We start from the raw sequence: 40,529 nt of genomic DNA, 5'->3' as shown, positions 1-40,529 counted from the left end.
CAGGGCCGCCTGGTGCGACGGCGTGGCGGCGTGGGCCCAGACCAGCTCGCCCTCGGGACGGGCATCCGGGGGGGCGGACGTGGCCGGCGCCCCGCGCCCGGCAAGCGCCAGATAGAGCGCAAGACCCGGAGAGCGCATCACGCGACCGGTCATCCGCGGGTTGCGCGGCACGGGGCGGGGAGGTGGTGTGGCGTCATCGCGAACCCTTCGTGCTCTTTTCGGCCCGTCGCGCAGCGTATCCCCATGCCCGGCGGCGTCAAGCGGCCCCGTCGCGCTTGACGCGCGGCGCGGGGCGCGGCACTGACGCCATGAAAGCCGAGGGCCGAGCCATGACCAGACCTTTCCTGATCCTCCAGTTGCGCCCCGAAACCGAGGCCGCCGATGATGAATACGCCGCCATCCTGCGCAAGGGCGGGCTCGATGCCGGGCGCGCCCGCCGTATCCGGCTGGACCAGCGCGTGCTGCCCGCCGACCTGACGCTTGACGACTATGCCGGCGTCATCGTGGGGGGCGGGCCGGGCTGCGTGAGCGACGCGCCGGCCGACAAGTCCGCCGTCGAGGCGCGGATCGAATCCGAAGTGCTGTCGCTCATGCCGGCGATCACGGCGCGCGATTTCCCGTTCATGGGCTGTTGCTACGGGATCGGGATCCTTGGCAGGCATCTGGCGGGCGACGTGAGCAAGCGCGCGCATGGCGAACCCGTGGGGACCTCGGCCTGTGAGGTCACGGCGGCGGGCGCGCGCGACCCGCTGCTGGCGGACCTGCCGGCGCGGTTCGACGCCTTCGTCGGCCACAAGGAGGCGCTGCAGGCCCTGCCGCCGGGCTGCGCGCACCTCGTGCGCTCGGGGCCGTGCCCGTTCCAGATGGTGCGCCACGGGGCGAATGTCTATGCCACCCAGTTCCACCCCGAGGCCGACGCGGCGGGTTTCGAGACGCGCATCAACATCTACAGGCACCGCGGCTATTTCCCGCCGGAAACGGCGCAGGACCTCATCGCCATGTGCCGGGCCGCAGATGTCCATGCGCCCGAGCGCATCCTGCGCAACTTCGTGCGGCGCTACGGCTGATCCGCCGGGGGCGCTGCCCCCGGACCCCCGGGGTATTGCCGCCAAGAAGAAGCCGCGACGCGGCCCGGATGCGCGGGGGCTCAGGCGGCCAGCCCGCGGCCCCTGAGCAGGGCGCCGACCCCCGGCAGCCGCCCGCGGAACGCGGTGTAGAGGCTGTCGGCCTCGGCCGTGCCGCCGCGCGACAGGATATGCGTTTCCAGCCGCCGTGCCATGTCGGGATCGAAGGGGCCGCCGTTTTCCTCGAACGCGGCGAAGGCGTCGGCGTCCATCACCTCGGACCACATGTAGCTGTAATAGCCGCTGGAATAGCCGTCACCGGAAAAGACATGCGCGAAATGCGGGGTGGCATGGCGCATCGTGATCGCCGGCGGCATGTCCAGATCGGCCAGCACCTCGGCTTGCCGGGCCATCACGTCGGAGGGGGCCGGCCCGTCGTGAAAGGCGAGGTCGACCATCGCCGAGGCCACGTATTCGACCGTCTGGAAGCCCTGGTCGAAATTCGCCGCGGCCAGCAGGCGGTCGAGCATGTGGCGCGGCATCGGCGCGCCCGTCGTCGTGTGCGTGGCGAATTCGGCGAGCACCTCGGGCACGTCGAGCCAGTGTTCGTAGAGCTGGCTGGGCAGTTCCACGAAATCGCGCGCCACCGAGGTGCCGGACATGCTTTCGTAGCGCACGTCCGACAGCAGGTGATGCAGCGCGTGCCCGAATTCGTGGAAGAGCGTTCGCGCGTCGTCGTAGCTCAGCAGGGCGGGGGCGCCCTTGGCGAAATTGCACACGTTGACCACGACCGGGCCCTGTGCCCGCGGCCACGCGGCCTGACCGCGCATCGCGCTGCACCACGCGCCCGACCGCTTGGCGCCGCGGGCGAAGTAATCGCCCACGAAAAGGCCCACGTGCCGGCCGCCGCGGGTGACTTCCCATGCGCGGCAGTCGGGGTGATGGAGCGGCACGTCGACGGCGTGGAATTCAAGGCCGAAAAGGCGGCCGGCGCAGGCGAAGGCCGCCTCGATCATCCGGTCGAGCTGCAGGTAGGGCTTGAGCGCGGCTTCGTCGAGGTCGAACTCCGCCGCGCGGCGTTTCTCGGCGTAGTAGCGCCAGTCCCAGGGGCGCAGCGCGTCGTTGATCCCGTCGGCGCGCATCAGGGCCGTCAGGGCCGCCGCGTCCGCGTCGGCCCGCGCGCGCGCCGGGTCCCAGACCTCCATCAGCAGTTGCCGCACGGCCCCGGGTGTCTTGGCCATCTCGGTCTCGAGCTTGAACGCCGCGAAACTTTCATGGCCCAGAAGCGTCGCGCGTTCCTCGCGCAGGGCGAGTATCTCGGCGGCGATGGCGCGGTTGTCCGTCGAGCCGCCATTCGCGCCGCGCGCGGCCCATGCCGTGAAGGCCCGCTCGCGCAGGTCACGGCGCGGCGAGAACTGCAGGAAGGGGACGATGAGCGACCGCGACAGGGTGATGACCGGCCCGGCCGCGCCGCGTTCCTCGCCCGCCGCGCGGGCCGCGGCCACGACGAACTCGGGCAGGCCTTCCAGGTCGTCCTCCGCCAGCGCCATGTGCCAGCCCGCCTCGTCGGTCAGCAGGTTCTGGCTGAAGGCGGTGCCGAGCTCCGACAGCCGGCCCATGATGGTGCGCATCCGCGCCGCATCCTCGCCCTCAAGCGCGGCGCCGGCCCGGCGAAACCCGCGGCGCGTGAGATCGAGCAGGCGCGCGTCCTGCGGGTCGAGCGAGCCGCGCATTTCCCAGATCGCCTCGATCCGGGCATAGAGCGCCTTGTTGCCCGTGATCCCGGAGCGATAGGCGGCAAGTTTCGGGGCGAATTCGCGTTGCAGCCGTTGACGCTCCGGCGTGCTGTCTGCGCCGGCGAGCGTGAAGAAGGCGGCAAGCACCCGGTCCAGCCGTTTTCCCGCCGCTTCGAGGGCCGCGACGGTGTTGTCGAATGTCGGCGGTTCCGGGTTCGCGGCGATGGCGTCGATCTCGGCGCGAGCCTCCTCCAGCGCCGCGTCAAAGGCGGGGCTGAAATGGGCATCCTCGATCTCCTCGAAAGGCGGCAGGTCGTAGGGCGTGGCGCGGTCGGCCAGCAGCGGGTTTGTCATGGCGCGTCTCCTTTCACCCCTAGCTAGGGGTTCTGGCAGGCGCCTTCAATCGAGTTCCGCAGGGCCGTCGGCGCACGCCCGGTCAACCCTGTCGGCACCGGACCCGCCCGCCGACGGGATACCGGCGTGACGCCGACGCGATACGGGACCCGGGATCACCGCCCCGCCGCGGCGTTAACCATGGTTTGCCGGATCTAGCCGCGGCGGATCAGATCATCCTCGTCATCGACCGCGGAAATGCCGAGGGCGTCGAGGCCGTTTTCCAGGTGGTCCGAGAGGTGGGGCGTGCCGAGCAGGTAATCCGCGGTCGGGGTCGTGGCCTCGGCGCGGGCGGTTGCCTTGGCCTCGTCCAGTTCATCCGGCCCGAAACTGTCCCGCCCGATCCACATGAGGGCGACAAGGCTGATTTGCTCCTCCTCGGACAGCCTGTCGATGAAGGCGCGCAATTCCACCTCGGCGCGGCCCAGTTCCCGCGCCATCAGGATGACTTGGGCAATCTTGTACGTGCTGATGTCAAGCATGGGTTCCTCCTGTCCTCGCGATCATAGCACAGCAATGGACCGGCCCGCGCCCGGGGTCTTTGATCCTACGCAAAAAGGCGGTAGTAGATCCAGTTCGGCAGAAACCTGGACAGACGGAATACCCAGCTGAAAACGCGGGGAAAATGCCTGTCGAACGCGGCTTCGTCGCACATGAGGCGGAACATTTCGTCGGCGGCCTTGTCGGGCGACATGAGAAACGGCATGTGGAATTCGTTCTTGTCCGTTAGGCGCGTCTTGATGAAACCGGGGTTGGCCAGCTGTACGCGGACGCCGCTGCGCCAAAGGTCGGCGCGCATCGATTCGGCCAGTGCCATGATACCGGCCTTCGAGGCGGCATAAGGGATCGCCCCCGGCAGGCCCCTGAACCCGGAAAGCGAGCCGGTCAGCACGATATGGCCGCGTCCACGGGCCACCATTGCCGGCGTGATGGCACCCATGACGCGGACGGCGCCGGAAAAGTTCACGTCGGCGACCGCATTGGCCCGGTCGGCGTCCCAGTCGTGTGCCGACATGGGCCAGTAAAGCCCCGCGAGGTACACGACGCCGTCTATGTCCCCCACCTTTGCGGCGGCGTCGGCCACGCTTTGGGCATCGCTGACATCGACGGTGACAACCCGTGACCGACCGGGGAGCGTGGCGGCGACCTCGTGCAAGCGCGTGTCGTTGCGTGCTGACAGGATCAGCTCTGCGCCGACCTTGCTCAGCCGTTGGGCAAGGGCCGCACCAAGCCCTTCGCTGGCACCCACCAGCCAGTATTTCTTGCCTGCGAAGTTGGTCATGCGGCCTCCACCCGATGCATGGTCGCGACAAGTTCGGCGACCTTGATGCCGAATTTGCGGAACTGGCTGCGGTTCACGATCGCGCCTTTCGGTGTCAGGTACATCCAGTCCGTAACGTTCAGAACGTGGCCACCCGCTTCCTCCGGCAAGCGGATCCGGTATTGCAATCTTACCGACGCGCCGGATTGCTTGCCATGGCCCGTCGTGACGAGGTCGTCGGCCTCGGCGCGCAGGGTTCCGTCGTTGCCAAGTTCCAGTCGCCATTCGCGGTCCTGCGTGTTGCCGCTGTCGTACTGGAAATGCTCGTGCATGACGCCGCGGTTGCCATCCCAATCGGCGTTGAACCGGCCCGTGAAACGCGAGACGACGCGCCCGAGGGGGCCATAGATGACCCCGTCGCACTGGATCTGGCCGTGCAGATGCCGCCGCATGTCGAAGCGCGGTTCCGTTTCGGCGTAGTCAGTCGGCCGCTGCGCGATGAAATCGGCGAGCCTGCTTTTCAACAAGAACAGGAGAAACGCCACGATCGCGCCGATGAGGAAAAAGATAGCTGCGGTCATGTCGCAAAACTCCTTTGATCGAGTGGTGTCGTGGCCAGCAGAAAGATGGCCACCGTCTTGAGCACGCATGGCAGCGCGCCGTAGAGCAGGCTGAGCAGAAGCAGTGCCTCGGGGCTGTTGTCAGAGCCGCTTTGGAACCCGCCGGCCTCCAGAAGGGGCAGGAGGCAGACCGCGGCGATCGCGAGGGTGAACTTGGACACGAAGGTCCAAAGGCCGAACCCTTCGCTGGCGCCGGGTGCGACTGTCTCCAGCCGCCTCGCGAACAAGGCCGGAAGGAGCGTCATGTCCGCGCCGAGCGCCGCCCCCGAGCCCAGGCAGACGATGGCAAAAGCGAGGATGTCACCCGCGCCGAGCGTGACGGCGACCGCGAAGGCGACAATGGAGACAACCATGCCGAAGATGAGAACCCGCCGTGTGCCGTGCCGCTCGGCGGCGGCGCCCCAGAAGGGCGCGGCAAGCGCTGCCGACAGGAAGAAAAGTAGCAGGAAGGGCCCCTGCCAGCCCGGCGCCTCAAGGCGGCTTTCCACGAAGAAAAGAAAGAGCGTCGAAGTCACCGCGACCGGGGCCGCGTTGGCCAGCGCCACCAGCAGCAGGCGGCGGGCGACCGGATCCCGCAGGACGGGCCGGAAGCCCCCCGTACTTGTCATGACCGGAGCGCTGCGCCATTGGCTGGCCATTGCGAGCAGGGCCCCCATGGCCAGAAACGCGAAGGCCACGGAAAACCCGGTATAGCCGCCCAGTGCCAAGGGCGCGACCGCTGCCGCGCAAATACCCGTCAAGGCCCCTGTCTCGCGCCACCGGGCAAGACGCAGGTGGCCGTACCCCTTTAGGTTGCCCGCGGCGGCGACGCCCTGAGCGTAAAAGCAGATCGTCAGGTAGCTGAACGCCGAGAACACCAAAGTCAGCATCAAACCGAACCACACCAGCGGTGCGAGGGGGGGCGTGACCGCGAAAAGCCCGACCATGGCCGCGGCCATCACGACCCCGGCTATGGCCACTGACGGGCCGCGCCAGTTTCGCAAGGTTGCGGCAAGCCGGCCGAGAAACGGGTCCTGCACAACATCGAGAAGGCGGAGGCCGAACAGGACGGATCCCAAGGCGGCAAGCGACAGGCCGTATTCATCAACGTAGAACTTCGGCGCGTGGATATAGATCGGCAGCCCCGCAGCCGCAAGCAGCGCCGCGAAGAAGGCGTAGGCGGGCAGGTTAGGTGCATTCCTCAACGGCTTACCTCTTCTGCCGGCGGGGCTGGACGCGCCCGGAAGCGCGCCCCCTTCCACCAGAGGCGCAGCGCTTGCCAGTGGATCAGGGCCAGTACACGGCGCGAGCCGAAGGGGCGGCGCAGGCACGCGGCCAGCACCGTCCGGGTCGTCAGTCTGCGGCGCCGGCCAACCAGCGTCGCGATGACCCCGTCATTGCCGCCCGTGAAGTCGATACGTATCCCGATGCGATCGTCGCGAAGGTCAAAGCGGAATTCGTACCGCCCGTCCAGCTGCTGGAAGGGCGAGACATGCAGCACCTTGCCAGCCTTCAGGCGGTCCTCGGGGCGGATGGGCGCAAGATCGTCGCGGTGGCACAGATAGGAATGACGGTCGCCGTAGGTGTTCGTGACCTCGGCAATGATGACGCGCGGCGCATCTTCGGCATCCCGGCATATCCAGAACGAGACCGGGTTGAAAACGTGGCCCATGATACGCGGCTGCGCCAGCAGCTCGATGCGCGCCGGTCCGGGAAGACCGTGAGCCTCCAGAACGTCGCGTACCCACGCAGCGCCCCGCCCTTGCCCCGGCGGCCCGCCATGATCGGTATCGCGAATGGTCGCGAGGCCCCGGCCGTTGCGCCCGAAAAGCCGTGCCGGGCGCACTTCGGCTTCGGCGTCGAGGAGAATGTAATCCACGCCGTAGCGGAACGAATTGGTGATCTCGCCCTTTCGACCGTGCCATGTGTGGCCGGCGATGTGGTCAATACGGGTCATTCCGCCGCCATCGGTGTCGTGTCGCGCAACATCAGCGCATGCGAAACGTCGAGGCCGCTGGCCAGGCCGTCTTCGTGGAAGCCATGGCGCATCCACGCGCCGCAGAACCACGTGTGGCTTTCCCCGTTCCGGTCCCGCAGCGCCTCCTGTGCGGCGAGGGCCGGAAGGTCGTACACGGGATGGCGCATGGTCACTTCGTCGTAGATCAGGTCCTCGCGGATTGGCCGGTTGGAATTCAGCGTCACGAAGTGCGGATCGTCGAGGCTGATCGGCTGAAGGCTGTTCATCCAGTACGTCACGTCGATCTGGCCGTCCCGCTTCTCGGTGCCCTCGGCATAGTTCCATGATGACCATACGGCGCGCCGTTTCGGCATGACGCTGGAATCTGCGTGCAGTACCACGTCATTGGGCTGATACCGGATCGACTCCAGCAGGTTACGTTCCCGCGGGCTCGCATCGCTCAGAAGCGCCAGCGCCTGGTCCGAATGTGTGGCAAAGACAACCTCGTCGAAATGTTCCCAGTCGTCTCCCTTGACCCTCACTTCCGCGCCCGTTGCGCACCGGCGCACCCCCGCCACCGGACAACCGAGGCGCAGGTTGGCCCCTTGCGCGCGCAGCGACTGTTCAAGACGACTGACGTAACTCACCGAACCGCCCTGCACGGTGTACCATTGATGCTGGTCGGAGTAGCCGAGCAGGCCGTGATTCTTGAAGAACTGCACCATGGCCCTGGCCGGGAAGTCTAGGATCTGGTCCTTGGGCGTGGACCAGATAGCCCCAGAGAACGGCAGGAGATAGTAATCGCGGAAGTAATTGCCCAACTGCATGCGGTCCAGCAGGCCCTCGATCGTTATCGCGCTGTCCTGCGCATTCTCGAATGCCCGGGCGTTGAAGCGGAAAATATCACGCAACATGCGCAGGAACCGCGGGTTGAGCGCGTTGCGGCGCTGCGCGAAGAAAGCCGCCGCGCCGGCGAGCCCGTATTCGAGGGTTCCGCCGCGCACGGACGCGCCAAAGCTCATGTTGCTTTTCACGACCGGAACTTCCAACGTCTCGAAGAGCCGAGTGAGGTTCGGGTAGTTGGCGTGATTGAAGACGATGAACCCGGTATCAACCGGCACATCGCCACGCTTGCCTGCCGTTATCGTGCGCGCGTGCCCGCCCAACCTCGGCTCGGCCTCGATGAGCGTGATATCATGAGTGTCCGCCAGCGAATGAGCCGCGCCCATTCCCGATATTCCCGCGCCGATCACCGCGACTTTCTTGCGCATCACTGCGCCAGTTTCGAATGGCATGTGGAGGGTATCCGTTCCGGTTGTTGTTATATACTCAGTTACGGCACAGCTGTCTGACCGGATGAAAATGAAGCCCTCACCCGAGAAAATGCCGCGCTCGGTGATCCGCTTTCGGCGCGGTCGCGTATGATAAACATGTTTGATGAAACGACCCCCATTGTCCCGTCAGTACTCTCGCCCGCCGTCCTGTGGCGTGATAAGGCGGTGGCAAACACGTTTCAGAGGACGGACCGGCCGACCGTGGATACCAACAAGCGCAGTGAGAACGCCGAATGGATCGAGTGTATCATCAGGGTGCGAGATTCTCAGGACAAAGCAGCATTCGCGACTTTGTTCCAGCATTTCGCACCTCGTGTGAAAGCCTTTCTCATGCGATCCGGGGCAGACGAGACACTTGCAGAGGAATGCGCACAGGACGCGATGGCAACGCTCTGGCAAAAGGCGCATCTTTTCGATCCGTCGCGCGCAAGCGTCGCGACATGGGTCTTCACGATTGCGCGAAACCGCAAGATCGACGCGTTGCGCAAACAAAAACGGCCCGAACCGGAGGATCTGCCATGGGGGCCGGAAAACGAGCCTGACCAGGCCGAGGTTCTGGCCTTGCAACAGGAATGCGATCAGCTGGGCGAAGCGATCGCGACGCTGCCGGAAAAGCAGCGCAAATTGATCGAGAAGGCCTATTTCGGTGATCTGAGTCACACGGAAATCGCCGAGGAAACCGGCCTTCCACTGGGAACCATCAAATCGAGAATTCGTCTGGCGCTAGACCGTCTGCGCCACGCCATGAAGTGACCGACATGAAAGCAGAAATCACACATCACCTGACCGATGCCTTGCTAATGGCATACTCTGCCGGAACCTTGCCCGAGGCGTTCAATCTGACCGTCGCCGCGCATATATCCATGTGCGATCATTGTCGCGCCCGGCTGGGCGCCTTCGACACTGTCGGGGGGACGATGATAGAGGATTGCGGGGCCGCTGAAATGTCGGACGGTAGCCTTGAAGATACCCTCCAGCGGATCACCGGGATCATGTCCGGGCGCGAAAAGCGTCACGTGACGTCGCCGGATCGTGAGATCCTGCCGCGACCGATCCGCGATTATGTCGGCGGCGACCTCGACTCCGTGCGGTGGAAACCTGTTGGCATGGGCGTCAAACAGGCCATCCTCCCCACGTCACGAGACGCGATGGCGCGGCTGCTTTTCATCCCGGCAGGATCGGCCGTGCCGGACCACGGGCATCGCGGAACCGAATTGACACTCGTCCTGCAGGGCGCCTTCGCCGACGAGGTTGACAGGTTCGCCTCCGGCGACATCGAGATCGCGGACGAGGAGCTGGACCACACGCCGGTGGCAGATGTCGGGCAGGATTGCATCTGCCTTGCCGCCACGGATGCGCCTTTGCGGTTCAAGAGCATGATCCCGCGTGTCGCCCAGCCATTCCTGCGGATCTGAGCGGGCTTTCGTGCCATTCTGACCGGCTCGAAAATGGCGAACGGCGCTGTCAGGGCGCCGATCAGCCTATCGTGCCGCGTGGTCCCGGGCCAACCTGTCCACGGTGCAGAACGAGATGGTCGAGCAGCACGCAGGCCATCATCGCTTCTCCGACGGGGACGGCGCGGATGCCGACACACGGATCATGCCGGCCCTTCGTGACCACTTCGGTCGGTGACCCGTCGGTCATGATGGATCGGCGGGGTGTCAGGATCGACGACGTCGGTTTCACGGCGAACCGCACCACGATTTCCTGCCCGGTCGAGATACCGCCAAGGATGCCGCCCGCGTGATTTGAACTGTACTCGGGTCCATCCTCCCCCATGAATATCTCGTCGGCGTTCTGGGTTCCGGTCAGGCCGGCTGCGGCCATGCCCTCGCCGATCTCAACGCCCTTCACGGCATTGATCGACATCATCGCCGCGGCGAGATCGGTATCGAGCTTGCCATAAACGGGCGCGCCGAGTCCCGCGGGCGCCCCGCGCGCCGTCACTTCTATGAGCGCGCCGACAGAGTTCTTTTCCTTGCGCAGCTTTTGCAGATAGGCTTCCCATTCCGCTGCCGAAGAGGCGTCGGGCAGCCAGAAATCGTTGTCATGTATGGCCGCGCGATCGAACCGCGAGCGATCAAGGCACATCTCGCCCATCTGGACCATGTAGCCGGTTATCTCGATCCCGGGCACAAGGCTGTCGAGCGCGGCGCGCGCTATGCCACCTGCGGCCACGCGTGCCGCCGTTTCGCGGGCCGAACTGCGTCCGCCGCCGCGATAGTCGCGGTGCCCGTATTTGAGATGATAGGTGATATCGGCGTGACCCGGCCGGAAGGTCCGGGCGATGTCCCCGTAATCGCGGGAGCGCTGATCGGTGTTCTCGATCATCAACTGGATCGGGGTACCTGTTGTCTGGCCCTCGAATACGCCGGACAGGATGCGCACCGCGTCAGGCTCTTGCCGTTGGGTGGTATTCTTGTTCTGGCCCGGGCGCCGCCTGTCCAGCCATTTTTGCAGAAAGGCTTCGTCAACCGGTATGCCCGGCGGGCAGCCGTCGACCGTCGCGCCGAGCGCCGGGCCATGGCTTTCGCCCCACGTGGTAACACGGAAAAGATGGCCGAAACTGTTGAGGCTCATGACAGGGGGCTCCTTTTACCGACGCAGTTAGCTGTCCGTCTCCTCGACCTCAAGTGTCTTGCCGCTGGCCGAAGGAAAGTGTTTTCCGGATCGCGCAGGTTGGATCACGGACTGGACTATTCGTTTTCCTGCAGGACCCGCCCGGCGAGGTAAAGCGACCCGCAGATCAGGATACGCGCCTGCGGCAGCTGCTCCGTGATCCTGCAAACGGCCTGCAACGCGGTTTCGGCCGTGTCCGCCCGCAGGCCGGCCGCCGCTGCCGCCGCGGCCGTGTCCCCGGCATCAAGCGTGTTGGCCTCTCCCGGGATGGAAACGGCGGTAAGGCCTTGCGCACGCGCCGCCAAGGGTTCCAGGTAGCCGGCGATGTCCTTGGTGTTGAGCATGCCGCAGACAAGATAAGTCGGCCGCTCGGGCAGGGTGGCCAGATGACGCCCGAGCGCCTGCCCTGCCGCGGCATTGTGCCCGCCATCGAGCCAGATTTCTGCTTGCGGTGCCGCCCCCGTCAGCGGCCCGGCGGTGAGCCGCTGCATACGTGCGGGCCAGGTCGCCCGTGTCGTCGCGGCTTCGAGGGAAGCCTCCCCGATATTCAGGTGGCGCAGCGCGGCGATGGCGGCCCCGGCATTCTCGACCTGGTGATGGCCCGGCAGGTTGGGCCGGCGAAGATCGCGAAGCCCGGTCTCGTCCTGAAAGACGAGGCGGCCGTGTTCCTCGGTGACGTGCCAGTGCTGTCCATGGGCGATCAGGGGCGCGCCGAGGCGGCGCGCCGTGTCCTCGATCACCTCGATCGCTTCGTCGGCTTGCGGGCCCACGACACAGGGTATTCGGCGCTTGATGATGCCCGCCTTTTCGCCCGCGATATCGGCCAGGGTGTCGCCAAGGAATTGCTGGTGATCCAGTGACACCGGCGTGATGAGCGTGAGGGCCGGGTGCGAAATGACGTTGGTTGCGTCCAGCCGTCCGCCGAGCCCGACCTCCAGAAGCGCGTAATCCGCCGGCACGCGCGACATGGCGAGCAATGCGGCGCAGGTGGTGATCTCGAAGTAAGTGATCGCCTCGCCGTCGTTGGCGGCGTAACATTCATCGAGGACAGCCGTCAGGTCGGGTTCGGAGATCAGCGACCCCGCGAGGTAAATCCGTTCGTGAAACCGCGCCAGATGTGGCGAGGTATAAGCGTGGCATGTCAGGCCGGCGCCCTCCAGCCCGGCGCGGATCATGGCAAGCGTGGATCCCTTGCCGTTCGTGCCCGCGATGTGGATCACAGGGGGAAGTCGGTCCTGCGGATTGCCAAGCCTGTCGAGCAGGCGCCACACCCTGTCGAGCGTCAGGTCGATGATTTTGGGATGAAGCGCCATCATCCTGTCGAGGATGTGGTCGGATGACGGCGCCTTCATTTCTTGTCCGGCTCGCCGGCGGCAGGTGTCTGCTCGGGCACCGCATGGTCTTGCGGGGCCGGAAGATCGCCTTTCACTTCCGGCGGCAAGCCAAGCAGCATCCGGGTGATGGTGATCAGTTCGTCCCGCATCTCGAGTCGCGATGTGACCCTGTCCAGCATGCCGTGATCCAGCAGGTACTCTGCCTTTTGGAAACCTTCGGGCAGTTTCTCGCGGATCGTCTGCTCGATCACGCGGGGGCCGGCAAAGCAGATGAGCGCCCCGGGTTCCGCGATGTGAACATCGCCCAGCATCGCGTAGGATGCCGTGACACCGCCCGTGGTGGGGTGGGTAAGCACGACGATGTAGGGCAGCCCGGCTTCTTTGAGCATCTGCACCGCAACGGTCGTGCGGGGCATCTGCATCAGGGACAGGATGCCTTCCTGCATCCGCGCGCCCCCGGCGGCGGAGAACAGGACGAGCGGGCGACGTGATTTCACGGCCTCTTCCGCGGCGGCTATGATGGCATTGCCGACATACATGCCCATGGAACCGCCCATGAATGAAAAATCCTGCGCGGCCGCGATGATCGGCGTCCGCCCGATTTCCCCGGAGGCCACCAGCATCGCCTCTTTTTCGCCGGTGCTCTTTTGCGCGGCACGAAGCCTGTCCGGGTACTTTTTCTGATCGCGGAACTGCAATGGGTCCTGTGCAGGGGGCGGCACCTCGATCTCGGAGTAAACACCGCCGTCGAACAGCGCCGTGAACCGGTCGCGTGGCGTGATGCCCATGTGATGCCCGCAGGCAGTGCACACGTTCAGATTCTCCTTGAGCTCCCGGTGAAACAGCATCGTGCCGCAGTCATCGCACTTGGACCAGAGGTTTTCAGGAATTTCCCGGCGCGAGAAGATCGAGTTGATCCGCGGTCGGACGTAGTTGGTGATCCAGTTCATCGGGCGGGCATCCGTTGTTGCGCTGCTTCGTCGAAATAATTGCACGTCGGGAGAATTGCAATCACCGCTCGCGCGGGTTGGCCCATGTCAGCGGCGCAGCGTCACGCGCACAGCCAGCCATCCGCACAGCAGCAGAAGGAATTCCGCCGGGGCCCACGCCAGCAACGCGTCGGTTTCCCCCAGCGAGAAGGGGAAGGTGTAGAGCGCGAGGCCGTCGAAGCTTTCTTGCGGCGCGGCGATAAGGATGGCGCTGAAATTGTTGACGAGGTGCAATGCGACTGCCGGCCCCAATGTCCCTGCGCGCGCCGTCAGGTCGGCGGCGGCAATGCCGAAAGCGGCGGCCCAGAACACGATCAGCCACGAATTGGTCGGGCCGAAAGACGCGTCATGGTGCAGAACGGCGAACCCCGCGGCGGGAAGCAGTATCCAGATTGCCGGATTTGCAAAGCGCGCGGCCAGTTGGCTCTGGATGTAGCCACGAAATAGCAGCTCCTCCGCGGTGGTCTGGATCAGCAGGCCCAGCAGGGCGGGCAGGAGCAACAGCAGCCACGTCCCGAACGCGAGGTTGGCCTGCAAGGACAGAGTCTGACCCGTCGGGATGACGGTTGCCATGAGATACAGCAGGACAAGCGCCACGAACGCTCGACCGAACTGGCGCATCGCGACCGGCAGAGGGCCGATGAGCGTGCGCAAACTTCGGTCATGCACGATACGGAGCGTGGCCGAGAGGGCGATTACGAGAAGGCCGAAGTAATAGAGGTTCAAAAGAACGCCGCGCGGGGTCGATGCCGTCGCAAGTTCCCGGGACAGGTCGTTCCATTCTTCGGCCGTCAGGAACCATTGATGAAAGGACGATGTCGTGATGCTGAGTACCATGAAAAGGGTCAAGGTCAGCGCCAGCCCGCCGACCAGATGAAAAAGGCCACAACGGCCGCGGGCCGCCGCGACGAGGGTTTCATGGGCATCATAGCGCATGTGGCGCACGCTATCCCGATGCCTGCACATGCGCAATCGTTGGTCTTGGTGCGGGTGCGATCCGGCTTGCCCATCGCGCGCACGTCGCCTAGACCATTCCGGGTAACTTACTGGAGGCCCGCCATGACCAAGTTCGACAAATCAAAACTGCCAAGCCGGTATGTCACGGAAGGCCCCGCGCGCGCGCCACATCGGTCCTACTACTATGCCATGGGCATGACCGAGGAGGAAATTCACCAGCCTCTGGTCGGGGTCGCGACCTGCTGGAACGAGGCCGCGCCCTGCAATATCGCGTTGGCGCGGCAGGCGCAGGCGGTAAAGGGCGGGGTGAAAGAAACGCATGGCACGCCACGCGAATTCACGACGATCACCGTCACCGACGGAATCGCAATGGGTCACGAAGGGATGCGGTCGAGCCTTGCCAGCCGCGAGGCCATCGCGGATACCGTGGAACTTACAATGCGCGGGCACTGCTATGACGCGTTGGTGGGCCTTGCCGGTTGCGACAAGTCGCTGCCGGGAATGATGATGGCGATGGTGCGCCTCAACGTGCCGAGCGTCTTCATTTACGGTGGGTCGATCCTGCCGGGCAAGGCGCCACAGATCGACGAAATACCAGAGGATTTCCGGACCCGCGACCTGACCGTGCAGGACATGTTCGAGGCCGTCGGGCGCTACCAGAACAAGGAGTTGTCGGAAAAGGCCCTCGATGTGCTGGAACGCGTGGCCTGCCCCTCGGCCGGGGCCTGCGGCGGGCAGTTCACCGCCAACACCATGGCTTGCGTCAGCGAGGCCATCGGTCTTGCCCTGATGAATTCCTCGGGGATGCCCGCACCTTACGAAAGCCGCGACCAGTATGGTGAGGCATCCGGCCATGCAGTCATGAACCTGATCGCGGAAAATATCCGGGCGCGGGATGTCGTGACGCGCAGGAGCCTCGAGAACGCGGCGCGTGTCGTCGCCTGTACCGGGGGCAGTACAAATGCGGGCCTTCACCTGCCGGCCATCGCGCACGAGGCGGGGATCGAGTTCTATCTTGATGACGTTTGCGATATCTTCCGCGACACGCCCTATTTCGTGGACCTCAAGCCGGGCGGGCAGTTCGTCGCCAAGGACCTGTTCGATGCCGGCGGCATCCCCGTCGTGATGAAGGAGCTGCGCAAGGCGGGCCTCATTCACGAAGACTGCATGACCGCGAGCGGACGCTGCATCGGCGAGGAACTGGACCTTATCGACCGCGAGGCCGATGGCCGTGTCATCTACTCGATCGACACTCCGATCACCAAGACGGGCGGCGTCGTGGGCCTCAAGGGTAACCTTGCGCCGGAGGGGGCCATCGTCAAGGTGGCCGGGATCGCCGCCGAGAACCAGGTGTTCACCGGGCCGGCACGCGTATTCGAATGCGAGGAGGATGCGTTCGCGGCCGTGCAGAACCGCGAATACGAGGAGGGTGAGGTGATCGTCATCCGCAACGAGGGCCCCGCCGGCGGGCCCGGCATGCGCGAGATGCTGGCCACCACCGCTGCCCTGTCGGGGCAGGGCATGGGCAAGAAGGTGGCGCTGATCACCGACGGACGGTTTTCCGGCGCGACCCGGGGGTTCTGCGTGGGCCATGTCGGGCCGGAGGCGGCGCATGGCGGTCCGATCGCGCTGATCGAGACCGGCGACGTGATCACCATCGATGCCGTCAAGGGAGAGCTGAGCGTGGCCCTGTCCGAAGAGGAGCTGGCCCGGCGCAAGCAGGGCTGGGCCGGTCCGCGCCAGACGATGTACGCCTCGGGTGCGATCTGGAAATTCGCGCGGCTCGTTGGCGCGACCTACAAAGGCGCCGTGACGCATCCGGGCGCCAAGGCCGAACGGCACGTGTATGCGGATATCTGAGCGGTCTCGCCGGCGTCTTTTCGGGCGGGTCCGGGTGCTGCCTCTGATGGTGCTTTTCCCCTTGGCCGGCTGTTCGGGCGCAGGCTTCGGGGAGGCGCCGCGGCAGGTGCCCCTGTTCGGAGGCGAGGTCATGGTGGCCGGCCCCCCGGGATATTGTGTCGATCAGGGCAGCTTGCGCCGTGGGCCAGGCGGCAGCTTCGTTCTTCTGACCGGGTGTGACAGGGTGTCCGGCCGGCCCGAGAGGGGTGTTCAGCCGGCGGTCATGACCGTTTCGGTCATGCCGCGCCCGGATGCCCCATTGGGATCACTTTCGGAGGAGCTCGCCTCGTCCGTGGCGCCGGCCAAGATCCTCGAGCGTTACGAGGCCGACGAGGTTTCGCTGGTTCAACTTGGCGAAGGTGGCGACCAGTTGCTGCCCGAGGGCGATCCGCGCTATTGGCGGGCTGTTGTCGAGGTCAAAGGACACCTGACCGGGCTTGCCGTCTACGGGCCGCGCGGCAGCGCCGTGAGTGGTCCGGAGGGGCGCCGGTTGGTTCTGGCCTTGGCCGGGTCAATTCTCGATGCCAGCACGTCCGACGGTGTCGATCGCGCCTCGACCGGAGAACCCGAAACGGGGTCGACCGGGCTGGCAGGGTTTCTTGGTGGATTGTTTCCAAACGACGAGTAATGCTATTGAAACGCCGGTCTGGAAAGAGTTGGCCGAGTATGGCTGGGATTGATCTGGCATGGTAAGGTACCGAGGTTCGCTACTTGACTGGCTTGCTTACAAACGCGGGCTGCGCCGGTGGCGTCGCGCGGCACGAAGCGCGCCGATGATGGCCCATTCCATGCTGAGGGCCGAGAGAGCCCGCGCACGAAAAATGCGTCATGCGCTCAATGAGGTCATATCAATCGCGGACAACCGCTTGGCTCTGCCGATGATAGGGTCGACCGCCTTTCCCAAACCGCACGGCACCGAGTGGGCGTGGCGTCCTCAATTCTTGCGCGAACCTCTGCCGGTGCCCGGCATGTCTTCCGTGCAGAGCAAATCGAAACTCGGGCCCGAGGTGACGCTGTTTCACGATTGCCAGCATTCCGAACTCACGCTCAGGCAAATCCGAAACAACCGCGAGGCGGATCTCGCGCCCTTCGGGCTTCGCATGGATGTTTTCGCGTTCGACGGATCCTTCTTGTCGCTGGTCCTTGACCTGCCCGAGCAGGCGGTGTCGGGTCTCCAGCGGCGCCACCTGATCCGGATGGACACCATCGTCGAGATGGAGAAGCCGCTGGAGATCTTCGCGCGTCTGAATATCAAACACGGGCCGAATACCGAACAGATCGTGCGGGAGCTGCCGTTGGCCGAGGACGAAATCGTGGTCGAGTTCGATCTGGCCTATTCCAAGCTCAACGAGAAGCGGATCGAGCGCGGCTGGATAGACCTTATCTTTGAAAATCCGCAGATGAGTCAGGTCGTCCTGCGTGACCTGACCTTCAGCCGGCGCCCCCGGGCCGAGTTCTGATGGAGAATGCGATGAGCGATTTCGTCCTTACCAAAACCCGGCTTTTCGAAGGTGTCTGGGAAGGCGTGCTGACCCGCGAGGGTCAGGGCACCCGGCCGCCCGACATCGAAGTGACCCACCTTCAACAGGTCTTGGAGGGGGTTGAGGTGGTCGAGAAACCCGATGAAAATCTCTGGGTGGTTCGCGTGCCGATCCCGCCTGAGTTGATCGCGGACGGTGTTCAGACATTCCTGATACGTGACAGGCGGTCGGGGGACACGCTCGATAGCTTCGCGCTGATGTCCGGCGACGCGCTGAGCTATGATATCCGGGCGGAGGTCACGCTCCTGCGAGAGGAGCTCGACATGCTCAAGCGCGCGTTCAGGCGCCATTGTCTCGAAACCGGGTAGTCCCGCGCGTTGCAGGGCCCAGAAATCATGCGCGGCGCAGATCGGCCGCGGTATCGACGTCGGTCAGGGTATCGGCCTGCGCTATGCGCATGTCTCCGAGGCTAGCGATGCTGTCGGTCAGAGCGTGTTCCGATGACCATCGCACATCCCGCAGGATGCCCGGCGCGGGCCGGCGAACCCGTTTGAGGCCTATCAGCCAGTATCCGCCATCCGTCGAGGGGCCGAAAACGGCGTCGCTGCACCCAAGCGTGCCGAAGGCACGCGCGATATGGTGCTTGCGGATTGCCGGGATATCGGCGCCGATTATACAGACCGGCCCCGGCGGGCGCGTATGGAACAACCGCGCCATGCGCCTGCCCAAGTTGCCGGGGCCCTGCGGAACACGATCAAGATGGGCGGGCCAGACGCGGCTTTTCATGCCTTCGATATCGGGCGACACGGCAAGCGTCACCTTCCATCGCGGATCGACAACCCTGTTCAGCAGCCGGTGTGTCTGATGGCGGAACCACCACGCCGCGCCGACCATGCCGATATCTCGCCCCAGCCGTGTCTTGACGCGTCCTGCCCGAGGCTCCTTCAGCATCACGATCAACTGGCGTTGCATTCTTCAGCCGCAATAATCCCGCAATATGCGTGAGTATATGGCCTTCAACTGCCGGACCTGGTCAACGGGAACACGTTCATCCACCTGGTGCATTGTCCGCCCGACAAGGCCGAATTCGACAACCGGGCAGTGATCCTTGATGAACCTCGCGTCCGAGGTACCACCGCTTGTGGAAAGGCGCGGCGTCACGCCGGTTTCCGCTTTGACGGCGGCCGCAACGAGGTCTGACAGCCGCCCGGGCGGGGTCAGGAAACTTTCGCCCGATACCTTGACGTGCATTTTGCTCGTCACGCCGAATTCCGAGTCGATCCTGTCGATCTCGCTTTGAAGCCAACCGATCAGTGTCTCGCTGTCATGCGCGTCGTTGAAGCGGATGTTGACCGTCGCACGGCACTCTGCCGGGATCACGTTCGTTGTGGGATTTCCGGTGTCTATGTTGACGACGGCCAGCGTGGAAGGGTCGAAATGGTCGGTTCCCTCGTCCAGCTTGTGCGACGCCAGACGATCCACCAGCCGCGACATGGCGGGCAGGGGGTTCTTCGCGCGATGCGGATAGGCGGAATGGCCCTGTATGCCGGTGATCGTGATCCAGGCCGAGAGCGAGCCGCGCCGGCCGATCTTGATCATCTCGCCCATCCGGTCGGGGCATGTCGGCTCCCCCACGAGGCAGACATCCATATGTTCGCCATTGGCGGCCATCCAGTCCAGCAGTGCGGCGGTGCCGTCCACGGCATCGCCTTCCTCGTCGCCCGTGATGGCGAGGACAAGTGCGCAGTCCTCGGGCGGGGTTTGTGTCACAAGGTCGATCACGGCGGCGACGAACGCGGCAACGCCGGATTTCATATCGGTCGCGCCGCGCCCCCATAGCGTACCATCCTCTATCCGGGCGTCGAAGGGCGGGTAGGTCCAGGCGGCTTCGTCACCGGCCGGCACAACGTCAGTATGACCGTTGAAGCCGAATGTCCTCGAAGCGCCTTTCTTGCCCCATCGGGCAAAGAGGTTTTCCACGCCGCCGCGGGGAACCTTGGTGCATGAAAATCCCGCAGCGACGAGCATGTCCTTGATCAGGTGGAGCGCGCCCCCCTCGTTCGGCGTAACCGAGGGGCAGCGGATCAGGTGTTCGGTCAGTTCCACGGGATCGACTGGGGCGGGTTGCATTGTCCCTCGTGTATTTTGGCCAGCGTACTGCGTGAAGGGATTATCCGGAAAGGTGCAGAAGCGCAAACCCTGCATGGCCGTGTGGGGCGCGCCGTGTTTTTTGTTAACAAATCATCCGTTTCCTGATATGCAGATGTTAATAATAACCCGAGGCAGGGCAAAACATCAGGGCCGAAAAGGCCGGCATCGAGCGGATATAAGGCTGTTCATCCAGAGGCTTGCGTGCATGTCGCAGGCTCACCGTTTTGTGTTGACCTCATGGTAACGAGGGACAGGGCGATGGTCACAGCCTCCAAGCTTCCTGTGGACAGTAACGCCTCGGCGACAGAAATGGCCGAGACCATTTTCGGCGACGGGGTGACGGTACTCAATGCCAGCTACTCCGGCGACGGTGCGGCGTCCGGCATCTTCAGTGACGGCGATACCATCGCGCCGGGGGCGACACCGGGTGACAGCGGCGTGATCCTGTCGACCGGACGTGCGGATGATTACACGAATTCGCCCGGCAACGGGCCACCCTGGGCGTGGTGGCTGAGCGATGATGCCAATCAACAGTCGGACACGTCGACCAACACCAATGGAGCTGACGGCAACCCGGCATTCGACGCCGCAGCGGGCGCGGCAACATTCGATGCGTCCTATCTGGATGTGGATTTCGTTCCCGACGGCGAGCTGATGACCATGAAGTTCATCTTCGCGTCGGAGGAATATCCCGAATATGCCACCGAGGCTTTCCAGGATTTCGTCGGCGTGTGGGTGAACGGCAGCCAGGTTCCAATCAGCGTTGGTGACGGGGATGTCGACCCGAACAACGTGAACGCCGGCAGTAATGCCAACCTGTTCCTCGATAATAGTGACAGCGCCTACAACACGGAAATGGACGGGCTGACGGTGACGATGACGTTGACCATGCCCGTTAATCCGAACGAAGTTAACTCGGTCCGCGTCGGGATTGCCGATGTTACCGACAGCGCATACGACTCCAACCTGCTGATCGCCTCCGGCAGCGTGCAGACGTCAATCGTTGCGATGGATGATACGGCAAACCTTCATCCGGATGGATCCAAAACGCTCGACCTGCTGGCCAACGACGTGAACGCGCCCGGAAGCGCCTCGCTTCTGATCACGCATCTCAACGGTCAGGCTGTCTCGGCCGGCGACAGTGTCACGCTCAACAGCGGTCAGCAGGTCACGCTGAATTCCGATGGCACGGTCACCGTCCTCGGGGACGGCGATACCGAGAGTTTCAATTTCACTTATGATGTCGAAAACGGGTCGGGCGATTCCGATGTCGGTTTCGTCACGGTTGATTCCGTGCCGTGTTTCGTCGCCGGCACGCTTATTGCGACCCCGAGCGGGGAAGTCCCCGTCGAGGACCTGTTACCGGGGGATCTTGTGCTGACCAAGGACGAAGGCGCACAGCCGCTTCGCTGGGTCGGGCGACGAACCGTGGCCGCCCAAGGTGATTTCGCGCCGATCCGGCTTGCCGCGGGGACCTTCGGGCCGCACCGTGATCTTGTGGTGTCACCCTTGCACAGGATCCTGATCCGAGACAGCCTTTCCGAGCTGCTCTTCGGCGAGCCCGAGGTGCTGGTCGCAGCGCGCGATCTGCTCAATGGAAATTCCGTGCAGCGTGTCGAAGGTGGCGACGTCGAGTACGTGCATATTCTACTCGATCGCCACCAAGTCGTATTCTCCGAAGGTCTCGAAACCGAGAGCTTCCTTCCCGGTCCTCAGGTCAAGAAAAGTTTCGAGGCCGACATCGTGCGCGAAATTTGCATGATTTTCCCGGAAATCGACCCGGAAACCGGCGCGGGCTACAGCCCGGCGGCGCGACGGATGCTCAAGCGGTACGAGGCACGGCTTCTCGTGTCAGGTCAGGACCGGGCAGCGTGACAGTGGGCTGGATTGGCATAGCCGACATCAATGGCGGGTGTTTCAATGCGGGTGGATTGGGCACCGCGCCTTCGGCAAGTCCCGTACCTGCCGACGAATTGTTGCCACGGGGTACGATCCTTCTGGAAACAGGCCCGGTCAGTCATGATCGCCCGCAAACGCTTCTGTCTTTTCATCGCGGTTTCCCATGGTCCGGCAGCTTCACTCTGAAGTCTTTGTCGAACGGCGGGTTCTTCGTGGCGGAGTCGCAGGGCAGCGATATCCGGCATGGCACATTGCGCGACGAAGGCGCTGGCCGGGGGGACGTGTTGCGCCTGACCTACACTTGGGACGCTCCGGCAAAGTGGGGCAGGCTGACGCTTGAGCGGCCTGATAGCGAATTCGCGGTATCGGTGGGCATCGCGCGTCCACATCCGATGCCGATGGCCGAGTTGCGCCGGGTCGTCGAGAACCCCTGTTGCCGCAGCGTTGGGCCCGATGTGGCGTTTTTCGCGGTATCCTCGCGGTTGGAGCCGGTCGGCCCGATGCCCGGGCTTGCCGCTGACGTACCGATAACGACCGCGTCGGGTCAGGTGCCCGTGGCAGACCTGAAGCGCGGGGATCTCGTGGCAACTGCCGATGACGCCCGTGTTCCCGTGTTGCAGGCTGTCAGTCGCGTGGTCCCGGCCAGGGGCAGTCTGCGGCCCGTCTTGCTGCGCGCGCCGTATTTCGGGTTGTGCCGGGATCTGGTGGTCGCCCCGCAGCAGCGCCTGCTCATTTCCGGAACACAGGTGGACTACATGTTCGGCCGCGAGACGGTTCTGGTACAGGCCAGACATCTGGTGAATGAAATTTTCGCGCGCTACGCGGAAGGCCCGCCCCTTGTACGCTATCACCAACTTCTTCTGCCCGGGCACGAGGCGCTGCAGACGGCCGGTGCGACGACCGAAAGCCTGTACATAGGGCGCCTGCGCCGCAAGCCGGACGAGTTGGCAGCAAGTGTTCTCGCAGGCTGTGATCGTTCGCGGCTACCCGAACATGCCAAACCGGTACATCCCGTGCTGAAACCTTACGAGGCGGTCACGCTGGCGCTCAATCGCGCCGCGTGACGGAAAACCGCATCCGTTGACCCGCGCCCCGCGCCCTTGCGCCGAGGATCATGTATCAGTCGAAAAACGGCGTCATCTGAGCGACGATCACCGCGTTTTCATCAAGGGCGCGCTGCATCATGGCGCGTTCTTCCGTGCTGATGTCGTGGCCCTCGGCCTCGCGCTCCTCCAGTGTACCGTACCCTGACACGTCCAGCGGTGCCGTATCGGCCTGCTTGAGGATCGCCACGGTTTCCCGCACGGCCTCGTCTTCGGTCACACCCGAGGCGTAGACGACAAGCGCCGCGCCGGTCGCCTTGTCGGGCAGCCCGTCGCCGGTCTTGCGCCCGATTTCGACAAGCAAGGTATGGACCTGCTGGCGTGAGGTTCTTGCATTATCGCTCATGCGTGGCTCGTACCCGCCCGGTTGCGCGCCGTCAATCCGGGGCAGTGTACCCGTCTGGCGGACCGCAAGACGGGTTTGGACCGAGTCAGACCGCGGACCGGCGCTGCGGCGGGTAAAAGTTTCATCATTCGGACCTCTTTCGCGGTGTCGGGTTCAGCATGTGTTCAGCCCTGCTGTGCCAGGCATGCGCACACGGTTGCGCAATCAAGGAGCATGACATGATCAAGGCCTCGGAACTGCCTGTCGACACGACCGCCACGGCCCTCGATATGGCCAACGAGATGTTCGGCAACGGCATCGCCGTGCAATCGGCAAGCTACACCGGCGCGGGCTCGGCGTCGGGCACCTACACCGACGGCGACAGCGTCGCCCCGGGCGTGACCCCGGCGGACTCCGGCGTGATCCTCTCGACGGGCCGGGCCGAGGACATCACGAACGCCGGCCGCGATGCCAATGCCAGCTCGCACACCACCACGATGCACGGCACCGCGGGCGACGCCGACCTGAGCGCGCTTTCCGGGCAGACGACCCACGACGCCGCCGTCTTGGAGGCCCAGTTCGTCCCCGACGGCAGCACGCTGACGATGCAGGTGACGTTTTCGTCCGAGGAATACCTCGAATGGGTGGACTCGGGTTTCAACGACGCGGTCGGGATCTGGGTCAACGGCGAAAAGGCCGAACTCACCGTGGGCAGCGGCGATATCACGATCAACAATATCAACGACGGAGACAACGAGAACCTCTACGTCGACAACCCGGATGACGCCGAGTCCGCCAACACCGAGATGGACGGGTTCACCGTGACCCTCACGCTCAAGGCCCCGGTCTCGCCCGACGAGGTCAACGATATCAGGATCGCCATCGCGGACGGCGGCGACAGCGCCTATGACAGCAACTTGCTGATTGCCGGTGATTCGGTGCAGACGGCCCTTGTGGCCGGTGACGATTCCGTCGAGCTGTCGGGGTCGGCGCCGGAAACGCTCGACGTGCTGGCCAATGACGACAGCGCCCAGGGCGGCACGCTGACCATCACGCAGGTCAACGGTCAGCCGGTCGGGGTGGGGGACACCGTCACGCTGTCCGGCGGTGAAAAAGTGACCCTGACCGACAGCGGGCTCGAACTCGCGTCGGACGGGGAGCCTGGCGCGGGCATCTTTTCCTACACCGTCGCGGACATTGCCGGGAACACGGATACCGCCTTCGTTAACGTGACGACCGTCGCGCCTTGCTTCACCGCCGGCACGATGATCGAAACGATCGAGGGCCAGCGGCCGGTCGAGGCTTTGGAGGTCGGCGACCTTGTCTTGACGAAGGATCACGGGCTTCAGCCGCTTCGCTGGATCGGCCGCACGGTACGCCGGGCTGCGGGGCGCGATGCCCCGGTCCTGCTGGAGGCCGGCGCGCTCGGGGACCACGCGGCGATCGAGGTCTCGCCAAATCACCGTTTGCTGCTCGCGTCGCCAAGGGCCGAGATGCTTTTCGACGCGCACGAGGTGCTTGTCAAGGCGCGCGAACTTGTCAATGACCGCACGATCCGTCGGCGGGAGGACGGGCGGATCGTGCAATATCTGCACTTGCTTTTCGATCGTCACGAGGTGCTTTGCGGGAACGGCCTGTGGAGCGAAAGCTACCATCCCGGGACAGAGACGATCCGCGGTTTCGACGCGCAAACCGAGGCGGAGTTGCGGCGGCTTTTCCCTGACCTGATCCTTGGGCGCGCGGCCGACTACTGGCCAGCCGCGCGCTTGTCCCTCAAGACCCATGAGGCCCGTTTGCTGATGCGGGCAACGCCGCTCAGTCGCGCAGCAACTCGTTGATGCCGGTCTTGGCGCGGGTCTGGGCGTCCACCCGCTTCACGATCACCGCGCAGTAGAGGTTCAGGTTGTTCTTCGTTGGCATGGAGCCGGACACCACGACCGAGTAGGGCGGCACCTCGCCCATGAAAACCTCGCCTGTCTCGCGGTCGACAATCTTGGTGGATTTGCCGATATACACCCCCATGCCAAGGACAGAGCCTTCGCGGATGATGCAGCCTTCGACGACCTCGGAGCGGGCGCCGATGAAGCAGTTGTCCTCGATGATCGTGGGATCGGCCTGGAGCGGCTCAAGCACGCCGCCGATGCCGACACCGCCCGACAGGTGAACGCCCTTGCCGATCTGCGCGCAGGACCCCACCGTGGCCCAGGTATCGACCATCGTGCCTTCGTCCACATACGCCCCGAGATTGACGAAGGACGGCATCAGCACGACGCCGGGCGCGATATAGGCGGATTTGCGCACCACGCAGTTGGGGACGGCGCGGAACCCCGCCGCACGCCACTGGTCATCGTCCCAGCCCTTGAACTTGCTGTCGACCTTGTCCCACCAGCCGCCGTCCTGTGGGCCGCCCGCCTGCTTTTCCATGTCCTTGATGCGGAAGCCCAGCAGAACCGCTTTCTTGGCCCACTGGTTGACATGCCAGTCGCCGCTGGCGGACCGTTCGGCCACACGCAGCTTGCCGCTGTCGAGCGCCTCGAGCGTGTCCTCGATTGCTTCGCGCGTTTCACCGCCGGTTGTCGGCGTGATCCGGTCGCGGCCTTCCCACGCGGTTTCGATGGCTTTTTCAAGCTGGGCGTTCGACATGCAGGCTCTCCCTCGGATATCTGGTGATGCTGGCAATGGCCTATAAGACGGCTGCGCGCGTCGTGCAATGCGACCGCGTGGATACAATTCGCGGCATGGCGGGGCGGAACTTCGCGCTCGGGTGGCGGACGGTCAGCCATCCTCGGGCGTCAAGGGGTCCGGCGCGACATTACCGCCGCAGACGAGCACGGCCACCCGTTCGCCCGGCTCTGGCCGGTAGGCGCCGGACATGAGCGCGGCAAGCGCGGTCGCGCCCGCCGGTTCCACCAACTGGCGCAATTCCCGCCAAAGGGCTGCCTGTGCGTCGGTGATCGCGCTGTCCCGCACAAGGACGCTTTCGATGTCGTGTTCGCGGGCAAGCCCGAAACAGATGTCACCGATCTTTCTGGCCCCCAGGGCATTGGCGGCAACGCCGGAAACGCCCACATCCACCGGTGCCCCGGCGTCGAGCGCGGCATTCAGGGCGCAGGATGTTTCCGGCTCTACCGCCACCAGTTTGCGCCGACCCTGCAACCATCCCATTGCCCCCGCGATCAGCCCGCCGCCACCCACGGCGATCAGCACCGTGTCGGCGGCGAGGCCCTGATCTTCCCATTCCGCCATGCAGGTGCCCTGACCGGCCACCGTCGCGGGGGCGTCATAGGCATGGATTTGCATCGCCCCGGTGGCATCCTGCCACTCGGCCGCGCGGGCGGCGGCCTCGGCATAGGCGCCGGGCACGACCATCAGCCTGGCGCCAAGCCGGCGGATGAGCCCGATCTTTGCCGGGCCGGCGAGTTCGGGAACGTAAATGCGCGCGCCATGCCCGAGACTGGCAGCCGCATGGGCAACAGCAGCGCCGTGGTTGCCGCCCGAGGCCGCGACCAGCCCCGCATCGGGGACCGTTTCCGAAAGCAGGGTGTTGAAAGCCCCGCGGGCCTTGAAGCTGCCGGTATGCTGAAGCTGTTCGAGCTTGAGGTCGACCGGGTATTCCAGCCCGAATCCTGTCGCCGCCAGCACCGGCGTTCGGCGTAGATGCGGTTCTATCCGGTTTGCGGCATCCGAAATTGCCTGTTCCCAGTCCATGCCGTTCCGCCCTCCGTTACTGGTCAAGCCGGGTTGAAAGTTATACGCCTTGACGTGGAGACCCAACAAGGAATTCCGCGATGGAAGACGACCGCCACAGCCAGTTCCGCGATGCCCATTCCGATCGCAGCAGCGCCGCGCAGGTGCCGGATACGCCGCAAACCCGTGCGCCCGCGTATCGTTTGGCCTTTGCCGATCCGGATTTCCTGTGCCGGGACGAATTGCGCCCGGTGCGGCTTCAGCTTGAATTGCTGAAACCCGAGATGATCCTGAACGAGCGCGGCATCGAGAGCACGGTCGTCTTGTTCGGCGGGGCGCGGATACCCGAACCGGCGAAACGGGAAAGCGCGCGCACCGGGACCTTGGCGGAACTGTCGCATTTCTACGACGAGGCGCGCGAGTTCGCGCGGCTGGTCACGATGAAGTCGATGGCGAGTTACGGGCGCGAATACGTGGTGGCCACCGGTGGCGGGCCCGGCGTGATGGAAGCGGGCAACCGGGGCGCGGCGGATGCCGGCGGTGCCTCCATCGGGCTGAACATCGTTCTGCCCCATGAGCAGGCGCCGAATGAGTACGTGACACCGGGGCTGTGTTTCAACTTCCATTATTTCGGCATCCGCAAGATGCATTTCCTGATGCGGGCCAAGGCCGTCTGTTGCTTCCCCGGGGGGTTCGGTACGCTTGACGAAATGTTCGAGGCGCTGACCCTCATTCAGACCGACCGGATGAACAAGGTGCCTTTCCTGCTTTTCGGAGAGGAATTCTGGCGCCGCATCATCAACTGGGACGCCCTGGCCGAAGCCGGCACGATCAGCCCCGAGGATCTGGAACTTTTCCGGTTCGTCGAGACGGCGCAGCAGGCCTTGGAACTCATGGAATCGTGGGAGACGCAGGACGACTAGCGCGCCGTTTCAGTCTCGTGGTCACGCGGCGTCAGCGTGTCACGCAGCAAGGCCAGCGGATGGACCTTCAGCGACAGCCGGGTCGTGGCATAATCCGCGACGACGTCTTCGCCCGCGGTCATGGCGGGCAGGTGGGCGTCGGGCTCGTGTATCGCTTCGCCGTCGAGATCCCCGGCGAAAAGCGGAAGCGGTTCGGTGCCTGCAAGCGCCTTGGCCTGCCACAGGGCCTCGCGCCGCGAAAGCCCTAGCGCGGCGCAGGCGTCAGCCTCGGCAAGTCGCGTTATCGTGGCCGGTGAAAGCCCCGCGCGCCGCCAGAGGTCGGCCACTTCGGCGTACCCGTTGCCCCGCGCCGCGCAGAGCCATGTGGCATCTTCTTCGCACAGCCCGCGAACCTGCCGAAACCCCAGACGCAGGGCCAGCCCGCCTTCTCCGTCGGGTTCCATCACGTTGTCCCAGTAACTGGACTGTATGCAGACAGGGCGTACGGTCACGCCGTGATCCCGCGCATCACGCACGATCTGCGCCGGGGCGTAAAAGCCCATCGGCTGGGAATTGAGCAGCGCGCACGCGAAAATTCCCGGGTGGTGGCATTTCAGCCAGCCTGAGGCGTAGACGAGCAACGCGAAGCTCGCGGCATGGCTTTCGGGAAAACCGTACGCGCCGAACCCCTCGATCTGGGAAAAGCAACGTTCGGCGAAATCCTTGTCATAGCCGTTCCTTGCCATGCCCTTGAGGAAGCGTTCCCGGAACTCGGAAATGTTGCCGCGTTTGTTGAACGTGGCAAGGGCCCGGCGCAGACGGTCGGCTTCTGCCGGGGAAAAGCCTGCCCCGGTGATCGCGATCTGCATCGCCTGTTCCTGGAAAAGTGGCACGCCGAGGGTCTTGGCCAGCACCTTGCCCAGCTCGTCCGAGGGAAAACGCACGGATTCCTCGCCGTTCCGGCGGCGGATATAGGGGTGAACCATGTCCCCTTGGATCGGGCCGGGGCGGATGATCGCCACTTCGATCACGAGGTCGTAGAAGCAGCGTGGGCGCATGCGCGGCAGGAAATTCATTTGTGCGCGGGATTCCACCTGGAAGACGCCGATGCTGTCTGCGCGGCACAGCATGTTGTAGACGGCGTCATCCTCGGGCGGCAACGTGGCCAGCGTGTAGGCGGGCCCGTGGTGGTGCGCGATGAGGTCGAATGCCTTGCGGATACAGGTGAGCATGCCGAGGGACAGCACGTCCACCTTGAGAATTCCCAGGGCGTCGATGTCGTCCTTGTCCCAGCAGATAACCGTCCGACCTTCCATTGCCGCATTCTCGACGGGCACCAGCTCGTCCAGCCGTCCTTCGGCCATCACGAAGCCGCCCACATGTTGCGACAGGTGGCGTGGAAATCCGTCGATCTCGCGAACCATCTGCATGGTCTGGCGCAGTTGCCGGTCATCCGGGTCCAGCCCGATTTCGAGCAGGCGCTGCCGTTCGAGCGTGCCAGCGGCGAAAAATCCCCAGAGTTGCGAGGACAGCGCCGATATGGCGTCTTCGCTCAGGCCCATGGCGCGGCCGACTTCGCGGATCGCGCGTTTGCCCCGGTAATGGATCACCGTGGCGCAAAGCCCGGCCCGATGGCGGCCATAGCGTTCATAGATGTGCTGGATCACTTCCTCGCGGCGCTCATGCTCGAAATCCACGTCGATATCCGGTGGCTCGTCGCGGGCTTCGGAAACGAAACGCTCGAACACCATTGTGCCGGTCTCGGGGCTTACAGAGGTCACGCCAAGACAGTAGCAGACCACCGAATTGGCCGCCGAGCCGCGCCCTTGGCAGAGGATGCCGCGGGACCGGGCAAAGGTGACGACATCATGCACGGTCAGGAAGTAGGGCGCATAGTTCAAGCGCGTGATAAGCGAAAGCTCGTGGGAAAGAAGATTGCGCACTTTCTCCGGGGCGCCCTGCGGGTAGCGCCAGGCCAGTCCTTCCTCGGCCATACGTTGCAGCCTGCAATCCGGGGGCTCGCCGTGCGAAACCTCGGCGGGGTATTCATGGCGAAGCTCGTCCAGTGAAAACGTCAATGATCGGGCCAGTTCGCGCGCGCGATGAACGGCGCCTTCGTGATCCTTGAAAATACGACGCATATCGCCTTCGCTTCGCAGTCGCCGTTCACCATTGGCCAAAGCCCCTCGCCCCAGATTCGCGACCCGGCACCCGTGGCGAATGGCGCAAAGCACATCGGCCAGCTTTCGGCGGGACGCTCGATGCATGAGCGGTTCTGCCGACGCGATCTTGGGCAGGCCGAGGGTCGCGGCCAGCTCGTGCAGCCTGTCGAAATGCACCGGGTCCTGCCCGTCGTAACGGGGCGCCATGAGCAGGTGAACGTTCGTGTCAAGCCGACGAAGCAGTTCTTGCGCTCTTGGCAGCCAATCATCCATGCGCCGTTTCGGCGGGTGCAGCAAAATGGCAAGGTCGAGGGTGCTGGCCGGCAGGTCGTCCATCGTCAGGTGACATTCCCCCTTGGGCGCACGCTGGCGGCCGATGCTGAGAACCCGGCACAGTTGCCCCCAGCCATCGCGGTTGTACGGCAGGACGGTGAGCGTGATGCCTTCTTCAAGACAGAGACAGGCGGCGGGAATGAGCCGGGGGATGTTTGCCCAGTCAGGCCTGGAAACGGTCGGGGATGGGGGGCCGACAAGGCCATCCCGTGCCTCGAGTGCCTGCCGCTCGGCGACCTGCCGCGCAATTTCACGCGCGGCCGTATGGGCACGCACGATTCCGGCAACGGAATTCTGATCGGCGATGGCGATGGCTGACACTCCGAGCGCGGCGGCCGTGTGCACGTATTCCTCCGGGTGGGATGCACCGGTGAGGAAGGTGAAGTTCGATGTGATCGACAGCTCGGCAAACATGGCGAGTCGTGATTATATTCATGTTTTGTTCTTTTTTCGAGTCAGGAAGACGACCCAAGTGTCACGGGTGGCCCGTTGCAGGCTCGAAAAGGCGGACCGCGATCAGCCTGACATGGTGAGCATGCGATCAGGGACGTTTTGCAGGTTCGCACCGGCCACCGCGAAAACAGCGAAGGACCGTTTCGAGCATTTCCGCATCGGGGCGCGGAAAATCGAACCCGCCACAAGGCCCCAGCGTCAGAAAGAAGTCGCCCGAGTCATTCTCGACAAAGGCAAGATAGTCGATGCCGGAAACGGCGCCGCCACACCACGGCCCGAAACACTGAACCTTCAGCGTTATCTGCCGATCGAAATCCGTTTCGAAGCCGGCCTTCGAAAGCGATTTCCCCTTGAGCACCGCCGGAACCAGCGTCTCGGCCGGTGCCCCCTGCCAGGAACGCAAGTTCCTTTCGGGAAGCAGGCTTTCGTCGAAACCGAGTTTCCCATGGACAACCAGATACGTTTCCGGTGCCGCGTCGGCCCGGTGGAAGCTGCGTGCCACATCGGGCCGCAGGCAACTCAGTGCAACGGCCGGGCCAGCCATGAAAATGAGAGCGATGCAGAACCAAAGGTGCCTCATAGCCGCTCCCGGAATTCGGCGAGAACCTGTTCGTAGACCGCGCGCTTGAAAGGGACGATATGGGCCACCAGCCGGTCGGGGGGCAACCAGCACCATTCCGAAAATTCGGGATGCTCGGTCCGGATGTCGATATCCGCGTCCGTGCCGTGAAATCGCAGCAGGAACCATTTCTGCGCTTGTCCCTTGAAACGGCCTTTCCAGATACGCGGCACGATATCGTGCGGCAGGTCGTAGGATACCCATTCCGCCGTTTCGGCTTCGACCGTGACCAGTTCGGCAGGTACGCCGATTTCTTCGCGCAGTTCGCGCAGCGCGGCATCGCGCGGGTTTTCACCGGGGTCAACGCCACCTTGTGGCATCTGCCACGCAGGCCCCGCGTTGTCGATCCGTTGCCCGACGAAAACATGCCCGTTTTCGTTGGCGAGCATCACGCCGACACAGGGACGATATGGAAGTCGGGCAATTTCTTCGGGTTTCATGGGCACCTCACGTCATGGGTGTTGATGCGGTCTCCGAAAGCCGAGGTCAAGCGCCTGTTACTTGCCGCGCGCGAGCCAATCCTCGAAGCGCCGCTGACGCATCTCGCGTGTATGGCTGTACCAAGGGCTGTCGCTGACCAGCTGCCTCGCGCCGTGTTGCGGCGCGTTCGGCAGGTGATCCCGCATCGGGATACCGGTGCCGGGGTTCAGGCCCACCCGTGCCATGGCGCTTTTCCGGGCCGGGCCGTAGGGGATGCGCTCGGCCAATCGTGCCATTGTTTCGGGCCGTGAGGCAAAACGCAGGAACCGGCGCGCGTCCTCCGGGCGGTCCGTGCCCGACGGGACGGACCAGACATCGGTTCCGATCAGGCGACCGTCCCATATCACGCTGATCGGTGCGTCATGTTCCTGCGCGGCCGCGAAGAAACGGCCGTTATAGCCGCTGGCCATCACGGCCCGGCCCTCGGAGAGCAGGGCCGGCGGCGCCCCGGCATCCTGCCACCAGATTATATGCCCGCGCAACTCTTCCAGCTGCCGGAATGCCAATCTGAGCCCGCGATCGGTGCTGAGCAGGTCGTAGACCTGTGCGGGTGGCACGCCCTCGGCCATGAGCGCCCATTCGAGGATACCATCCGGGGATTTCGCGATGGCGCGCTTGCCGGGAAAGCGCTCCACATCGAAAAAATCCTCGACTGAGCTTGGCTTTACACCCGGAAAGGCGCGGTCGTCATAGGCGATGACGGTGGCAAACACGTTCTGAGGTATCGCGCAGCGGCGAAGGCGGGTGGGATGGAAATCGGCATCAATGCCACGACGGTCTGCCTCGATGATCCGGGCGGCATTCAATTCCTGAAGCCGCCCGGTTTCACACCCCGATATGGCCACGGGCTCCAGCATGTCTATCACGTCCCAGCTCTCTGCCGCGGCCCGCGCATCAAGCGCCCCGAGGCTCCCGTTGTAGGTCACGACCTCGACCGGGATGCCCGTGGCGTCGGTGAATGGCGCGAATATGGCCTCCTGTTGCGCGTCGGCATAGGCGCCGCCCCAGGTGACGACGGTCAGCGGATCCTGCGCCATCGCCGCCGTGCCAGATGTCAGCAGCAGGAAAAGCTGCGCCCAAAGGCCCGGCACCTTGCGACCGTTTTTCTCAAAGAACCGCATTTTCCTCCCGCCTGAGCGCATTGGAGACATCGAGGTACGCTTCGATCACGGCCGCTTCAGAGACGACACCGATCAATCGGCCGCTCCGGCTGTGCACCACGGGGATGGCGTCCCCGACGAAGCCGGGCAGTGCCTGCATGGCCTGCATGACTGTCGTTTCCTCGTCGAATTGCAACGCCGGGCGGCGCAGCACATTGTTCCACTCGTCGCCTTCGGCCGATTCCTGCAGCGTTCCGAGGAAAGCACCCTCTGGCGAGGTGATATAGGCCTCGCTCCAGTCTGACCGGGCAAGTGCCCGCCGCAGGCGGCCTATATCGTCATCCGTACTGCCCGTGATCATGTCGGCCGTGCAGTAGTCACGCACCCGGATGGCCGCCAGCCGGGCCTGATCGCGCCCCGCCGACAGGTCGGCCCCGCGTCGCGCGAGTTGCACGTCGAACAGCGAGCGCCCGAAGAACCGGTGCGCGACAAGGTTCGAGAAGACGACGGCGACCATGGCGGCAATGGTGATGTCGTAGTTGCGCGTCAACTCGAAGACGATCAAGATCGTGGTGAGCGGCGCGCCGATCACCGGGCTTGTGAGGGCCATCATCCCGCAGATCGCGTAGACGGCCACGCCCGAGGTGGCTGCAAACCCGGATGCATCGAGCGCCGTCCAGAAGAGCGCGCCGAAAAGGATTCCGATCAGCAGCGCGGGGCTGAATACGCCGCCGACGAAGCCGAAACCGATGCAAAGCGCAGTCAGGAACAGCTTGGTTGCCACCAGAACGGCCAGCTCCCCGGCGCCGAAGGCGTGTTCGATGGTCGCGAAGCGCAGGGCTTCCGTGCCTATGCCAAGGACATCCGGCAGCCAGAGCGCCGTGGCCCCCACGGCCAAGCCCGCCGCGGCGGGTCGCAGAAGGGCGGGAATGCGCGACCGGGCGGCGTGGCCGGCCATCCACAGGATCAGCCGCATGAACAGGATCGCAAGCGCCGCCGACAACAGCCCGAGCAGGGCGAAAAAAGCGAATTCGTACCCGTTTTGCACCCCGTCGAACTGCAGGAGGAACAGCGGGGGACGCTGGAATATCACGTTCGCGAAGACATAGCCCGTTGCCGCTGCTACCGTCGTGGGGGCGAAGGACTGGGTCGAATAATGTCGCAGGACAACCTCGTGCGCGAAAACGAGGCCTGCAATCGGCGCGTTGAAGGCGGTCGAGATTGCCGCGGCCACCCCGCAGGCCACGGCGATCGCGGAAAGGTTCGGCACGGCAAGCCGAAGGCGGCGCACCAGCCCGCCCAGCATCGCGCCAAGATACACCATCGGGCCGTATTGCCCTACCGAGGCGCCGAACCCCAACGAGATCAGTGCCGCCGCCGTCGAGGCCATCCCGTCGCGAAAGCCTGGCATCGGGCGTTCGAACTGCACCGCGCGGATCACGTCCGGAGGTCCGAGGGGGCGCCCCTGCGCAGACAGGTATCTCATGACGAGCGCCACCAGAAGCCCGCCAAACGTGGGCACGCAGACAGTGGCCACAGGCACAAGCAGCCCCTGCTGTTCGTACTGGACCCTTGCGCGCGGCGCGATCAGCAATTCACCGTTCAGCCACGTCACGGCATCGGTGAGCGCGATGGCGGCGAGCGAGGCTAATGTGCCCACGCCGACTGCGCATAGCGTTAGCACCGTGGCACGGTAAGCGGGGTGCCCGGGTGCCATTTCACCCTCCGCGGGGCGATGTCGCCCCGTCATGCCCGGAACCGGGCGAGAGCCGGGGGCATCGGCATGCATTCATGCAAGGGTCGCGTTCGCATCGGTCACTTCGCTGGCCGTTATCACGACAGAGTGTCGCGCCAGGGCGTATCGGTCAACCGTGGCGGGCCCGGTTCGCGAACGCGGTGCGCAGGCGGCTTAGCCTAACCCGGCGCCGACCATGCCCATGATGTCGTACGTGCGCTGCAGGACGGGCCGGGCAATTGCCCGGGCCCGTTCCGCGCCGCGCGACAGGGTGCGGTCGATCTCGACCACGTCCTGCATCAGCCGTGACATCTCGGACGAGATCGGGGCAATCTTGTCCACCGCCAGATCGGCAAGCGCCGGCTTGAACTCGGAAAACGGTTTTCCGCCCATTTCTTCCATCACTTGCGCGACGGTCCGATCCGCGAGCGCAGCATATATATTGACGAGGTTGCGCGCCTCGGGCCGCTCTTCGAGAGCCTTCGGGCTTTCGGGCAGCGGCTCGGGGTCGGTCTTGGCCTTGCGGATCTTCTTGGCGATGGTGTCGGCGTCGTCCGTCAGGTTGATGCGGGACATATCCGACGGATCGGATTTCGACATCTTCTTCGACCCATCGCGCAGGCTCATCACCCGTGTTGCCGCGCCCTCGATGACCGGTTCGGTGACCGGAAAGAAGTCCACCCCGTAATCGTGATTGAACTTGCGGGCAATTTCCTGGGTCAGCTCCAGATGCTGTTTCTGGTCCTCGCCGACGGGGACGTGCGTGGCATGGTAGACAAGGATGTCAGCCGCCATGAGGGCCGGATACCCGAACAGCCCGAGGCTCGCCTCTTCGGCGTTCTTGCCCGCCTTGTCCTTGAACTGCGTCATTCGCTTCATCCAGCCCATGCGTGCCACGCAGTTGAAAACCCACGCCATCTGCGTGTGCTCGGCGACCTGTGACTGGTTGAAAAGGATGGATTTTTCCGGGTCCAGCCCGGAAGCGATGAAACCCGCCGCCAGTTCCCGGGTCGCGTGACGCAATTCCTCGGGGTTCTGCCAGACCGTGATGGCGTGCAGGTCCACCATGCAGTAGATCGACTGGACGCCGGCATTCTGGGTATCGGCAAAACGCTTGAGCGCGCCCAGATAGTTGCCCAGGTGAAGGTTTCCGGACGGCTGGATGCCGGAAAACACACGCGGCGTGAAGGCCGCAGCATGGTCGCCGGAGGACGCTGCCGCGCCGTCGGCACGAGCGGAGGAAGCCGCCTCGGTCATGGGATGACTCCGTCTGGATCTATCGGTCCGTCTCGCTTACCCATGGGCATGAGTGGCGTCAAGGAGAGCAGGCATGGCAAGCCCCGAAACAGAAAGCCCGGTAAATCCGCTGCCCCCGGTGGTCGCGGCGCTTTTCATCGTGATCATCGGGGTCGAGGCGGCGTTCACCCTTGGCGCGCGGGGTATCATCGGTGGCCCCGAAGCGGTGGGATGGCGCAATGCCGCGATCCAGAGCTACGCGGTCAACAGCGACATCATTGGCTGGATGTTCCAGAACGGGGTTTTCCCGGGTGAGCACATGGTACGGTTCGTCAGCTACGCCTTCGTGCACGGGACCTTTACCCATGCGCTTTTTGCCGGCGTGCTTCTGCTGGCGCTCGGCAAGTTCGTGGGCGAGGTGTTCAGCCAGGCGGCGGTTCTGGCGCTTTTCCTGCTTTCCGGCGTGGCCGGCGCGGTTGTCTTCGGTCTCGTGGGGCCTGCGCAGCCTTGGCTGATCGGCGCCTTTCCCGGCGTTTACGGGTTGATCGGCGGGTTCACCTACCTGATGTGGCTGAAACTCGGCCAGATGGGGGCGCAGCAATACCGGGCCTTCACCCTGATCGGGGTCCTGCTGCTGATCCAGTTGATTTTCGGCGTGCTTTTCGGCGGCAACAGCACATGGATCGCGGATATCAGCGGGTTTGCATTCGGGTTCTTGATGTCTTTCTTCCTGGCGCCCGGCGGGTGGGCAAGGTTGCGTGCGCGCATCCGGCATAAATGATCGGCGCGGCGTCAGATCAGCCCCGGCGCAGGTTGCGGCGGAACTCCTGCAACTTGAAAGCGCCGATCAGGTGGCCAATGCCGAAATAGGTCGCGGCGCCGGCCGACACGAGCCCCAGAAGCGCCATCCAGCGCCAGCCCGGAACGGCGAACAAGGGTCCGAACGCCGCCCAGAGGCTCCAGATCACGCCGCCCATGATGGCGGATGCCACCACGATGCGCCACAGGCGGCGGCGAAACCTGTCATCGAAGCTGGCGATGTCGCCGAAACGGCCAGCGCCCCGCATCAAGAGCAACGCCATGACCCAGCCGGCCGCGCTCGTCGCGATGGCGGCCGCGATCCAGCCGATGTAGAACGAAAGCCCAACGGCCAGTACCGCGTTCACGACCATTGCCCACAAGGCGTAGCGCAAGGGGCTCTTGGTGTCCTCGCGGGCAAAGAAGAGGGGCTGAAGGACTTTCTGCAGAACAAACGCCGGCAGGCCGAGGCCGTAGATGCCAACCGCCAACGCGGTCGCCGCGGTGTCATCCGTTGTGAAGGCGCCGCGTTCGAACAGGATCGAAACGAGCGGTAGCGGAATGACCAGCAGCGCGACCGCGCAAGGTATTGTCAATGCAAGAGAAATTTCGCCGGCCCGTGAATAGGCGTGCCGTGCGCCGGAATCGTCCCCCGCTTTCAGTCGTCGGGACAGGTCGGGCAGAAGAACGATGCCGACCGCGATCCCGACCACGCCGAGCGGAAGCTGGTAGAGCCGATCGGCAGCGTAGAGCCAGCTGACCGCCTTGTCGTAATTCGACGCCACCAGCTGGCCCACCAGCAGATTGACCTGGACCACGCCCCCGGCAAGCGCGGCTGGCAAAGCGACCCGTACGAGGCGGGCCATTTCGGGCGTCCAGCGCGGACGGACAGGGCGGATGCGCAAACCGGCGCGGTCCGCCGCGTGCCAGACAAGGACGAGCTGGGCGATGCCGGCCACCGGGATCGTCCAGACAAGCGCCTGTGCGACAGCGCCGCCGGTGACCCAGGCCAGGCTCATCGCGCCGATCAGCAGGATGTTCAGCAGCACGGGCGCGGCGGCGGCGGCGGCGAAACGCCCGGCGGCATTGAGCACGCCCGAAAACAGCGCGGCAAGCGATATGAACAGGATGTAGGGAAAGACGATGCGGCCGAAATCCACCGTGACGGCAAAGCGGGCGTCCCCGGCGAAACCTTCGGCCGTGGCCCAGACGAGCGCGGGCATGAAGACCATTGCCAGCCCGGTCAGCACCAGCAGGACAAGGCCCAGACCGGACAGGGCGAGGCTGGCGAAACCTTCGGGATCTTCCCCTGATTCCAATCGCTTGGAGAACATCGGAACGAAGGCGGAGTTGAACGCGCCCTCGGCGAAGAAGCGCCGGAACATGTTGGGCAGGCGGAAGGCGGCGACGAAGGCGTCCATCAGTACGCCGGGGCCGAGGAAGGAGGCGATGAAAACGTCCCGCACGAAGCCCAGCAAGCGGCTCATCAGGGTCCACCCGCCGACGGTCAGCACACCGGAGAGCAGGCGGATGGGTTTCATGGGCGGGCCTTTGACTGGGGCATTTCGCCAGAGCAGTAGCGGATCGGGCCGCCCGTGGGAAGGGCGGGGGCGCGAATCGGGGTTAACGCGCGGAGAGGCGGGCGAAAGCGTGCGTCGGTATCGCGGCCCTGTCGCGTCGGCATCGCGTCGGCGCGGCGACAGGGCACTGGCGGGGGTAACCACGGCGTGCGCCGTGGCAAGACACCGGCAAGGCCAAGGGCCCGTCGCCGGGACCGGTCACGCGTTCCAGCGCACCTCGCCGTGACCGCCGAGGTCATAGCCGCCCGTCATCTCGGCACGCTTGGCGAAGGCCGGGGCGCGGCAGAAACGCTCGAGGGCCTGAAGCGGCGGATCGAACCACGCGGCGCGATCCACCAGCAGGTCGAAGCGTTCGTTGACGAGCGGCAGGAAATCCAGCCCGAAATCGCGCGCCACGCATTCCAGCCCGAAGGCCGCGTCGGCGGTGCCGCGGGCCACGCTTTGGACCGCGTCCGTTTCGGTGCGGGCCACGTCGCCGAAAGTGATCTCGCCGGCGGACACCCCGTGCCGGGCCAGCAAGTGGTGAAAAAGCGTTTCGGTGCCCGATTCCGGTTGGCGCGGCGTGACGCGATGGCCGGCAAGATCCGCGATGCCCTTGATGGTGCCGTTGCCTGTGCGGACGACGATGCCCCGGCGCCGCGTCGCGAAGGATATGAGCGCGGCGTTCCGGTCGCCGCAGCTTTCCGCGACGACGGGCAGGTTCCAGTCGCCGCTGGCGGCGTCGTGCACGTGAAGGCCCGTCGCGACCCCTTCGCCCGCGCGAAACCGCGCGAGACCGTCATGGGAGCCGTCGAAGAACGTGGCCAGCCCGCAGCGGGATTCCCGGATCGCCCAGTCGAGCAGGGGGTCATGGCTGCCCAGCAGGATGGCAGGCGGGCGCGGGCCGATGTCGGGCGTCCCGCCGGTGCTGGCGCCGGCGATCCATGCGCGCACCTCGGCGGCGGGGAACAGCAGCTTGCCCGTGGCGCGCGAACAGGGGACGCTGCCCGTGGCGGCGAGGTCATAGACCTTGCGTTCCTTGATGCGCAGAAGCTCGGCCAGCTCGCGCACTGTCAGGAATTCGGGGTCTGCCCCGGTCCGCGCTCGTGTCATTCATCCCTGCCGGTCGCCGATGCAGGGCGGCCCGTCGCCGCCCCGCGTGATGCGGCAAGGGATAGCTTATTCGGGCGCGTTGGGGAAGAACAGTTGCTGCCCGTCCACCATGTAGGCGCCGATCGCGTCCTGCCCGGCATCGGAAAGAAGCCAGTCGGCGAAGGTCTGCGCGGCCTCGATATTGACCGAGGGGCAGGCATCGGGGTTCACCGGGATCACGCCGTACTGGTTGAACAGGTCCTCGTCGCCCTCGACATGGATCTCGTAATCCTGCTTGTTGGCGAAGCTGATCCACGTGGCGCGGTCGGTCATGACGTAGGCGCCCATACCGATGCCCGTGTTGAGCGTCGCGCCCATCCCCGAGCCGGTTTCGCGGTACCAGTCGCCGGAAGCCGCGGCCGGGTCGGCGTCGGTATCGGCCCAGAGCGACATCTCCTTCTTGTGGGTGCCCGAGTCATCGCCGCGCGAGGCGAAGCCCGCCTCGGCCGAGGCGATCCTGGAAAGCGCGTCCTGGGCGTCGGTCATGCCGGTGACACCGGCCGGGTCGTCGGCGGGCCCGACGATCACGAAGTCGTTGTACATCAGGTCGGTGCGCGACACGCCCATGCCGTCGGCCACGAACTTTTCCTCGGCCGGCTTGGCGTGGACCAGCAGCACGTCGCCGTCGCAGTTGCGCGCGTTCCTGATGGCCTGCCCGGTGCCCACCGCGACGACGTTGACGTCGATTCCGGTTTCTTCCTCGAACATGGGCAGAAGGTGGTCGTAGAGGCCTGAATTGGCCGTCGAGGTGGTGGATTGCACGATGATGGCGCCGCTGCCCTGCGCGAGCGCACCAAGGGGCGCGAGCATCAGGGCGAGGGCCGTACCGCCAAGCAGTCTTCTGTCGAGCATGGAATGTTCCTTCTTGCGGGAGTGGATCAGACGACGGGATCGCCGTCGAGGTAGCGCCGCGCCGGTTGGCTTGCCGGCGCGTCGAAGAAGCGGGTCGCGGCCGAATGCTCGGCCACCTTGCCGCCTGCGATGAACACGATGTCGTCGGCCATGCGGCGGGCCTGCCCGACATCATGCGTGACCCAGATCAGGCGCACCCCGCGCGCCAGCGCGTCGGCGGCGATGCGTTCGATCATCAGCACCGAGGCCGGGTCGAGGCTGGCCGTGGGTTCGTCGAGCAGCAGCACCTCCGGGTCGAGCGCCAGCGCGCGGGCCAGCGCGAGCCGCTGCTGTTCGCCGCCGGACAGCAGCCGCGCGGGC

At 64.8% G+C, this 40,529-nt stretch carries 38 protein-coding genes; 12 read left to right on the top strand and 26 right to left on the bottom strand.

The genetic code is table 11. The features are described from left to right. Positions 1-329: 329 nt before the first annotated feature. Positions 330-1,067, top strand: a complete 738-nt coding sequence (locus ACH107_RS09425) for a glutamine amidotransferase (RefSeq protein ID WP_412505621.1) — start codon at positions 330-332, stop codon at positions 1,065-1,067. Between the two features lie 80 nt (positions 1,068-1,147). On the opposite strand, the gene ACH107_RS09420 is transcribed toward ACH107_RS09425, so the two are convergent. The 7 genes from ACH107_RS09420 to ACH107_RS09390 all read right to left on the bottom strand — a co-directional run bounded on the left by ACH107_RS09420 (position 1,148) and on the right by ACH107_RS09390 (position 8,305). After that, positions 1,148-3,154: a M3 family metallopeptidase gene (locus ACH107_RS09420; RefSeq protein WP_412505620.1), complete on the bottom strand. Its 2,007-nt coding sequence runs from the start codon at positions 3,152-3,154 to the stop codon at positions 1,148-1,150. A gap of 194 nt (positions 3,155-3,348) precedes the next feature. Next, positions 3,349-3,675: a DUF3775 domain-containing protein gene (locus ACH107_RS09415; RefSeq protein ID WP_412505619.1), complete on the bottom strand. Its 327-nt coding sequence runs from the start codon at positions 3,673-3,675 to the stop codon at positions 3,349-3,351. Between the two features lie 65 nt (positions 3,676-3,740). After that, positions 3,741-4,475: an SDR family NAD(P)-dependent oxidoreductase gene (locus ACH107_RS09410; RefSeq protein WP_412505618.1), complete on the bottom strand. Its 735-nt coding sequence runs from the start codon at positions 4,473-4,475 to the stop codon at positions 3,741-3,743. Continuing rightward, positions 4,472-5,035 carry a DUF3833 family protein gene (locus tag ACH107_RS09405; RefSeq protein WP_412505617.1) on the bottom strand — a complete coding sequence of 188 codons (564 nt, stop codon included), beginning with the start codon at positions 5,033-5,035 and terminating at the stop codon, positions 4,472-4,474. Before ACH107_RS09405 ends, ACH107_RS09410 begins: the two co-directional genes overlap by 4 nt. Beyond that, positions 5,032-6,258, bottom strand: coding sequence for an MFS transporter (locus ACH107_RS09400; RefSeq protein WP_412505616.1), 1,227 nt, complete (start codon positions 6,256-6,258; stop codon positions 5,032-5,034). The genes ACH107_RS09405 and ACH107_RS09400 overlap by 4 nt, the downstream gene beginning before the upstream one ends. Beyond that, positions 6,255-7,010 (bottom strand): DUF1365 domain-containing protein, encoded by a 756-nt coding sequence (locus ACH107_RS09395; protein WP_412505615.1) that lies wholly within the window; start codon positions 7,008-7,010, stop codon positions 6,255-6,257. Before ACH107_RS09395 ends, ACH107_RS09400 begins: the two co-directional genes overlap by 4 nt. Further along, the gene (locus tag ACH107_RS09390) at positions 7,007-8,305 is read right to left on the bottom strand and encodes an NAD(P)/FAD-dependent oxidoreductase (RefSeq protein ID WP_412505614.1); all 1,299 of its coding nucleotides are present in this window, start codon (positions 8,303-8,305) and stop codon (positions 7,007-7,009) included. Before ACH107_RS09390 ends, ACH107_RS09395 begins: the two co-directional genes overlap by 4 nt. 135 nt (positions 8,306-8,440) lie before the next feature. Here ACH107_RS09390 and ACH107_RS09385 point away from each other — a divergent pair, with 135 nt between their 5' ends. Both ACH107_RS09385 and ACH107_RS09380 read left to right on the top strand, forming a co-directional pair. Beyond that, positions 8,441-9,097: a sigma-70 family RNA polymerase sigma factor gene (locus ACH107_RS09385; protein WP_412505613.1), complete on the top strand. Its 657-nt coding sequence runs from the start codon at positions 8,441-8,443 to the stop codon at positions 9,095-9,097. Between the two features lie 5 nt (positions 9,098-9,102). Then, complete coding sequence (locus tag ACH107_RS09380; RefSeq protein ID WP_412505612.1) at positions 9,103-9,759, top strand: ChrR family anti-sigma-E factor; 657 nt, start codon at positions 9,103-9,105, stop codon at positions 9,757-9,759. Positions 9,760-9,820: 61 nt separating this feature from the next. On the opposite strand, the gene aroC is transcribed toward ACH107_RS09380, so the two are convergent. The 4 genes from aroC to ACH107_RS09360 all read right to left on the bottom strand — a co-directional run bounded on the left by aroC (position 9,821) and on the right by ACH107_RS09360 (position 14,222). Beyond that, on the bottom strand, positions 9,821-10,924 hold the full coding sequence (gene aroC / locus ACH107_RS09375) for a chorismate synthase (protein WP_412505611.1): 1,104 nt from the start codon (positions 10,922-10,924) through the stop codon (positions 9,821-9,823). A 116-nt stretch (positions 10,925-11,040) separates the two neighbouring features. Further along, positions 11,041-12,315: a bifunctional folylpolyglutamate synthase/dihydrofolate synthase gene (locus ACH107_RS09370; RefSeq protein WP_412505610.1), complete on the bottom strand. Its 1,275-nt coding sequence runs from the start codon at positions 12,313-12,315 to the stop codon at positions 11,041-11,043. Beyond that, the gene (gene accD, locus ACH107_RS09365; protein WP_412505609.1) at positions 12,312-13,247 is read right to left on the bottom strand and encodes an acetyl-CoA carboxylase, carboxyltransferase subunit beta; all 936 of its coding nucleotides are present in this window, start codon (positions 13,245-13,247) and stop codon (positions 12,312-12,314) included. The genes ACH107_RS09370 and accD overlap by 4 nt, the downstream gene beginning before the upstream one ends. 87 nt (positions 13,248-13,334) lie before the next feature. Continuing rightward, positions 13,335-14,222 carry a type II CAAX prenyl endopeptidase Rce1 family protein gene (locus ACH107_RS09360; protein ID WP_412505608.1) on the bottom strand — a complete coding sequence of 296 codons (888 nt, stop codon included), beginning with the start codon at positions 14,220-14,222 and terminating at the stop codon, positions 13,335-13,337. A gap of 123 nt (positions 14,223-14,345) precedes the next feature. Here ACH107_RS09360 and ilvD point away from each other — a divergent pair, with 123 nt between their 5' ends. Genes ilvD through ACH107_RS09340 form a run of 4 tightly spaced genes read left to right on the top strand, consistent with a single transcriptional unit; the run spans position 14,346 to position 17,991 of the window. Beyond that, complete coding sequence (ilvD, locus tag ACH107_RS09355) at positions 14,346-16,103, top strand: dihydroxy-acid dehydratase (RefSeq protein ID WP_412505607.1); 1,758 nt, start codon at positions 14,346-14,348, stop codon at positions 16,101-16,103. Between the two features lie 46 nt (positions 16,104-16,149). Further along, entirely contained in the window at positions 16,150-16,770 is a 621-nt protein-coding gene (locus ACH107_RS09350; protein WP_412505606.1) for a hypothetical protein, read from the top strand. 58 nt (positions 16,771-16,828) lie between these two features. Continuing rightward, on the top strand, positions 16,829-17,602 hold the full coding sequence (locus tag ACH107_RS09345; protein WP_412505605.1) for a DUF6478 family protein: 774 nt from the start codon (positions 16,829-16,831) through the stop codon (positions 17,600-17,602). Positions 17,603-17,613: 11 nt separating this feature from the next. After that, positions 17,614-17,991, top strand: coding sequence for a hypothetical protein (locus tag ACH107_RS09340; protein ID WP_412505604.1), 378 nt, complete (start codon positions 17,614-17,616; stop codon positions 17,989-17,991). 25 nt (positions 17,992-18,016) lie between these two features. Here ACH107_RS09340 and ACH107_RS09335 read toward each other — a convergent pair whose 3' ends face one another. Continuing rightward, positions 18,017-18,595 carry a DUF2064 domain-containing protein gene (locus ACH107_RS09335; RefSeq protein ID WP_412505603.1) on the bottom strand — a complete coding sequence of 193 codons (579 nt, stop codon included), beginning with the start codon at positions 18,593-18,595 and terminating at the stop codon, positions 18,017-18,019. Between the two features lie 3 nt (positions 18,596-18,598). Then, positions 18,599-19,753 (bottom strand): succinyl-diaminopimelate desuccinylase, encoded by a 1,155-nt coding sequence (gene dapE, locus ACH107_RS09330; protein WP_412505602.1) that lies wholly within the window; start codon positions 19,751-19,753, stop codon positions 18,599-18,601. Between the two features lie 330 nt (positions 19,754-20,083). Here dapE and ACH107_RS09325 point away from each other — a divergent pair, with 330 nt between their 5' ends. Together ACH107_RS09325 and ACH107_RS09320 are read left to right on the top strand one after the other, a co-directional pair. Continuing rightward, complete coding sequence (locus ACH107_RS09325; protein WP_412505601.1) at positions 20,084-21,649, top strand: Hint domain-containing protein; 1,566 nt, start codon at positions 20,084-20,086, stop codon at positions 21,647-21,649. A 236-nt stretch (positions 21,650-21,885) separates the two neighbouring features. Continuing rightward, on the top strand, positions 21,886-22,737 hold the full coding sequence (locus ACH107_RS09320) for a Hint domain-containing protein (RefSeq protein ID WP_412505600.1): 852 nt from the start codon (positions 21,886-21,888) through the stop codon (positions 22,735-22,737). Between the two features lie 55 nt (positions 22,738-22,792). Here ACH107_RS09320 and ACH107_RS09315 read toward each other — a convergent pair whose 3' ends face one another. Beyond that, positions 22,793-23,122: a hypothetical protein gene (locus ACH107_RS09315; protein WP_412505599.1), complete on the bottom strand. Its 330-nt coding sequence runs from the start codon at positions 23,120-23,122 to the stop codon at positions 22,793-22,795. A gap of 218 nt (positions 23,123-23,340) precedes the next feature. On the opposite strand from ACH107_RS09315, the gene ACH107_RS09310 reads away from it, so the two are divergent. Next, on the top strand, positions 23,341-24,939 hold the full coding sequence (locus ACH107_RS09310) for a choice-of-anchor L domain-containing protein (RefSeq protein ID WP_412505598.1): 1,599 nt from the start codon (positions 23,341-23,343) through the stop codon (positions 24,937-24,939). Here the strand turns inward: ACH107_RS09310 and dapD are convergent. Further along, complete coding sequence (gene dapD, locus ACH107_RS09305) at positions 24,917-25,744, bottom strand: 2,3,4,5-tetrahydropyridine-2,6-dicarboxylate N-succinyltransferase (protein WP_412505597.1); 828 nt, start codon at positions 25,742-25,744, stop codon at positions 24,917-24,919. The two genes, ACH107_RS09310 and dapD, sit on opposite strands and share 23 nt — an antisense overlap. 132 nt (positions 25,745-25,876) lie before the next feature. Next, positions 25,877-26,809 carry a threonine/serine dehydratase gene (locus ACH107_RS09300; protein WP_412505596.1) on the bottom strand — a complete coding sequence of 311 codons (933 nt, stop codon included), beginning with the start codon at positions 26,807-26,809 and terminating at the stop codon, positions 25,877-25,879. A gap of 80 nt (positions 26,810-26,889) precedes the next feature. On the opposite strand from ACH107_RS09300, the gene ACH107_RS09295 reads away from it, so the two are divergent. After that, complete coding sequence (locus ACH107_RS09295; RefSeq protein WP_412505595.1) at positions 26,890-27,711, top strand: TIGR00730 family Rossman fold protein; 822 nt, start codon at positions 26,890-26,892, stop codon at positions 27,709-27,711. Here the strand turns inward: ACH107_RS09295 and ACH107_RS09290 are convergent. The 6 genes from ACH107_RS09290 to trpS all read right to left on the bottom strand — a co-directional run bounded on the left by ACH107_RS09290 (position 27,708) and on the right by trpS (position 35,829). Then, on the bottom strand, positions 27,708-30,599 hold the full coding sequence (locus tag ACH107_RS09290; RefSeq protein WP_412505594.1) for an error-prone DNA polymerase: 2,892 nt from the start codon (positions 30,597-30,599) through the stop codon (positions 27,708-27,710). The genes ACH107_RS09295 and ACH107_RS09290 overlap by 4 nt on opposite strands. 127 nt (positions 30,600-30,726) lie before the next feature. Beyond that, positions 30,727-31,140: a hypothetical protein gene (locus tag ACH107_RS09285; protein ID WP_412505593.1), complete on the bottom strand. Its 414-nt coding sequence runs from the start codon at positions 31,138-31,140 to the stop codon at positions 30,727-30,729. A gap of 74 nt (positions 31,141-31,214) precedes the next feature. Continuing rightward, positions 31,215-31,697, bottom strand: a complete 483-nt coding sequence (locus tag ACH107_RS09280; RefSeq protein ID WP_412505592.1) for an RNA pyrophosphohydrolase — start codon at positions 31,695-31,697, stop codon at positions 31,215-31,217. A gap of 57 nt (positions 31,698-31,754) precedes the next feature. Next, a complete protein-coding gene (locus ACH107_RS09275) occupies positions 31,755-32,858 on the bottom strand; it encodes an ABC transporter substrate-binding protein (RefSeq protein WP_412505591.1) in 1,104 nt (367 codons plus the stop codon). Next, positions 32,845-34,554, bottom strand: a complete 1,710-nt coding sequence (locus ACH107_RS09270) for a chloride channel protein (RefSeq protein WP_412505590.1) — start codon at positions 34,552-34,554, stop codon at positions 32,845-32,847. The genes ACH107_RS09275 and ACH107_RS09270 overlap by 14 nt, the downstream gene beginning before the upstream one ends. Before the next feature lie 192 nt (positions 34,555-34,746). Beyond that, complete coding sequence (trpS, locus tag ACH107_RS09265; protein WP_412505589.1) at positions 34,747-35,829, bottom strand: tryptophan--tRNA ligase; 1,083 nt, start codon at positions 35,827-35,829, stop codon at positions 34,747-34,749. A gap of 73 nt (positions 35,830-35,902) precedes the next feature. Here trpS and ACH107_RS09260 point away from each other — a divergent pair, with 73 nt between their 5' ends. Further along, entirely contained in the window at positions 35,903-36,589 is a 687-nt protein-coding gene (locus tag ACH107_RS09260) for a rhomboid family intramembrane serine protease (protein WP_412505588.1), read from the top strand. Between the two features lie 16 nt (positions 36,590-36,605). On the opposite strand, the gene murJ is transcribed toward ACH107_RS09260, so the two are convergent. The 4 genes from murJ to ACH107_RS09240 all read right to left on the bottom strand — a co-directional run. After that, positions 36,606-38,147, bottom strand: a complete 1,542-nt coding sequence (murJ, locus tag ACH107_RS09255) for a murein biosynthesis integral membrane protein MurJ (RefSeq protein WP_412505587.1) — start codon at positions 38,145-38,147, stop codon at positions 36,606-36,608. A gap of 237 nt (positions 38,148-38,384) precedes the next feature. Continuing rightward, positions 38,385-39,278 (bottom strand): substrate-binding domain-containing protein, encoded by an 894-nt coding sequence (locus ACH107_RS09250; RefSeq protein ID WP_412505586.1) that lies wholly within the window; start codon positions 39,276-39,278, stop codon positions 38,385-38,387. Between the two features lie 66 nt (positions 39,279-39,344). After that, positions 39,345-40,169: a substrate-binding domain-containing protein gene (locus ACH107_RS09245; protein WP_412505585.1), complete on the bottom strand. Its 825-nt coding sequence runs from the start codon at positions 40,167-40,169 to the stop codon at positions 39,345-39,347. Positions 40,170-40,195: 26 nt separating this feature from the next. After that, a partial coding sequence (locus ACH107_RS09240) for an ATP-binding cassette domain-containing protein (protein ID WP_412505584.1) occupies positions 40,196-40,529 on the bottom strand: 334 nt, incomplete at its 5' end.

The sequence above is a fragment of the Roseovarius halophilus (ex Wu et al. 2025) genome (genome assembly GCF_047086965.1).
This window is presented reverse-complemented; position numbering and strand designations above follow the sequence as displayed.

Coding starts and splice junctions, on each gene's coding strand:
- ACH107_RS09425 (WP_412505621.1), top strand. CDS start 330: ATGACCAGACCTTTCCTGATCCTCCAGTTGCGCCCCGAAACCGAGGCC.
- ACH107_RS09420 (WP_412505620.1), bottom strand. CDS start 3,154: ATGACAAACCCGCTGCTGGCCGACCGCGCCACGCCCTACGACCTGCCG.
- ACH107_RS09415 (WP_412505619.1), bottom strand. CDS start 3,675: ATGCTTGACATCAGCACGTACAAGATTGCCCAAGTCATCCTGATGGCG.
- ACH107_RS09410 (WP_412505618.1), bottom strand. CDS start 4,475: ATGACCAACTTCGCAGGCAAGAAATACTGGCTGGTGGGTGCCAGCGAA.
- ACH107_RS09405 (WP_412505617.1), bottom strand. CDS start 5,035: ATGACCGCAGCTATCTTTTTCCTCATCGGCGCGATCGTGGCGTTTCTC.
- ACH107_RS09395 (WP_412505615.1), bottom strand. CDS start 7,010: ATGACCCGTATTGACCACATCGCCGGCCACACATGGCACGGTCGAAAG.
- ACH107_RS09390 (WP_412505614.1), bottom strand. CDS start 8,305: ATGCCATTCGAAACTGGCGCAGTGATGCGCAAGAAAGTCGCGGTGATC.
- ACH107_RS09385 (WP_412505613.1), top strand. CDS start 8,441: ATGTTTGATGAAACGACCCCCATTGTCCCGTCAGTACTCTCGCCCGCC.
- ACH107_RS09380 (WP_412505612.1), top strand. CDS start 9,103: ATGAAAGCAGAAATCACACATCACCTGACCGATGCCTTGCTAATGGCA.
- aroC (WP_412505611.1), bottom strand. CDS start 10,924: ATGAGCCTCAACAGTTTCGGCCATCTTTTCCGTGTTACCACGTGGGGC.
- ACH107_RS09370 (WP_412505610.1), bottom strand. CDS start 12,315: ATGAAGGCGCCGTCATCCGACCACATCCTCGACAGGATGATGGCGCTT.
- accD (WP_412505609.1), bottom strand. CDS start 13,247: ATGAACTGGATCACCAACTACGTCCGACCGCGGATCAACTCGATCTTC.
- ACH107_RS09360 (WP_412505608.1), bottom strand. CDS start 14,222: ATGCGCTATGATGCCCATGAAACCCTCGTCGCGGCGGCCCGCGGCCGT.
- ilvD (WP_412505607.1), top strand. CDS start 14,346: ATGACCAAGTTCGACAAATCAAAACTGCCAAGCCGGTATGTCACGGAA.
- ACH107_RS09350 (WP_412505606.1), top strand. CDS start 16,150: ATGGTGCTTTTCCCCTTGGCCGGCTGTTCGGGCGCAGGCTTCGGGGAG.
- ACH107_RS09345 (WP_412505605.1), top strand. CDS start 16,829: ATGGTAAGGTACCGAGGTTCGCTACTTGACTGGCTTGCTTACAAACGC.
- ACH107_RS09340 (WP_412505604.1), top strand. CDS start 17,614: ATGAGCGATTTCGTCCTTACCAAAACCCGGCTTTTCGAAGGTGTCTGG.
- ACH107_RS09335 (WP_412505603.1), bottom strand. CDS start 18,595: ATGCAACGCCAGTTGATCGTGATGCTGAAGGAGCCTCGGGCAGGACGC.
- dapE (WP_412505602.1), bottom strand. CDS start 19,753: ATGCAACCCGCCCCAGTCGATCCCGTGGAACTGACCGAACACCTGATC.
- ACH107_RS09325 (WP_412505601.1), top strand. CDS start 20,084: ATGGCCGAGACCATTTTCGGCGACGGGGTGACGGTACTCAATGCCAGC.
- ACH107_RS09315 (WP_412505599.1), bottom strand. CDS start 23,122: ATGAGCGATAATGCAAGAACCTCACGCCAGCAGGTCCATACCTTGCTT.
- ACH107_RS09310 (WP_412505598.1), top strand. CDS start 23,341: ATGATCAAGGCCTCGGAACTGCCTGTCGACACGACCGCCACGGCCCTC.
- dapD (WP_412505597.1), bottom strand. CDS start 25,744: ATGTCGAACGCCCAGCTTGAAAAAGCCATCGAAACCGCGTGGGAAGGC.
- ACH107_RS09300 (WP_412505596.1), bottom strand. CDS start 26,809: ATGGACTGGGAACAGGCAATTTCGGATGCCGCAAACCGGATAGAACCG.
- ACH107_RS09295 (WP_412505595.1), top strand. CDS start 26,890: ATGGAAGACGACCGCCACAGCCAGTTCCGCGATGCCCATTCCGATCGC.
- ACH107_RS09290 (WP_412505594.1), bottom strand. CDS start 30,599: ATGTTTGCCGAGCTGTCGATCACATCGAACTTCACCTTCCTCACCGGT.
- ACH107_RS09280 (WP_412505592.1), bottom strand. CDS start 31,697: ATGAAACCCGAAGAAATTGCCCGACTTCCATATCGTCCCTGTGTCGGC.
- ACH107_RS09275 (WP_412505591.1), bottom strand. CDS start 32,858: ATGCGGTTCTTTGAGAAAAACGGTCGCAAGGTGCCGGGCCTTTGGGCG.
- ACH107_RS09270 (WP_412505590.1), bottom strand. CDS start 34,554: ATGGCACCCGGGCACCCCGCTTACCGTGCCACGGTGCTAACGCTATGC.
- trpS (WP_412505589.1), bottom strand. CDS start 35,829: ATGACCGAGGCGGCTTCCTCCGCTCGTGCCGACGGCGCGGCAGCGTCC.
- ACH107_RS09260 (WP_412505588.1), top strand. CDS start 35,903: ATGGCAAGCCCCGAAACAGAAAGCCCGGTAAATCCGCTGCCCCCGGTG.
- murJ (WP_412505587.1), bottom strand. CDS start 38,147: ATGAAACCCATCCGCCTGCTCTCCGGTGTGCTGACCGTCGGCGGGTGG.
- ACH107_RS09250 (WP_412505586.1), bottom strand. CDS start 39,278: ATGACACGAGCGCGGACCGGGGCAGACCCCGAATTCCTGACAGTGCGC.
- ACH107_RS09245 (WP_412505585.1), bottom strand. CDS start 40,169: ATGCTCGACAGAAGACTGCTTGGCGGTACGGCCCTCGCCCTGATGCTC.